Source organism: Streptomyces sp. NRRL S-31, assembly GCF_000718775.1.
Taxonomy (GTDB): Bacteria; Actinomycetota; Actinomycetes; order Streptomycetales; family Streptomycetaceae; genus Streptomyces.
The window spans coordinates 1-57,671 of record NZ_JOCB01000020.1 but is presented as its reverse complement, the minus strand read 5'-3'; the positions used below and the strand labels follow the sequence as shown (position 1 = coordinate 57,671).

Sequence of the window (57,671 nt, the reverse complement as noted above, 5' to 3'; positions counted from 1 at the left end):
CGCAGGGCGTCGGCGGACGGGACGCGTCCGGCGGCGGGCACCACATAGCCGACGAGCATGAGGCGGCCGGCGTGTTCCCGGGCGGCGACCGCGGCGTCGGTGACGTCCGGGTGCTCCAGGAGGGCGGCCTCCACCTCGCCGGGTTCGACGCGGAACCCGCGGATCTTGACCTGCTCGTCCACCCGGCCCAGGAACTCCAGCCGTCCGTCCCGGTCCCAGCGGGCCCGGTCGCCGGTGCGGTACATGCGCTCCCCCGGTGCCCCGAACGGGTCGGCGAGGAAGCGGGCGGCGGTGAGGCCGGGCCGGTTCAGATAGCCGCGGGCGACCTGGGCGCCGGCCAGGTACAGCTCGCCGGGGGTCCCGGGCGGCACCGGGCGCAGGGCGCCGTCGAGCACGTGGGCGCGCAGGTTGCCGCCGGGGCGGCCGATGACCGGGCGGTCGGGCCGGTCGGCCGAGCGGCCGTAGACGGCGTCGACGGTGGTCTCGGTGGGTCCGTACATGTTGTAAACCGCCACGCCCTGTTCCCGTTCGGCGCGCAGCAGTTCGCGCCAGCCGGCCGGGGTGACGGCCTCGCCGCCGACGAGCAGCAGGCGCGGGTGGTGGCGGCCGGGCGCGAGCAGGCCGGCGGCGGTCAGTTCGCGCAGGAAGGTCGGGGTGACGTTGACCAGGTCGAGGCGGTCCGCGACGACCTGGTCGCAGAACGCCCGCGGGTCCAGGCGCACGTCCTCGTCGACGAGGTGGACCTCGTGGCCGAGGGCGAGGAGCAGCGGTCCTTCCCAGGAGGTGTCGAAGGAGAAAGAGGCGCTGAGCGCGGCGCGCAGCCGCCGTCCGCCGGCGGTGTGCGGGGCGAGCAGGTGCGTGCGGTGGTCGTGGCAGAGGTTGACCAGGTTCCGGTGTTCGACGGCGACGCCCTTGGGGCGGCCGGTGGAGCCGGAGGTGTAGACGAGGTAGGCGGTGTGCGAGGGCAGCAGCGGCCGGAGCCGGTCGGCGTCGGTCGGGTCGTGGGCGGGCAGCCGGTCCCAGGGCACCGCGTCCAGGTCGGTCAGCAGGGTGTGCGGGCGGGCGTCGGAGAGCAGGAACTCCTGGCGTTCGGCGGGGAGCCCGGGGTCGAGGCAGAGCAGGGTGGCGCCCGCCTTGAGGACCGCGAGCAGCGCCACCACCAGCTCGGAGGTGCGCGGCAGCCGGACGGCGACCACCTGTTCGGGGCCGGCGCCCCGGGCGATGAGGTGGTGGGCGAGCCGGTTGGCGCGCTCGTTCAGCGCGGCGAAGTCCAGGGTGGTGTCGCGGGCGGCCAGGGCGGTGTCCCGCGGGGTGCGGGCGGCCTGGGCCTCGAACAGGGCGGGGAAGGTGGTCTCCGGTTCGGGCAGCCGGGCGCCCTGTCCCTGGCGGAGCACCCGGTCGCGTTCCTCGTCGGTCATCAGCGGCAGCCGGCCGACGGCCTGTCCGGGGTCCTCGGCTGCGGCCTCCAGCAGGACGCGCAGCCGGGCGGCGAGGCGTTCGGCGGTGTCGGTGTCGAAGAGGCCGGTGTTGTACTCCAGGTGTCCGGTGAGGCCGTCGTCGCCGGTGACGAAGTCGAAGGCGAGGTCGAAGGCGGCGGTGCGGACCGGCGGGGTCACCGGCTCCGCCGCCAGGCCGGGCAGCCGGGGTGGCTCGGCGCCGAGGTTGTGCAGGGCGACCATCACCTGGAACAGCGGGGTGCGGCTGGTGTCCCGCTCGGGCTGGAGGGCGTCCACCACGCGTTCGAAGGGCACCTCCTGGTGGGCGAACGCGTCCAGGACGGTGCCGCGCACCTCGGTGAGCAGCTCGCGGAAGGTCAGCTCGGGCCCGACCCGGCCGCGCAGCACCAGGGTGTTGACGAACATGCCGACCACGTCGTGCAGTTCGGCCCGGTCCCGGCCGGCGGTGACGGTGCCGACGGTGACGTCCTCGGTGCCCGCCCACCGGGCGAGCAGCACCTGGCAGGCCGCCACCAGGGTCATGTAGAGGGTCGCGTCGGCCTCCCCGGCGCGGTCCCGCAGCCGCTCGGTGAGCGCGGCGGGCAGGGTGAACGTCACCAGGGCGCCGTCGCGGGTGCGGACGGCGGGGCGCGGCCGGTCGGTGGGCAGCTCCAGCGGGGTGACGCCGTCCAGGGTCCGGCGCCAGTAGGCGAGTTCGGCCTCGGCGCGGTCGGCGCGGGAGCGCTGCCAGGCCGCGTGGTCGCGGTAGCTGACGGGCAGTGCGGGCAGTTCGGGGCGGCGCCGCGCCAGGGCCGCCGCGTACAGCTCGCCGAGGTCCCGGCCCAGCACGCCGACGGACCAGCCGTCGGTGACGATGTGGTGCACGGCCAGGACGAGGACGTGCTCGTCGGCGGCGAGCCGCGCCAGGCGGGCCCGCAGCAGGGGGCCGGTGGTCAGGTCGAAGGGGGTGGCGGCCTCCCGGTCCAGCAGGCCGTCCAGGGCGGCGGCGTCCGCGAGGTCCGTCACGGGCAGGTCCACCGGGCGGGGCGGGTGGACGATCTGCCGGGCCTGGCCGTCGTGTTCGGCGAACGTGGTGCGCAGTGCCTCGTGCCGGGCGACCAGGCCGTCCAGGGCCGTGCGCAGGGCGGCGGTGTCGAGCGGTCCGCGCAGCCGCACCGCGGACAGGGTGGTGTACTCGGTGCTGCCCGGCTCGAACCGGTCGAGGAACCACAGGCGTTGCTGGGCGTACGACAGCGGCGCCGGGGCGTCCGGGTCGGTGGCCGGGATGGTGTCGGCGCCGTCCCCGGCGCGCGGCTCGCCCAGCGCGGCGGCGAGGCCGGCGAGCGTGGAGTGGGTGAACAGCAGCCGGGGTGAGACGTCCGTGCCGAAGGCGGCGCGCAGCCGGGAGGTGACGCGTACGGCGAGGATGGAGTCGCCGCCGAGGGCGAAGAAGTCGTCGTCGACGCCGACCTCGTCGGTGTCCAGTACGTCCGTCCAGGCGGCGGCGACCAGGTGTTCGGCCGGGGTGCGCGGCGGAGTGCGCGTGCCGTCGGCGGCGAAGCCGTCGGGGCCGGGCGCGGGCAGGGCGCGCCGGTCGAGCTTGCCGTTGACGGTGAGCGGCAGCGCGGCCATCGGCACGTAGGCGGCCGGCACCATGTGCGCGGGCAGCAGTCCTTCGAGGTGGGCGCGGAGTTCGGCGGCGGACGGGGGCTCGGCGGCGCCGGTGCCGACGACGTGGGCGACGAGCCGGCGGGTCCCGGCGGTGTCCTCGTAGACGCCCACGGTGGCCGCGCCGACGCCCGGGTGGCCGTGCAGGGCGGCCTCGATCTCGCCGGGTTCGATGCGGTAGCCGCGGATCTTCACCTGCTGGTCGGCGCGGCCCAGGTACTCCAGGGTGCCGTCGGCCCGCCACCGGGCCCGGTCCCCGGTGCGGTACATGCGGGTGCCGGGCCGGCCGAAGGGGTCGGCGGGGAAGCGGGCGGCGGTGAGGCCGGGCCGGTTCAGATAGCCGCGCGCCAGGCCCTCGCCGGCCACGAACAGTTCGCCGACGGCGCCCGGCGGTACCGGCTTCAGGGTGTCGTCGAGGACGTAGAGCCGCAGGTCGGGGATGCCGGTGCCGATGGGGCTCGCGGCGGCCGGGCGGGCGGTGGAGCGGTCCAGCCCGGCGTGGGTGACGTGCACGGTGGTCTCGGTGATGCCGTACATGTTCACCAGGCGGGGCGCGGTGTCGGGGTGGCGGGCGTACCAGTCGGCGAGCCTGCCCACGTCCAGCGCCTCGCCGCCGAAGATCACCGTGCGCAGCGCCAGCCGGTCGCCGACGTCCCGCAGTTCGGCGTCCGCCCGGATCAGCGGGTAGAACGCGGACGGGGTCTGGTTGAGGACGGTGACCCGCTCGTCGGCGAGCAGGCGCAGGAAGTCCTCCGGGGAGCGGGCGGTGTCCTCGGGGACGATGACGAGCCGTCCGCCGTGCAGCAGCGGTCCCCACAGCTCCCACACCGAGAAGTCGAAGGCGTAGGAGTGGAACAGCGTCCACACGTCGTCGGGTCCGAAGCCGAACCAGTGCCGGGTGCGGGTGAACAGCCGGACCACGTTGGCGTGCGGGACGACGACGCCCTTGGGGCGGCCGGTGGAGCCGGAGGTGAAGATGGCGTAGGCGGGGCTGTCGGGCAGGGCGCGCCGGGGCGGGCCGGCGGCCGGGCGGCGGGCCAGGTCGGCGCGCACGTCCGGGTCGTCCAGCAGCAGCCGGGGCACCTCCGGGCCGGACTCGGTCCGCCGGGTGGTGACCAGCGCGACCGGTCCCGCGTCGGCGAGCAGGTGCCGGATCCGCTCCGCGGGCAGCCCGGGGTCGATGGGCAGGTAGGCGGCGCCGGCCTTGAGGACGGCGAGGACGGCGACGACGAGGTCGGCGGAGCGGGGCAGCGCGAGGGCGACGAACGTCTCGGGTCCGGCGCCGAGTTCGGCGAGCCGGTGCGCGAGGCGGCCCGCCCGCGCGTCCAGGGTGGCGTAGTCGAGCCGTTCGGCGCCGCAGGTGACGGCCTCGGCGCCGGGGGTGCGGGCGGCCTGGGCGGCGAACAGGGCGTCCAGGGTGTCGGCGGGCCGGCCCCGCTCGGTGCCGTTCCAGTCGGTCAGCATCCGCCGCCGCTCCTCGGCGGTGGTCCAGGCGAGGTCGCGCACGGGCCGGTGCGGGTCGTCGGCCAGCTCGGTGAGGAGCAGGCACAGCCGGCCGGCGAGGTCGCGCACGGTCGCGGCGTCGAACAGCTCCGGGTCGTAGGCGAGGTCGAAGCCGAACCGCTCGCCCTGGAACGCCCGCAGCACGAGCGGGTAGTTGGTGGCGTCGCGGGAGGAGACGTCCGCCAGGCGCAGCCCCGTCACGGCCGAACGCGCCTCGTCGAAGGGGTAGTTCTCGAAGGCCACCATGCTGTCGAACAGCGGGCTGCCGGCCGGCACGTCGCTCAGCGAGGTCAGTTCGGCGAGGGACACCGCCGCGTACCGGCGTGCCCACGCCTGCTCCTCCTGGAGCCGGGCGAGCCAGGCGGCGGCGGTCCGGCCGCCGTCGACGCGGACGCGGGTGGGCAGGGTGTTGATGAACATGCCCACCATGGACTCGGCGCCGGGCAGGTCGTCGGGACGGCCGGAGACGGTGGTCCCGAACAGCACGTCCGGCTCGGCGCTGTAGCGGGACAGCAGCAGCGCCCAGGCGCCCTGCACCACGGTGCCGAGGGTGAGCCCGGCCGCCCGGGCGGTGCGGGCCAGCCGCGCGGAGACCTCGTCGGACAGCCCGGCCGTGTGCACGCCCGCGGACCGGGTCTCGTGCCCGGGGCGCCGGACGCGGTCGACGGGCAGCGGGGTGGGGGTGGCGAACCCGTCGAGGACGGCCCGCCAGTGCGCGTGCGCGGCGTCGGAGTCCTGGCCGGCCAGCCAGCGCACGTAATCGCCGAACGGCCGGCGTGCCGGGGGCCGGGGCGCGGTGCCGGCGGTGAGCGCCGCGTACTCCTCGAACACGTCGGTGAGCACCTGGGCGAGGCTCCAGCCGTCCAGGATCAGGTGGTGGGAGGTCCACAGCAGGTGCAACCGGGCGTCGGGGAGCCGGACCAGGGTGAGCCGCATCAGGGGTGCCGTGCCGAGGTCGAGGCCGCGTGCGAGGTCGTCGGCGCGCAGCCGGTCCAGCCGTTCGGCCCGTTCCGCCGGGTCGAGTTCGCGCCAGTCCGCGTGGGTGACGGGCACGGTGACGTGGCGGTGCACGACCTGGAGCGGCACCGGCACGCCCTCCCAGACCACCGAGGTGCGCAGGGCGGGGGTGCGGTCGGTGACCCGCTGCCAGGCGAGGGCGAGGGCGTCGGGGTCGGTGACCCCGTCCAGCAGCAGCGCGGCCTGGTCGACGTACACGTCGTCCGGTCCGCCGACCAGCCGGTGGAAGAGCATGCCCTCCTGGAGCGGGGTGAGCGGCAGCAGGTCCTCGACGTCCCGGCCGTCGCCGGCCAGGCGGTCCACCCCGGCCTGGTCCAGCCGGGCCAGCGGGAAGTCGGAGGGGGTGCGGCCGCCCGCGCCGGGGCGGGCGCAGTGCTCGGCGATGGCGGCCAGCGCCCGCACCATGCCCGCGGCCAGCTCCCGTACGGTGTCCTCCCGGTGCACCTGGTCGCTGTAGTGCCAGGTGATCTCCAGCTCGCCGTCGGCCACCAGGGCGGACACGTCGAGCAGGTGGTCCAGCGGGGCGGCGGGGTCCGTGTCCCGGCCGGGTACGTCGGCGACCGGGGCGAAGTCCCCGCCGCCGGGCGCCTCCCACTGCCCGTGGTAGGTGAAGCACACCTGGGGCAGCGGCGGTCCGCCGAGGGCGCGGGCCTGGGGCCGGGGCGAGCCGAGGTGCCCGAGAGCCTGGTAGCCCAGGCCGCGCCGGGGCACGGCCCGCAGCCGTTCCTTGACGGACTTGAGGGTGGCGCCCCAGTCCTCCGGGCCCGCCGGGGTCAGGGTGACCGGGTACTGGGTGGTGAACCAGCCGACCGTGCGGGACAGGTCGGCGCCCTCGGCCAGGTCCTCCTCCCGGCCGTGGCCCTCCAGCGCGACGGTCACCCGGTCGGCGCCCGTCCAGTCGGCCAGCACCCGGCCGAGCGCGCTCAGCAGCACGTCGTTGACCTGGGTGCGGTACGCGGCCGGCACCCGGCGCAGCAGCGCCCCGGTGGTGTCCCGGTCCACCCGGGTGCGCACGGTGCGCACGGTCCCGGCGAGCGGGGTGCCGGGGAGGTCGACGGGGAGCGGGGTGCGCGGCAGGGCGGCCTCCCGCGTCCAGTAGGGCTCGTCGTCGTCGAGGTCGCCGGCCCGGACCCGTTCGGCCAGGGCACGGGCCCAGTCGGCGAACGGGGTGTGTTCGGGCTCCGGCCGGGGCTCCTCGCCGGCCGCCGCCTGCCGGTAGGCCGTCTCCAGGCCGGCGAGCAGGATGCGCCAGGAGACGCTGTCGACGGCGAGGTGGTGGGCGGTGAGGAACAGGCGCGGGCGTTCCCCGCCGGTCAGCAGGGCCGCGCGCAGCAGGGCGCCGGTGCCCGGGTCCAGGGCCGCGCGGGCGGCGCTGGCGGCCTCGGCGGGCGGGGTGTCGGCGCCGTACCGGGTCAGCAGCCCGCCGGCCGGGCCGGTGCCGGGGTGCTGCCGCCAGGTGCCGTCGGTGCGGGTGAAGCGGGTGCGCAGGGCCGGGTGGCGGGCCACCACGGCGTCCAGCGCCCGTTCCAGGGCCCGCTCGTCGAGGTCGTACGGCAGGTCGAGCAGCATCGACATGCTGAAGTGCCGCAGCGGCCCGTGGGTGGCGAGGAACCACTCCTGGACGGCACCGAGCGGGGCGGGCCCGTCCCGGTGCGGGCGCCGGGGGGCGGGTACGGCGGCGGTGCGGCGGGACGCGGCGGCGGCCAGGTCGGCGATCGTCTGGTGCCGGAAGACGTCCTGGGAGCCGATGCGCAGGCCCGCGGCGCGGGCCCGGGAGACGGCCTGGATGCTCAGGATCGAGTCGCCGCCCAGCTCGAAGAAGTTGTCCGTGACACCCACCCGGGCCACCCCGAGCACCTCGGCCCAGATGCCGGCCAGGGTCTCCTCGTCGGGGGTGCGCGGGGCGGTGAACTCCCGTTCGTCCGCGGTGTTCCCGGGCTCCGGCAGGGCGCGGCGGTCCAGCTTGCCGTTGGAGGTCAGCGGCAGCGCGTCCAGCGTGGTGTACGAGGAGGGGACGAGGGCGTCGGGCAGCACGCGGAGCAGGGCCGCGCGCAGGTCGGCGGGGGCCGGCCGGGGTGCGCCGGGCACGGGGACGACGTACGCGGCGAGCCGGGTGTGGCCGTGCCGGTCGGGGACGGCGACGACCGCGGCGGCGGTGACGTCGGGCAGCGCGAGCAGGGCGGCCTCGATCTCGCCGGGCTCGACGCGGTGGCCGCGCACCTTGATCTGGTCGTCGGCGCGGCCCAGGTAGTCGAGGCGGCCGTCGGCGGTCCAGCGGGCCAGGTCGCCGGTGCGGTACATCCGCTCCCCCGGCGCCGCGAACGGGTCGGGCAGGAAGCGGGCCGCGGTCAGGCCCGGCCGGCCGGCGTAGCCCCGGGCGAGCTGCGCGCCCGCCAGGTACAGCTCGCCGCCGACGCCGGGCGGCACCGGCTGGAGCCGGGCGTCCAGCACGTAGGCGCGCACGCCCGGCAGGGGGCGGCCGACCAGCGGGCGGTCGCCGCCGTCGACGCGGCAGGACAGCGCGTCGACCGTGCATTCGGTGGGGCCGTAGAAGTTGTGGGCGGCCACGTCGGGGTGGGCGGCCAGTTCCCGCCAGAGCGCGGGGTCGATCGCCTCGCCGCCGAGCATGAGCACCCGGGGGTGGTGCCGGGGGTCGGTGAGCAGTCCGGCGGGCAGCAGCTGCCGCAGGTAGGAGGGGGTGACGTCGAGGAAGTCGATCCGGTGCTCGACGACGTACTCGACGAGGGCGGCCGGGTCCATCCGGGTGGTCTCGTCGACCAGGTGCAGCGGGTGGCCGTCGGCCAGCAGCAGCACCCCTTCGAGGGAGGTGTCGAAGGAGAACGAGGCGGTGAGCGCGACCCGCAGCGGGCCGCCGCCCGCCTCGGCGACGAAGCCGGCCCGGTGGGCGGCGAGCAGGTGGAGGGCGGAGCGGTGGGACACCACGACGCCCTTGGGGCGGCCGGTGGAACCGGAGGTGTAGATGACGTACGCGGTGTGGTCCGGGTCCAGCGGGGCGCGCCGGTCGGCGTCGGTCGGATCGGTGTCCGGGGCGGTCGCGGGCACGGCGCCGAGGGCCGCCTCGTCCAGCACCAGGGCCGGGCGGGCGTCGTCCAGCAGGAACCGGACCCGCTCCTCGGGCAGCGCCGGGTCCAGCGGGAGGTAGCCGGCGCCGGACTTCCACACGGCGAGGATCGCGACGATCATGTCGGCGGTGCGCGGCAGCCGCAGCGCGACCAGGTCCTCGGCGCCGGCGCCGAGGGCGATGAGGTGGTGGGCGAGCCGGTTGGCGCGGGCGTTGAGGGCGGCGTGGTCCAGCCGTTCGCCGTCGGCGACGAGGGCGGGGGCGTCGGGGGTGCGGGCCGCGCGGCGCTCGAACAGCTCGGGGTGGGTGGTGCCGGCCACGGGGAGCGGGGCGGGGTTCCAGTCGCGCAGGACCCGCCGGGTCTCCTCCCCGGTCAGCAGGGGCAGGGCGCCCAGCGGGCGGTCGGGGGTGGCGCAGGCGCCCTCCAGCAGGCGCAGCAGCTGTCCGGCCATCCGCTCGGCCGTGGCCGCGTCGAACAGGTCGGTGCGGTACTCCAGCAGACCGGTCAGCCCGTCCCCGTCCGGTACGAACTCGATGCTCAGGTCGAAGGTGGCGGCCTGCCGGGGCACGGTGACCGCGGTGGTGGCGAGCCCGTGCGGGGCGGTCGCGGCGGGCGGGTCGGGGTGCAGCAGGACCATCACGTCGAACAGCGGGTTGCGGCCGGCCTCGCGGGGGGCGCCCACCGCCTCCACGATCCGCTCGAACGGCGTGTCGCCGTGGGCGAAGGCGTCGCCCACCGTCTCGGCCGCCCGCCCCAGCAGATCGCGGAAGGACCCGGCGGCGTCCACCGGGGTGCGCAGCACGACGGTGTTCACGAAGAACCCGACGGTCCGTTCGAGGTCGGTGCGGGCGCGGCCGGGGGTGAGGGAGCCGACGGTGATGTCGTCCTGGCCGGACCAGCGGGCCAGCAGCGCCTGGACGGCGGCGACCAGGGCGGTGTGCAGGGTGCCGTGCCGCTCGGCGGCGAGGTCGCGCAGGCGCGTGGCGAGGCGGGCCGGGACGGCGAAGGTGTGGACGGCGCCCGCCCCCGCCTCCTCGCCGCGCCGCGGCCGGTCCAGGGGCAGCTCGGGTGCCGACGCGCCGGCCAGCCGCTCCCTCCAGTGGGCGAGCCGGCTCTCCAGGCGGGGGCCCGAGAGCTGGGCGCGCTGCCACACCGCGAAGTCCGGGTACTGCGTGGCCACCGGCGGCAGTTCCGGCGCGGCGCCCCGCGCGAGGGCGTCGTAGGCGGTGCACAGCTCGTCGAGGACCACGCCCATGGACCAGCCGTCGGTGACGATGTGGTGGGCCGTCAGCAGCAGGACGTGCGAGGCCGCCGACTCGCGCAGCAGCACGGCGCGCAGCAGGGGCCCCTGCCTGAGGTCGAAGGGGCGGGAGTACTCGGCCAGCAGCTCCGCGTCCAGGTCGCCGGCGTCCCGCACCGGCAGCGGCACCTCGCCCGCCGGGTGCACGCGCTGCGCGGGGCGGCCGTCGGTCTCCTCGAAGGTGGTGCGCAGGGCCTCGTGCCGGGCCACCACGGCGGCCAGGGCCGCGCTCAGTGCCCGGTGGTCCGGCGTGCCGGTGAGACGGACGGCCACCGCGCTGTTGTAGCGGGCGTCGCCGGGCCGCAGCCGGTCCAGGAACCACAGGCGCTGCTGCGCGAAGGACAGCGGGAGCGGGCGGTCCCGGTCGGCGCGCGGGATGCCCTGCCGGGCGGCCGGGGCGGCGCCACCGGCCCGCCCGGCGAGCCGCCGCCGCAACGCCTCCCGCAACTCCTCGGGCAGCGCCTCGGCACGATCACGCCGCGAGGGCCGAGCCGGCCGGGAGGACTGCGCGGGGGTGGCGGGCTGCGCGGAACCGGTGGGCTGCGCGGCGGAACCGGTGGGCTGCGCGGGGCCGGAAGGCTGGCCCGAGCCTGAAGGCTGGCCCGAGCCGGTGGACTGCTCGGCGGAACCGGAAGCCTGCGCGGAACCGGAGGGCCGCCCGGAGCCGGAAGGCTGCTCCGAACCGGAGGGGTGCGAAGGGGTCGAAGACGTCATGGTCGTCGGATCCTCACCGTTCGTGGTCGTGGCCGCCGGACGCGGCGTCTTCGGTGTCGTGGCCGTGCGAGGGGCCCGGGCCGGCGTCGTGGTACCCGGGAACCGGGAGGTCGTCGCCGTACCCGGGGGCCGGGACGTCGTCGCCGTACCCGGGGACCGGGACGTCGCCGTACGCCGCCCCTTCCAGTTCGCTCAGTACCTGTTCCTCCACCAGCTCCGCCAGGGCGGCGACGGTGCGGGTGACCAGGACGTCGCGGGGGGTGAGCGTGACGCCGAACGCGTCGTTGGCGCGGGAGGCGATGAGCAGGGCGCGCAGGGAGTCGCCGCCGAGCAGGAAGTAGTCGTCCTCGGCGCCCACGGCCGTCTGGAGGGTCTCCTCCCAGATGGCCGCCACCGCCTCCTCGGTGGGGGTGCGGGGTGCCACGTACTCGGGGCGGCGGTCCCGCTCCTCCTCCGGCGCCGGGGCGGGCAGGGCGGCCCGGTCGGTCTTGCCGTTCTCGGTGAGCGGGAAGCGGTCCAGCACCACGAACGCGGACGGCACCATGTACCCCGGCAGCGAGCGGGCGGCCAGCGCCCGCAGCTCGGCGGGGGCGGGCGGTTCGGCGCCGGGGGCCGTGAGCAGGTGGGCGACCAGGCGCGGCAGGCCGGGTTCGTCCTCGCGCACGGTGACCACGGCGTCCAGCACGCCCGGATGGCCAACCAGGGTGGCCTCGACCTCGCCCGCCTCGATGCGGTGGCCGCGCAGCTTGAGCTGGTGGTCGGTGCGGCCCAGGTAGTGCAGTTCGCCGGCGCCGTCCCGGCGCACCAGGTCGCCGGTGCGGTACATACGGGTGCCGGGCGCGCCGAACGGGTCGGCGGTGAACCGGGCGGCGGTCAGTCCGGGCCGGCCGAGGTAGCCGCGGGCCAGTGCCGGTCCGCTCAGCCAGAGTTCACCGGCGACGCCGTCGGGGACCGGCCGCAGCCGGGCGTCGAGGACGTAGGCGCCGGTGGCGGGCAGCGGGCGGCCGATGGGCGGTGCGGTGCCGTCCGCCGCCAGCGGTGCGGACCAGGTGGCGACGACGGTGGCCTCGGTGGGGCCGTAGGAGTTGACCATGCGGTGGTGCGGGGCCCAGCGGGCGACGAGTTCGGGGCCGCACGCGTCGGCGCCGACGATCAGCGTCTTCAGGTCCGGCAGCGTGCCGGGGGTGTCGGCCGGCAGGGTGGCGAGCGCGGCCGGCGGCAGCAGGGTGTGCGTGACGCGCTCGCTCCGCAGGACGTCGGCGAGTTCGGCGCCGAGCAGCGGTCCCGGCCGGGGGACGACCAGGCGGGCGCCGTGCGGCAGGGACATGCACAGTTCGAGCACGGAGGCGTCGAAGCTGGGCGTGGCGAAGGCCAGCACCCGGTCGCCGGGGGCGACTCGGTAGTGCCCGGCCTCGGCGGCACTGAACGCGGCGAGCCCGCGGTGGGTGACGACGACGCCCTTGGGGGTGCCGGTGGAACCGGAGGTGTAGATGACGTAGGCCGGGTCGTCCAGGTCGAGCGGGCGGGCCCGGTCGGCGTCGGTGGGCCGGTGTCCGGGCACGTCGTCCGGCGGGGCGGCGAGCAGGCCGGCGACCTCCTTGGCGTCCAGGGTGAGGGCGGGCGCGGCGTCGCCCAGCATCAGGGCGATGCGCTCCTCGGGGTAGGCGGGGTCTACGGGCAGGAAGGCAGCGCCGGCCTTGCTGACCGCCAGCTGCGCCAGCACCATGTCCGCCGAGCGGGGCAGCAGCAGCGCGACGAGGTCGCCGGGGCCGGTGCCGCGGGCGATCAGCCGGTGCGCCAGCCGGTTGGCCCGGTCCTCGGTCTCCGCGAAGGTCAGCGGCGGGCCGGCCGCGTCGAGCGCGGGGGCGTTCGGCCACCGGTCGACGGCGGCCTCGACGAGGGCGGGCAGGGTGGCTGCGGGCACCGGTGCGGACGCGGGACGGACCGGTCCGCGCAGCAGCCGGTGCCGCTGCTCCGGCGGAGTCACGTCGAGGTCGTCGAGGCGGGCGGTGCCGTCCGAGGCGGCCAGCACGTCCAGGGCCCGCAGCAGCTGCCCGGCCAGCGAGGCGGCGGTGGCCTCGGTGAAGTACCGCGGGTCGTAGCCGAGTTCGACGGTCAGCCGGTCACCGGGCGAGACGACCACGGTGAGCGGGTAGTTGGTGGCCTCGCGGGCGTCCAGCTCGCGCAGGGCGAGTCCGTGCGCGCCCGCGGTCGCGTCGCCGACCGGGTAGTTCTCGAAGACCACCAGGCTGTCGAAGAGGGCGGTGCCCGGCGGGAGTCCGCCGAGGGCGTGCAGCGTGCTGAGCGGCAGGTGGTCGTGGAGGCGGTCCTCGGCGCGGGCCTCCTGGAACGCGCGCAGCCAGGTGTCGCAGCGGGCACCGCCGTCGACCCCGGTGCGGGCGGGGAGGGTGGTGATGAACAGGCCGGTGATGGTGTCGGCGCCGGGCAGTCCGGCGGGCCGCCCGGAGACGGTGGTGCCGAAGCAGACCTCCCGCTCGCCGCTCCACCGCGCCAGCAGCAGCGCCCAGGCGCCCTGCACCACGGTGTTCAGGGTGAGGCGGTGCCGACGGGCGAACTCCTCCAGGCGCCGGGTGTGTTCGGTGTCCAGCCGCTGGGACAGCCAGGTGCCGGAGCGGGCGGTGGCGCCCGGGGCGGGCCGGTGGTCGTACGGCAGCGGGGTCGGGGTGTCGAGACCGGCCAGGACGCCGCGCCAGTGTTCCTCCGCCTGCCGGGTGTCGCGGGCGGCGAGCCATGCGGCGTACTCCGCGAACGGCCGGCGCTCGGGCGGCCGGGGCCGTTCGCCGCGGGTGAGGGCGGCGTGCGCGGCCGTGACGTCGGACAGGACGTGGAAGACGCTCCAGCCGTCCAGCAGGACGTGGTGGAAGGTCCACACGACGCGGACCGCGTCCGGGCCGAGCCGGACCAGGGCGATGCGCAGCAGCGGGGCGCGGTCCAGGGCGATGCCCCGGGCCCGCTCGTCGGCGAGCAGCCGCTCCAGCTCCGCGCCGTGCCGGCCGGCCGGGAGCGCGCTCCAGTCGTGCGCGGTGACCGGCAGGGTGACGTGCCGGTGGACGACCTGGAGCGGCACGGGTACCCCGTGCAGGGCGACGGAGGTGCGCAGCACGGGGGTGTGGTCGACGACGTGCTGCCAGGCGGCGGCCAGCGTCGCCGGGTCGTGGACGCCGTCCGCCACGAAGGTGATCTGCTCGACGTAGAGGCCGTGTTCGGCGTCGTCCAGGCCGTGCATCACCATGCCGGTCTGGGTGGGGGTGAGCGGGTAGACGTCGGTCACGTCCGTGCCGTCCCCGGCGATCCGGTCCACGGCCGCCTGGTCCAGCGGGGCGAGCGGGAAGTCGGAGGGGGTGCGGCCGCCGGCGCCGGGTCCGGCGCAGTGCCGGAGGATCTCCCGGAGTTCGTCGGTGAGTTCGGCCGCCAGTCGGGCGACGGTCTCCCGTCGGTGCACCGCGCGGGAGTACGACCAGGTGAACTCCAGCCGGTCGCCGGTGACCCGGCCGAGGACGTCGAGGAGGTGGGGCCGGTCCGCCGAGCGGTCCATGCCGCCGGCGAGCCCGTCGTGCGGCGCGTGCAGCAGGCCGTCCGGTGCGGCGGTCCGGTCCTGCCGGCCCAGGTAGTTGAAGCAGACCGGGGGCAGGCCGGGCAGTTCGCGGCCGGCGGTGGGGTGCAGGAAGCGCAGGGCGCCGTAGCCGAGCCCGCCCCGCGGTACGGCCCGCAGGTTCTCCTTGACGGTCTTCAGCACGGTGCCGGTGTCCGCGTCCCGGGGCACGTCCAGGGCGACCGGGTACATGGCGGTGAACCAGCCGGCGGTCCGGGCGAGGTCGGTGTCCTCGAACAGTTCCTCGCGGCCGTGGCCCTCCAGCGTCACCGCCACCCGGTCCCGGCCGGTCCAGCGGGCCAGGACCCGGCCCAGCGCGGACAGCAGGACGTCGTTGACGCGGGTGCGGTACACGTCCGGGACGTCCCTGAGCAGGCGGCGCGTCTCCTCGGCGTCGAGCCCGGCGGTCACGCTGTCCTCGTCGGCGGCGGTGTTGGTGCCGCCGGGATGGTCGGCGGGCAGTCCGGCGGAGGTGTCCAGGGCCGTCCAGTGGGCGAGTTCGGCGTCGAAGCCGCCCGCCGCGGTGTGCTCGGCGAGCCGCCGTGCCCAGGCCCGGAACGAGGTGCTCTTCGGGGCGAGGGCGGGCCGGGCGCCGTCCCGCAGCGCGCGGTAGGCGCTCTGGAGGTCCTCCAGGATCAGCTGCCAGGACACGGCGTCCACGACCAGGTGGTGGGCGGCGAGCAGCAGCACGGGCCGGCCGCCGTCGGCCGGCCGGCACAGCGCGGCCCGCAGCAGCGGCCCGCCGGCCAGGTCGAAGCCGGCGGCCAGGGCGCCGGCCACCTCCTCCGGGGCCGTGCCGTCGTGCACCTCCAGGTGCGGGGTGTCCGCGCCGGGCGGGGTGCCGTACTGCCGCCACCGCCCGGCACCGGTCGGCTCGAAGCGCATGCGCAGCGCGTCGTGGTGCGCCAGTACGGCGGCCAGGGCGGCCCGCAGCAGCGTCTCGTCCGGGTCCGGGAGCAGCTCGTAGGAGACCGTCTGGCTGAAGTGGGCGGGGTCGCCGGTGAGGGTGTCCAGGAGCCAGTGCTGCACGGGGGTGAGCGGGGTCTCGCCGGTCACCGGCCCCTGCTCGGCGGCGACCGCGGAGGCGGCGGGGTCCGGGAGCCGCTCGGCGACGGCGGCGAGCGCGGCGAGGGTCTGGTGGGTGAACAGGTGGCGGGGGGTCAGGGCGAGGCCGGCCCGGCGGGCGGCGGAGACGACCTGGATGCCGAGGACGGAGTCGCCGCCGAGGGTGAAGTAGTTGTCGTCGGCGCCGACCTCGGGCACGTCCAGCACCTCGCACCAGATGGCCGCGAGGGTCTGTTCGGCCCCGGTGCGCGGCGGTCGGCCGGACCCGCCGGCGGTCGGCGCGGCCCACCGGGGCACGGGCAGCGCCCGCCGGTCGAGCTTGCCGGTGGCCCCGAGCGGCAGCCGCTCCAGCGGGACGACGAGGGCGGGCACCAGGTGGTCGGGGAGGCCGCGGGCGAGGAAGGCGCGCAGCTCACCGGGTTCGGGCAGGCCGTCCGGCTGGTCCGCGGCGCCGTCGGGGGCGGCCGGGCGGGGCACCACGTAGCCGACCAGGCGGCGGTGGCCCGCGTGTTCGACGACCCGGGCCGCCGCCGCGGACACCGCCGGGTGGCGGGCCAGCGCGGCCTCCACCTCGCCGAGTTCGATGCGGAAGCCGCGCACCTTCACCTGGTCGTCACCGCGGCCGAGGTAGACGAGGTCGCCGTCGGCCGTCCAGCGGACCAGGTCGCCGGTGCGGTACATGCGGCTGCCGGGCGGGCCGAACGGGTCGGGCAGGAAGCGGGCGGCGGTCAGGCCGGGGCGGCGCAGATAGCCGCGGGCGACGCCGGTCCCGGCGAGGAACAGCTCGCCGGGCGCGCCGGCCGGTACCGGGCGCAGCCGCTCGTCCAGGACGTAGGCGCGGGCGCCGCCGAGCGGCCGGCCGATCGGCGGGTCGCGGTCGGGGTCGGCCGGGTCGCAGGTGAACGCGGTGGCGTAGACGGTGGCCTCGGTGGGGCCGTAGATGTTGCGCACCCGGCTGCCGGGGACGGCCGCGCGGACCCGGTCCACGGTCCGGGCGGGCAGCCCCTCCCCCGCGAGGACGACGGTGTCCGCGGTGATCCGGACGGCGCCCTCGGCGAGCAGCCGGTCCAGCGCGGAGGGGACCGCGCTGAGCAGTCCGGCCCGCCAGGGCCCGGGGCGCTCGGCGAGGGCCAGCAGGTCGCGGACGATCTCCACGCAGCCGCCGGACAGCAGCGGCGAGAAGATCTCGAAGACCGACACGTCGAAGTTGAGCGAGGTGGACGCCAGCACGTGTTCCAGACCGCGCCCGGTGAACTCGGCGGCCGCCCAGTCGGTCAGCGCCCGTACGGACGCGTGGCTGACGACCACGCCCTTGGGGCGGCCGGTCGAGCCGGAGGTGTGGATGACGTAGGCCGGGTGGGCGGGCAGCAGGGTGCCGTGCCGCTCGTCGTCGCCGACGGGCGTGTCCGGCACACCGGTGCCGGGCTCGTCGTCCAGCAGCACGCGGGTGTACGGCCCCTCGGGCAGCCGGCCGGCGGTCTCGGCGGACGCGATCACGGCGTCGGGCCGTACGTCCTCGAAGAGGAAGGCCACGCGCTCGGCGGGGTGGCGCGGGTCGACCGGCAGATAGCCGGCGCCGCTCTTCAGCACCGCGAGCAGGGCCACGACCAGGTCGGCGGTGCGGGGCAGGCAGAGGGCGACGAAGCGCTCGGGTCCGGCGCCGGCGGCGATGAGCAGCCGGGCCAGCCGGTTGGAGCGGGCGTCGAGTTCGCGGTAGGTGAGGCAGGTGCCGGCGTGCCGGACGGCCGGGGCGTCCGGGGTGCGCTCGGCCTGCCGCCGGAACGCGGCGGGCAGGGTGTCCTCGGGGGCCTCGGCCACCCGGCCGCCGAACCGGTCCAGCAGGGCGCGCCCCTCGGCCGGGTCCAGCAGCGGCAGGTCGGCCAGGCGGCTCTCCGGTGCGTCGGCCATGCCGGTGAGCAGGGTGCGCAGGCTCTCGCCGAGCGCCCGCACCGTGGTGGCGTCGAAGGCGTCCGGGTCGTAGTCCAGGTTGACGGCCAGGGTGTCGCCGGGCGCGACGACCACGCCGAGCGCGTAGTTGGTCGGCTCCAGGTCCCGTTCCTGCTCCAGGGTCAGGCCGTGCCGGGCCGGCGCGTCCTCGTCGAACGGGTAGTTCTCGAAGACCACGATGGAGTCGAACAGGCTGGTGCCGCCGGGCAGTTCGCTCCACGACTGCACCTGCGCCAGCGAGACGAAGTCGTGGCGCCGGGCCTCCGCCTGGGCGTCCTGGAGTTCGCGCAGCCAGTCCGGCAGCGGACGCCGCCCGTCGACGCGGACCCGGGTGGGCAGGGTGTTGATGAACAGGCCGACCATCGAGGTGACGCCGGGCAGTTCGGCGGGCCGGCCGGAGACGGTCGTGCCGAACACCACGTCGTCACCGCCGCCGTAGCGGGACAGCAGCAGCCCCCAGGCGCCCTGGAGGACCGTGTTGAGGGTCAGCCCGGCCCGCTGGGCGGTCTCCCGCAGCCGTGCCGAGACGTCCGGGCCGAGGGTCATCCGCACGGACCCGGAGGAGGAGGCGCGGTGGGCCTCGGCGGGCCGCCGGTCGCGGGGCAGCTCGGTGGGTGCCTGGAAGCCGGCGAGGGTGGTGCGCCAGTACCGCTCGGCGTCGCCGCGGTCCCGCCCGGACAGCCAGCGCAGGTAATCGGCGAAGGGCCGCCGCTCGGTGGTGCGCGGGGGGCGCCCGGAGGTCAGGGCGGCGTAACGTTCGCACACCTCGTCGAAGACCTGGGCCGCGCTCCAGCCGTCGAGCAGGACGTGGTGGAACGTCCACACCAGCCGGACCCGGTCCGGTGCCAGCCGGATCAGGGTCAGCCGCATCAGGGGCGCGGCGCCCAGGTCGATGCCCGCGTCCCGGTCCGCGGCGAGCAGCCGGTCCAGTTCGTCCGCGCCGGATCCGGCGGGCCGGCCGGACCAGTCGTGGTGGGTGACGGGCACGGTGGCCCGGTGCCGGACGACCTGGAGCGGTTCCGCGGTCTCCTGCCACACCAGGTGGGTGCGGAGTACGGGGTTGGCGTCCGCGGTCCGCTGCCACGCCTCGGCGAGCGCGTGCGGGTCGGTGACGCCGGTCAGGACCAGCTGCACCTGGTTGACGTAGGTGCGGCCGCCGGTGTCTAGCAGGCTGTGGAAGAGCATGCCGGCCTGCATCGGGGTCAGCGGGTAGATGTCCGCGACGTCCCGGCCGTCCCCGGCGATCCGGTCCACGGCGGCCTGGTCCAGCCGGGCCAGCGGGAAGTCCGACGGGGTGCGGCCGCCCGCGTCCGGCAGGGCGCAGTGCGCGACGAGGTCGCCGAGCGCCCGCAGCATGCCCTCGGCGAGCGCGGTGACGGTCTCCGGACGGTGCCGTCCGGCGCTGTAGTGCCAGGTGATCTCCAGCCGGTCGTCCTCGACCCGGGCCACGACGTCCAGCAGGTGCGGGCGTTCGGTGCTTGGCGCCTCCGCTCCGCCCAGGCCGCCGGGCACCGCCCCGATCAGGGTGCCGGTGCCGGCCGACCAGTCGAATCGGCCCAGGTAGTTGAAGCTGATGCCGGGCCCGGGCGTGCCGGTGAGCCGTTCCTCGCGGGCGAGGTGGCGCAGCACGCCGTGGCCGAGTCCCCGGTCGGGTACGGCGCGCAGCTGTTCCTTGACCGACTTCAGGGCGGTGCCCCAGTCCCCCGCCGGGACGGTGAGGGCGACCGGGTGGAGCGAGGTGAACCAACCGACCGTGCGGGACAGGTCGACGTCCTCGAAGAGTTGGTCCTCGCGGCCGTGCCCCTCCAGGCCGACGGCGACGGTGTCGCGTCCGGTCCAGTCGGCGAGGACCCGGCCGAGCGCGGTGAGCAGGACGTCGTCGATGCGGGTGCGGTAGACGCCGGGGACGCGGCGCAGCAGGTCGGCGGTGCGGGCGGGGTCGAGCCGGACGGTGACCTCGCGGACGTCGGCGGCGGTGTTGCCCCCGGCGAGGTCCACGGGCAGCCGGTCCGCGCAGGCGCGTGCGGTGTGCTCCCAGTGGGCGAGGTGTGCGGCGAAGCGGTCCCGGTCGCGCAGCCGGCGGGCCCACTCCCCAACGGAGGTGGTGCGGGCGGGCAGCCGTACGGGTTCGCCGGCGGCGGCCTGCCGGTAGGCGGTCTCCAGGTCCTCCAGCAGGATGCGCCAGGAGACGCCGTCGACCACCAGGTGGTGGGCGACCAGCAGCAGCCGGGCGGGCCGGGTGCCGCCGGCCGGGAACAGGCGGGCGGCGAACAGCGGGCCGGTGTCCAGCCGGAGTCCGGCGTGCGCGGCGGCGGTGACGTGTTCCTCGTCCGCCGGGTCGTGCACGCCGAGCAGCTCGGGCTCCGGGCCTTCGGCGGCGGCGACGTCCTGCCGCCAGGTGCCGTCGCCGCCGTCGTCGTCGAGGACGAACCGGGCGCGCAGGGCGTCGTGGTGGGTCCACAGGGCGGTGAGGGCGCGGCGCAGGGCGTCCTGGTCGACGGCGCCCGCGGTCTCGATGACGACGGACTGGTTGAAGAAGGCGGGGTCCGCCGGGCGCGGGTCGAGGAACCAGTGCTGGATCGGCAGCAGGCCGACCTCTCCGTCGACCGGTCCGGTGCCGGCGACGGCGGGTGCGGCTCCGCCGGCGGCGGTGGCGAGTTCGGCCACCGTGGGGTGCCGGAACAGGTCGCGGGGGCTGAGCGCGAGTCCCGCGGCCCGGGCCCGGGAGACCACCTGGATGCTGAGGATGGAGTCGCCGCCCAGCATGAAGAAGTTGTCGTCGACGCCGACCCGGTCCACGCCGAGCAGGTCGGCCCAGATCCCGGCGAGGGCCCGCTCGGTGGCGGTGCGCGGGGCGCGGTGGCCGTGCTCGCCGCCCGCCGACCAGTCGGGGGCGGGCAGCCGCCGCCGGTCGACCTTGCCGTTGGCCGTCAGCGGCAGCTCCGGCACGGTGACGAAGGCGGCGGGCAGCATGTAGTCGGGCAGTCCGGCGGCCAGGTGGGTGCGCAGTTCGGTGGCGGAGGGCACCGCGGCGGCGCCGGCCGGCACGAGGTGGGCGGCGAGCCGCTTGCGTCCGGCGTCCTCGTACAGGGAGACGACGGCCTCGGCGACGGCGGGGTGGGCGGTGAGCCGGGCCTCGATCTCGGCGGGTTCGACGCGGAAGCCGCGGATCTTGATCTGGTCGTCCGCGCGGCCGACGAAGTGGAGTTCCCCGTCGGCGCTCCAGCGCACGACGTCGCCGGTGCGGTACATGCGGGTGCCGGGCGGCCCGTAGGGGTCGGCGAGGTAGCGGGCGGCGGTCGCCCCGGGCCGGCCCGCGTAGCCCCGGGCCAGTCCGGCGCCGGCGATGTACAGCTCGCCCGGTACGCCCGGCGGCTGCGGCTGGAGGGCGGTGTCCAGGACGTACACGCGGGTGTTGTCGAGCGGCCGGCCGATGGGCAGTACGGCGGGCAGCGGGTCGCCGGAGCGGAAGACGCGGCGGGTGGCGAAGGTGGTGGTCTCGGTGGGGCCGTAACCGTCCACGACGGTCAGGCCGGGGCAGGCGTCCAGGACCCGGCGCACCACCGCGCCGGGCACAACCTCGCCGCCCGTCCACACCTCGCGGGCGCCGCGCAGGCAGCCGGGGTCCTCCTGGGCCAGCAGGCGGAACAGGCCCGCGGTCAGCCACAGGCAGCTCACCCGCCGCTCGGTGACGGCGCGCCGGACCTCGGCGGCGTCCAGGTCGGCGGGCGGGGCGAGGACGGCCGTACCGCCGCGCAGCAGCGGCACCCACACCTCGTAGGTGGAGGCGTCGAAGGCGTGCGGCGAGTGCACGAGGACCCGGTCGTGTCCGGCGAAGGCCCGGTCCAGGGCGAGCGCGGCGACGTCGCGCTGGCGTACCGCGACGCCCTTGGGGGTGCCGGTGGAGCCGGAGGTGAACATCACGTACTGGACGTTGTCGGGGCGTACGGCCGGGGCGGGCGCGGCGTCGGTGGCCGGGCTGTCGTCGGCCGGGGTGTCGTCGGCCGGGGTGTCGTCGGCCCGCAGGACGCCGTCACCGGGCAGCAGTTCGCGGGCCGTCCGCTCGCGGCCGGCGTCGGTGAGCAGCAGCCCGGCCCCGGCCTCGGCGAGGGTGCGGCGCAGCCGCTCGGCCGGCGCCCTGCCGTCCAGCGGTACGTACACGCCGCCGGTGCGCACCAGCGCCAGCTGGGTGACGACCAGGGCGGCGGAGCGGTCCATGAGGACGCCGACCGGGTGTTCCGGCCGTACCCCGAGCGCGGTCAGCCGGGTCGCGAGGCGGGCCGCGCGGGCGTCGAGTTCGCGGTAGGTGAGGTGCTCGTCCCCGGCCTCCAGGGCCACGGCGTCGGGGGTGCGGCGCACCTGCGCGGCGAAGAGGGCGGCGACGGTGGTGTCGGGCAGGTCGGTGGCGGTGTCGTTCCAGGCGCGCAGCACCTGCTCGCGGCGGTCCGGGCCGAGCAGCGGCAGCCGGGCGGGCGGGCGGTGGGCGCCGTCGGTCATGCCGGTGAGCAGGACGGTCAGGTACTCGGTCAGCCGCTCGGCGGTGGCGGTGTCGAACAGCTCGGGGTCGTAGCCGAGGCGCAGGCCCAGTTCCTCGCCCGGGTAAGCGGTGAGGCTGAGCGGGTAGTTGGTGGTCTCGACGCCCTCCAGGCCGCTCAGGCGCAGCCCGTGGGCGGCGGCGAGGTCGTCGTCCACCGGGTAGTTCTCGAAGACGACGATGCTGTCGAACAGGGCGGCCCGTTCGGGGAGTTCGGTGAAGGTGCGGATGCGGGTGAGCGGCAGGTGGTCGAAGCGCCGGTCCTCGCTCTGGTCGTGCTGGAGCGCACGCAGCCAGTCGAGCAGGGTGCCGTCGGCGGGGACGGCGGCCCGGGTGGGCAGGGTGGTGATGAACAGGCCGGTCATGGCGTCGGCGCCGGGCAGCTCGGGCGGCCGTCCGGACACGGTGGTGCCGAACACCGCCTCGTCGCGGCCCGCCTGCCGGGCCAGCAGCAGCGCCCAGGCGCCCTGCACCAGGGTGTTGAGGGTGAGGCCGGAGGTGCGGGCCAGTTCCTCCAGCGCCCGGGTGATGGGCGCGGGCAGCGTGCCGTGGACGGCGGCCGTGGACTCGGCGCGGTGGGCCTCGCGCGGTTCGCGGTCGTACGGCAGCGCGGTGGCCTCGGCCAGGCCGGACAGGCGGCGCCGCCAGTGCCGTTCGGCCGCGTCCGGGTCGCGCTGCCGGAGCCAGGCCACGTACTCCCGGTGGGGCGGGCGGTGCGGGAGGGCGCCGGCCCCGGCGTGCCGGGCGAAGACGTCCGAGAGCACCTGGAACATGCTCCAGCCGTCCAGCAGCAGGTGGTGGAAGGACCACACCACGCGCACCGCGGTGGCGGAGACGCGGGCGAGGAGCAGGCGCTGGAGCGGGGCCCGCCCGAGGTCGATGCCGTCGGCGCGGTCGCGGACCAGCAGGTCGTCGAGCCGGGCGCGGCGCTCGTCCTCCGTCAGGTCGCGCCAGTCCAGGTGGGTGACGGGCAGCCGGGCGTGCCGCTCCACCACCAGCAGCGGTTCGGGTACGTCCTGCCACACGACCCGGCCGCGCAGCACCTCGGTGCGGTCGGTCACGTGCTGCCAGGCGGCGGCGAGGGCGTCCGGGTCGGGCACGCCGTCCAGAAGGAACGTCAGCTGCTGGACGTAGACACCGCGGTCGTCCTGGGACAGGCCGTGGAAGAGCATGCCCGCCTGGGTGGGCGTGAGCGGCAGGACGTCGGCCACCGCGGCCGGGGCCGCGCCGGTGATCCGGTCGACGGCGGCCTGGTCGAGGCGGGCCAGCGGGAAGTCGGAGGGGGTGCGGCCGGCGGCTCCGGGCCGGGCGGCGTGCCGGGCCAGGTCGGCGAGCGCGTCGGTGAAGCGCCCGGCGAGGTCCGCGACCGTCTCCTCGCGGCCCGGCCGGTCGGCGTAGAACCAGGTGAACTCCAGGCTATCGTCGACGAGTCGGCCGACGACCTCCAGGGCGTGCGGGCGCTCGGCCGCCGGGTCGGCGTCCAGTTCCAGGGGGCGTACGGTGCCCCGGTAGAGGCCGTCCGGGTCCTCGGGCGCGTCCATCCGGCCCAGGTAGTTGAAGCTGATCTCCGCGTCCGCGGTGCGCGGTGCCGGCCCGGGGACGGCCAGCCGGCGCAGCGCGTCGTGGCCCAGGCCGTGCCGGGGTACGGCGCGCAGCTGCTCCTTGACCCGCTTCAGCACGGTGTCCCAGCCGGCGTCCCCGGGAACGGAGAGGGCGACGGGGTAGCGGGTGGTGAACCAGCCGACCGTGCGGCTGATGTCCAGCTCGGGGAAGAGTTCCTCGCGGCCGTGTCCCTCGACGTCGACCACCACCCGGTCCCGGCCGCTCCAGGCGCACAGGGCCCGGCCGAGGGCGCTGAGCAGGACGTCGTTGGCCTGGGTGCGGTAGGTGTCGGGCAGGGTGCGCAGCAGGGCCGAGGTCGTCGCGGGGCTCAGGCGTACGGTGACCGAGCGCTGCGCGGCGTAGGTGCCGGGGCCGTCCGCCGGGCCGGCGGGGAGGCCGGGCCCTCCGGCCGGGACCGCGTCGGCCCAGTAGGCGCGCTCGTCGTCGAAGCCGCCGTCCGCCGCGTGGGCGTTCAGCCTGCGGGCCCACTGCCGCAGCGGCGTGGACTTCGCGGGCAGCGCGGCGGCGCCGTCGTCGCCCGCCCGGCGGGCCCGGTAGGCGCGGTCCAGGTCCTCCAGCAGCAGCCGCCAGGAGACCCCGTCGACCACCAGGTGGTGGACGGCGAGGTGCAGGACGGGGGGCCGGCCGGTGCCGGGGTCGTGCAGCACGGCCCGCAGCAGCGGTCCCCGGGCGAGGTCGAACGGGCCGAAGTGGGGGGTGTCGGTCTCCGGGCCGGTGTGCCGGGCCAGGCGCAGGCGGGGCGCCCGGTCGTCGATGGACCAGCCGGCCCCGCCGGCCGCGTCGCCGGCCTCGAACCGGGAGCGCAGGGCGTCGTGGTGGGCGACCAGGTCGTTCAGCGCGTCCTGAAGCGCCGCCGGGTCCAGGTCGTCGGGCATCCGCAGGGAGAGCGCCTGGGAGAAGTGGCCGGCGCGTGTCCCGGCGGTGTCGAACAGCCAGTGCTGGATGGGCGTCAGGGGTGCCGTGCCGGTGGCCGCCTCCGGTGCGGGCGCGGTGTCGCGCGGGAGCGCGGCGGCGTCCGCGCGGTGCGCGAGGGCGGCCACGGTCTGGTGCTGGTAGACGTCGCGGGAGGTGAGCGGCAGCCCCTCCTGCCGGGCGCGGGCCACCACCTGGATGCTGAGGATGGAGTCGCCGCCGAGTTCGAAGAAGTTGTCGTCGACGCCGATCCGTTCCACCCGCAGCACCTCGGCCCAGATCGCGGCGAGGGCGCGCTCGGTGGGGGTGCGGGGCGCGACGTGCCGTACCGCGCGCACGGCGGGCCCGGGGTCGGGGAGCCGGCCGCGGTCGAGCTTGCCGTTGGGGTTGAGCGGCAGCGCGTCCAGCACGACGACGGTCGACGGGACCATGTAGTCGGGCAGCGAACGGCCGAGTTCCCGGCGTACGGCCTCGGGGTCCGCGCGCTCGCCGGGGGCCGGGACGACGTAGCCGACCAGGCGCCGGTGGCCGTCGCCGTCCGTGGCGGCGACGGCCGCCGCCCCGGCCACGCCCGCGCAGCCGCGCAGCGCCTCCTCCACCTCGCCGAGTTCGATGCGGAAGCCGCGCACCTTGACCTGCTGGTCGGTCCGGCCGACGTACTCCAGCGCGCCGTCGGGGCGGCGGCGCACCAGGTCGCCGGTGCGGTACATGCGCTCCCCCGGCGCGCCGAACGGATCGGCGACGAACCGGGAGGCGGTCAGTCCGGGCCGGTTCAGATAGCCGCGGGCCAGTCCGCCGCCCCCGAGGTACAGCTCGCCGGTGACGCCGGTGGGCTGGGGCCGCAGGGAGCCGTCGAGGACGTAGGCGCGGGTGAGCGCGACCGGGGTGCCGATGGGCGGGGCCTGCTCCGGCAGCCGGTCGCCGGCGAACCAGGCGGTGGCGTAGACGGTGGCCTCGGTGGGGCCGTAGATGTTGGCGATCCGGCAGCCGGGCAGGGCGGCCCGCAGGTCGTGCGCCGTCTGGAGGGGCAGGGCCTCGCCGGCGAGGACGACGGTGCCGGCCGTCACGGGTGCCGTGCCGCCCGCGACCAGCCGGGAGACGACGGACGGCACCCCGCTGAGCAGTCCGGCCCGCCGGGGTCCGGCGCCGTCGGCGAGGGCCGGCAGGTCGGCGACCACCTCGACGGTGCCGCCGGACACCAGCGGGCAGAGCAGTTCGAAGACCGAGACGTCGAAGTTGAGGGAGGTGGAGGCGATCACATGGGCCAGCTCCCCGGCGCCGAACCGCTCCCCCGCCCACGCGGCGAGCGCGGCGACGGTGCGGTGGGTGACCACGACGCCCTTGGGGCGGCCGGTGGAGCCCGAGGTGTAGATGACGTACGCGGGGTGGTCCGGCAGCAGCGGCCGGACCCGGTCGGCGTCGGTCAGCCCGGTGTCGGCGGTGTCCGTACCGGCGCAGTCCTCCAGGAGCAGCGGCGTGCACTGGGGCGGCAGCGCGGCTGCGGTCTCCCGGGTGGCGACGACGAGGGCGGGCCGGGCGTCGTCGAGCATGAGCCGGATCCGGTCGGCGGGGTAGGCCGGGTCGACGGGGAGGTAGCCGGCGCCCGAGGTGAGCACCGCCCAGAGCACGGGCACCAGGTCGGCGGTGCGCGGCAGGCAGAGCGCGACCAGGTTCTCCGGGCCCGCGCCGCGCGCGACGAGCCGCCGGGCCAGCCGGTTGGCGCGCCGGGCGACCTCGGCGTAGTCCAGCCGGACCGGGCCGCAGACGACGGCGGTGCGGTCGGGGGTCCGGGCGGCCTGGGCGTGGAGCAGCCCGGGGAGGGTGTCGTGCCCGGTCTCCCGGGCCGGACGGGCGGGCGGGTTCCCGCTCTCCACCAGCGTGCGCTGTTCCTCGGCCGACAGCATGGGCAGTGCGGCCAGTGTGCGGCCGGGGCCGTCCGCCATGCCTTCCAGCAACCGGTGCAGATGAGCGGTCATCCGGGCCACGGTCGCCGCGTCGAACAGGTCCGTGTTGAACTCGGCGGTCAGCACGCAGCCGCCGTCCGGGTCCGGCGTGAACTCCAGGACCAGGTCGAAGCGGGCGGCGGGGCGGGGCAGCGGGTGCTCGGCGAGGCGCAGGCCGCCGGAGCGCGGCGGCACCGGGAGCGCGGTCTGCTGCACGACGAGCGCCTGTACGAGCGGGGTGCGGCCGGGGTCGCGGGGCGGGGCCAGTTCCTCCACCACCCGGTCGAAGGGGACCCCGTCGTGGGCGAAGGCGTCCAGCACCGTCGTCCGCATGCTCTCCACGAACCGGTCCACGGTCGCCCGCTCGTCCACCTCGCCGCGCAGCACCACCGTGTTGGCGAAGAAGCCGGGCACGTCCTCCAGGTCCCGCCGGCCGCGGCCGGTGGTGACGGTGCCGAACGCGATGTCCCGCTGCCCGGAGTAGCGGGAGAACAGCAGCGCGGCGGCGCCCGCGTACAGGGTGAACACCGTGGTGCCGCGGCCCGCGGCCAGTTGCCGCAGCCGGTCCGTCAGCTCCGCCGGCAGCAGGTGCCGGTGGGCCGCGCCCGCGGTGGTGCGTACGGCGGGACGCGGCCGGTCCGTGGGCAGCTCCAGCTGCGTGAGGTCCGCCAGGTGGCGTCGCCAGTAGGCGAGGTCGGCGGTGTCCGCGGCACCGGCCCGCCGCCGCCGCTCCCAGACCGCGAAGTCGGGGTACTGCACGGCGGGGCGCGCGAGGCCGTCGGGCTCGCCGGTGGTCTCCGCGTGGTAAAGGGCGGCGAGTTCGCGGGTGAGGACGCCCACCGACCAGCCGTCGGTGACGATGTGGTGCTGGGCCAGGAGCAGCAGGTGGTCCTCGTCGGCGAGCCGGACCAGCAGGGCCCGGGTGAGCGGGCCGGCCGCCAGGTCGAAGGGGCGGCCCAGTTCCCCGGTGAGCAGTTCCTCGGCGGCCTCGGCGCGGCGCGCGTCGGGCACACCGGTGACGTCGGCCGTCCGCAGGGGCAGTTCCGGCTCCGGCGTGATCCGCTGCACGCCCTGTCCGTCGACCGTGGGGAAGGTGGTGCGCAGTGCGGCGTGCCGGGCGGCGAGGCGGTCGAGGGAGCGGCGCAGCGCGTCCGGGTCCAGTGCGCCGCGCAGCCGCAGGACCACGCCGGTGTTGTACTCGGTGCCGCCCGCGGTGAGGTCGTCCAGATACCACAGCCGCCGCTGGGCGCTGGACAGCGGCAGGCCGTCGGTGTGCGGGGCCGGCGGGATCGGCTCCGGCGGCGCGGCGGCCGACGGGTCGGCGAGCAGCGGGGCGAGGGCGGCGACGGTCCGCGCGGTGAAGACGTCCCGCACGGTCAGCCGGACGCCCAGCTCGTCGCGGACGCGCGCCAGGACGCGGGCGGCGAGGATCGATTCGCCGCCCAGGTCGAAGAAGTCGTCGGTGACCCCGACCGTGTCGACGCCGAGGACGTCGGCCCAGATCGCGGCGAGGGCCCGCTCCCGGGCCGACCGCGGCTCCACCCGGACCGCCGGGGCCGTGCGCTCCGGTGCGGGCAGCGCGCGTCGGTCGATCTTGGCTTGCGGGGTGAGCGGCATCCGGTCCAGCACGACCACGACGGAGGGCACCATGTGCGCGGGCAGCGCACCGGCCACGGCGGCCCGCAGGGCGGCCGGGTCCAGGGGGTCCGCGGCGGGCGCGGGGGTGACGTAGCCGACGAGCCGCCGGTGGCCCGGCTCGTCCTCGCGGACGACGACCACGGCCTCGTCGACCGCGCCGGCCCGGCGCAGCGCCGCCTCGATCTCGCCGGGCTCGATCCGGAAGCCGCGGATCTTCACCTGCTGGTCCAGCCGGCCCAGGTACTCCAGCTCCCCTTCGGCGGTACGGCGTACCCGGTCCCCGGTGCGGTAGAGGCGGGCGCCGGGCGGGCCGAAGGGGTCGGCGACGAAGCGGGCGGCGGTCAGGCCCGGGCGGCCCAGGTAGCCGCGGGCCACCGCGTCGCCGCCGACGAACAGCTCGCCGTCCGCGCCGGGCGGCACCGGGCGCATCCCGGCGTCGAGGACGTGCACCCGGGTGTGCGGCAGGGCTCCGCCGATGGTCGGCGTGGAGCGGCCGGCGGTGAGCGGCCCCGTCCAGGTGGCGACGATGGTGGCCTCGGTCGGGCCATAGGAGTTGATCATTCGGCGGCCGGGGGCCCAGCGGTCCACGAGCGCGGCCGGGCAGGCTTCCGCGCCCACGATCAGCGTGCGCAGGTGACGCGCGGTGCCCCGCGCGGGGTCGGGCAGGGTGGCCAGCGCGGCGGGCGGGATGAGGGCGTGGCTGACGCGGTGCTCGTCGAGGACCGCGGCGAGTTCGTCGCCCAGCCACGGCCCGTCCGGCGGTACGACGAGGGTGGCACCGGACAGGACGGAGACGCACAGCTCCAGCACGGAGGCGTCGAAGCTCGGCGAGGAGAACTGGAGCACCCGGTCGCCGGGACCCACCGCGTACCGTTCGGCGGCGGCCGAGGTGAAGCCGCCGATGCCGCGGTGGGTGACGGTCACGCCCTTGGGGGTGCCGGTGGAGCCGGAGGTGTAGATGACGTAGGCCGCGTGGCCGGCCTCGGCGCCGGTGCCGGACGGGTGTCCCGCGCCGGCCGGGTGTCCCGTGCCGTCCCCGGTGGACGGCGTGTCGCCCGTCTCCAGCAGCTCGCCCACCCGGCGCGGATCGTCCAGGGTGACCGCGGGCGCGGCGTCGGCGAGCATCAGCGCCCGGCGCTCGGCGGGGTAGGCGGGGTCCACGGGCAGGAAGGCGGCGCCCGCCCGGGCGACGGCCAGCTCCGCCGCGATCAGCTCCATGGAGCGGGGCAGGACCAGGGCCACCACCCGGTCGGGTCCCGCGCCCCGCCGCACCAGGTGCGCGGCCAGCCGGTCGGCGCGCGCGCCCAGTTCCCGGTAGCTCCAGGTCCGCCGGCCGTCGGTGAGGGCCGGTGCGTCCGGGGTGCGGGCCACCCAGGCGGTGAACAGCTCGCCGAGCGTCGGGTGCGCCGCGGCCGCCGCGCTCTCCGGTGCGCCGCCGCCGGGACCGGCCTGCGGCAGGGAGGACGCCGGTGCGGGCTTGTCGTGCAGGTCCGTCATGGGTGAAGTCCTTTGGAGAGCGGGACGATGCGGCGCGGGCCACGCGGCCGGCTCCGGCCCCGCCCCCCCCGGGGGGGGCGGTGCGCTGGATCGGGCGTGACACGCCGGGGGTGCGCGACGGTGCGGCGGTGCGGTGGGCCGGGGGTGTCCCGGTGCGGCTGGGTCGGCTGGGGCGCGGGCGGGCGGCCCGAGGGGCGGGTGCCGGTCGTCGGGAGGCTCCCGGGCCCGCGTTCCCACGGCACGGAGACCGCCCGGTGAGCGGTCCGCCGTCGGGTCCGACGGGGGCCGCTGCGGGACACCGCTGCCGTGGGCGGGTCGGGACCGGCCGTCGGCACCGGGCCGGAGCCCGGGAGCGACGGTCGCCGGGGGCGGAATCCCGACCCGGTGGCTCAGCCGTCGTCGGTGCGGCGTGCCGTGCGCCCGGATATCTGCACCCGGTCGATCCTGCCGGTGGCCGGATCGCGGTGGAACCGGCCGCCGGGTTCGAGGCGTCCGGTGGCCGGATCGCGCAGATCGCAGGAGAGGTCGGCGTAGCAGACCAGCGGCAGGGCCAGGTCGCCGTCCACGGACAGTGCCGGCGTGCCGTCCGGTCCGGGCGCGATGCGGTAGGCCGTGGTGCCGTTGCGGTAGGTGCCCGCGCAGTCGGGCAACTCGACGGGACGGCCGCGGTCCGGGACGTCGGCGGCGGGCACCCGGATGCCGGTGAGCCGGTCCAGCTCCTCGGCGAGGTCGCGCCAGAGCGCGGTGGCGCCTCCGGCGTTGCCCGTGAAGGCGACCACGACACCGCTCTCCGGGTCGGCGCGCAGATGGCAGGAGGTGCCCTGGGCGTTGCCGTCGTGGCCGCACCACACCCGGCCGTCGCGCTGGTAGAGGGCGACGCCGAGGCCCCAGCCGTCGGCGAGGGTGCCCGGGCGGGCGGCGGGCTCGGGCCTGCGCATCTCCTTGGTGACGGCGGGCGGCAGCAGGTCGGAGCGGCCGGTCAGCGCGGCGCCGAACGCGGCGAGGTCCAGTGCGCCGGCGAGCAGCGCGCCGGCCGGCGCCTCCAGCGGCGCCAGGTTCTGCCGGGCGGCGACGGCCTGTCCGGTGGCGGTGTTGACGGCGTGTCCCGCGGCCACCGGACGGACCGGCGCGGCGTCGCCGACGAACGCGGGCCGGATGCCGAGGGGTTCCAGGAGCAGCGCCCGCACGGCCTCGGGCCACGGCATGCCGGTGGCGGTCTCCACCAGCCGTCCGGCGGCCACGTAACCGGCGTTGGAGTAGGAGAAGTCGGTCCCCGGCGTGAAGAGCAGGTCGCGGGCGGTGCAGACGGCCGTGAGGTAGCGCGCGGCGGTGGTCGCGGCGGCGGTGTCCGAGTCGGGTCCGGTGGGCAGTCCGCCGGTGTGACTGAGCAGCTGACGTATCGTCACCTCGGGCGTGCCGGCCAGCTCGGGGAGGTGTTCGGAGGCCGGTTCGTCCAGTTCGAGGTCGCCGTCGTCGGCCAGGAGCATGACGAGCGCGGCGGTGTAGGGCTTGGTCAGCGAGCCCAGCGGGACCGCGGTGTCCGCGGTGACGGGGCTGCCGGTCGTGACGTCGGCCGTACCCGTGTGCACGGCGATGACGTCGGTGCCGGTGTCGACGGCGAGTTGGGCGCCGGGCACCCGGTGGGTCCGGGCGAGGGCGCCGAGGCGTTCCTGTAGGTCCCGGTGTAAGAGGGACGGCGTCCGGGAGGCGGCCGGAGCGGCGGGGATGGTGTACGGCATGAGAAGGGGACTCCCGTTGGGTGGGTCTCATGTGCGGGTGTGCCGGTCCGGGCCCGGAGAGCGGTGTGGGCCGGCCGGGGGCGCTGCGCGCCGGGGCTAGGGTCTGACGACCTCGACGGGCAGGTGGCGGACGCCGACGATGACGGCGGGGTTCTGGTGGACGATGTCCTCGTAGGAGGGGATCGCCAGGATGCGGAATCGTTCATGCAACATCCGCAGCGCGATCCGCGCCTCGAGCCGGGCCAGCGGCGCGCCGAAACAGAAGTGGATGCCGTGCCCGAAGGTCAGATGCGGATTGGGGTTCCGCGTCGGGTCGAAGACGTCGGGTGCGGCGAACCGGGCGGGGTCCCGGTTGGCAGCGCCCAGATGGGCCATCAACAGTGTGTCGGCCGGGATTTCATGGCCGCCGAGGACCACCGGCCGGGTGACCCGCCGGCCCAGTTCGGGGAAGGGCGGCAGCCAGCGCAGCACCTCTTCGACGGCGGCCGGGATGCGCGCCGGGTCGGCGCGCAGCGCGGCGTCGGTGCCGGGGTGCCGGTCGAAGGTGACGACCGCGTTGCCCAGCAGCGCGGTCGTGGTGATGTGCCCCGCCACCAGCAGCAGGGCCACGAAGCCGACCATCTCCTGGTCGGCGAGGCGGACCCCGTCCACCTCGGCGGCGATGAGTCTGCTGGTCAGATCGTCCCCGGGGGCGGCACGGCGGGCGCGGATGTGCTCCAGCATGTAGCCGTTCATCTCGCGCACGGTGGGGGCGATGGCCTCCAGCGCCCGCTCCAGGTCGGCCATGTCGGGCGCCTCGCCGAGCTGGTCGCCGCCGAACAGGACGCTCGCCCACTCCTGGAAGAGCCGGTGCTCCTCGGCCGGGATGCCGAGCAGTTCCGCGATCACGATGATCGGCAGCGGATAGGCCAGCGCGTCGATCAGGTCGAACCGGTCGCGGTCGGCCACGGCGTCCAGCAGCCGGGCGCACACGGCCTCGATGCGGGGGCCGAGCCCGTGCACGACCCGCGGGGTGAACGCCTGGCTCACCAGGGTACGGAGCCCCCGGTGCTCCGGCGGGTCCATGCCGACGAAGTTGCCCTGGGTGAAGGTCTCGAAGTCGGACTGGGTGGGGGCGAGGGCGGAGAGTTCCGAGGAGTACGTCGCCGGGTCGGCGAGCACGGCGGCGACGGTCTCGTGGTCCAGCACCCGCCAGACGCGCTGCGTCTCGTCGTACCGCACCGGCCCGGCCTCGCGTAAGCCGCGCCAGCGGTCGGGTAACTCGTCCAGGAGGAGGCGTTCCCCCGTCGATTGCTTGCCTGTCACCTTGTCTCCTTGCTAGCGGCTGGCGCGTGCGGGCACGCAGGAGTCGCGTACGGGGGATGTCGTGGGACCGGGTCCGGCCCGGCCGCGGGCGGTTCGGGGCACGGCTGTGCCCGTCGCCTGGACGTCGGACGGAAGCGGCGGCGTGCCCGCACGGCTCGGCTCGTGCGCGGCGGGACGGTCAGCCGGTGTCGGTCTGGTGCCGGGGTGGACCTACGCCCTCAACACATGCGGTGCAGGACGTGGCGGCTGCGCGGCCGGCCGTGGCCCCGCAGCGAGCCCACTCGTGTGGCAGGCCAACCCGACATAACCCATCCCCTCGGTGATACCTCCCGCGCGGCGAGCACGCGGGACCCTCCCTGTTCCTGAACGGGCAGCGGGGCCCCCAGCCCCGGCCGTCCGAAACGCGGTGTGAGAATACGCAGTCGCAGGGCATGCCGCCCCACGATTGGCATGACGCGTATCTCGAAAGACCTTCGTTTCGACGGAACTCGGCCACAGTCTTCACGGCGAGTCACGTGCAAGCAACCCCCTGAAGTTGAACGGAGAGTACTCTGCCGGTGCTTTTGCGTCACCGTCCGGCCATTCCGGCCGACCCCTCGCTCGCGGGCGGCTGCGGGCGGGTACGTCGGACCGCGTGTGCCCCGGCGCCTCATCCGCAAACCGGGCCCGAACGAAAAAGTTGCCGTCGGTGCGTCAACCGGTGCGCCGAGCGTTCCCCGGCCGCGCCGGGGCGGTGCGCCGCCGTACCGCCCCCGGGACCGGCCGGAACCGCCCTGATCTGGGCTGATGATCCGACCAGCGGACAATTCGGGGGCTCGCCGCCGGGGCGGTGGCGCAACACGCCGTGGCCGACTGGGCTCCACGGCCGACACGCCCCGACCGCCCGGCACACGGTCACCACCCGGCGGCGGCTGACCGGTTCCGGAGGGTGCCGACTCCGCGCCAATGGCCGAGATTCGGCCATCCCGGCGTGACGGGGGCGCATTTGACAAACCGGTACACCACCCATGCTTCCTCGCACAGCAGTGCGCCTTTCCCGGCAGCCACGGCACGCGGACGAGCCCGGTAGGACACCCCCGTGGCACCCACCCGCGCCCATCGCACCCGGACCCTCCCGTTCCGCCTCGCGCACCCGGTCGACGCCGTGCATGGGGGCCGGGCGCCGCGTGCCGGGGCGGGCGGCCGGGCAGCATCCCCCCATGACGATGGGCGCCGACGAGATCCTCGCCGCCCGCTTCACCCCCTGGGTGCTCGAACCGGGGCTGACCGTCCAGGCGGTGGGCGAGGGCCGGGCGGTGCCGCGTCTGCCGTGGTCGGACCGGCTCGCCCGGGAGGGCGGCGGACTGTCGGGACAGGCGCTGATGGCGGCGGCCGACACGGCGACGGTGATCGCGGTCCCGGCCGCCCGGGGCGGCTTCGTCCCGATGACGACGGTGCGGCAGTCGACCTCGTTCCAGCGGGCGGTGACCGGTGCGGACGTCCTGGTCGAAGCGGTGCCGACGAAGCCGGGCCGGCGGATGGCGTTCGCGGACGTCACGTTGAGCGAGGCCGCCCGGGCGAGCACGGTCCAGGCGATCCTGGGCTGACACGTTCGGCAATCGATCAGTCACGGTCAGCTCCGGACATCAAGCGGAATCCTACCTTCGGGGAATCTGCACATCCACCCCGCAGCCGCGTCACCGGCGCCCGGGGTTCTGCACATCCGCGCGCCCCCCGGCACGCCATTGGCGAGGAGTGCCGGTTTCGCGCTCCGGCGGACAAGGGGTCCGGCGCGGTGATGCCGTGACCCATGTGAAGGAGTCGCTGACACGCCGTGCCCGCACCTGCACGGATGAACCCCTTCACGGGGCAAGTTCCCAGGTGGGAGCCCTGGTTGAGTGGAAGCGCGCACTGCGGGCGTGCTTTGATCCATCGCACCGCAGGGGTCGGCGGGCCTCCCGGAGACGGGGGCCCGGCGACCGCGGTCGCGGCCGTCCGTCTGTCCCCAGAGGGGGCCGCTCTCCCCCTTGTGAAATACCCATACGAAGGGAAGTTCCATCATGAACTCCACCCCCCAGGTTGAGACCGTCGAGATCTCGGACGCCGAGCTGGACAACGTCTCCGGCGGTCTGTCCGTGAACACCCTCAACGCCACCCTGGGCACCGTGAACGAGGTCGCCCCGGGCGTGTCGGGTCTGGTCAACACGGTCGTCGGCACCGTCGAGGGTGTCTCCGGCCTGAACACCGCCCCGGTCACCGGCCTGGTCGCCGGTCTCTGACCGCACCCCGGTGCCGTCGAAGTCCCGGAGCCGCACCCCGGCTCCGGGACTCTCGGGTGCCCTGACACCTACGCGTCGCCGGCCGCACACGCCACCCCCCACACACGCGGCCGGCCGCACGCGCTCCGAACCACATGCGTCTCTCCCACAGGTGAGGGAAGTCCCGTGCAGTTCCGCCAACAGGCCCTCGCCAAGCTCCAGTCGCCGGAGGAGCTGGACCTTCCGGTACGGCTCGCCCGCCCGCAGGGCTGGCTCGTGCTCGGCCTCACCGTCGTCGTCATGGCCGTCGCCGCCGTGTGGGCGGTGACCGGCTCGGTCGCCTCCACCGTCGGCGCGCCGGCCATCCTCACCCACGGACAGGGCAGTTATCTGCTCCAGAGTCCGGTGTCCGGCCAGGTGACGGCCGTACTCACCCGGCAGGGCGCACGCCTGCCGGCGAACGCGCCGGTCCTCAAGGTCCGTACGGCGCGGGGCACATCCGTGATCCGCACCGTCGCGGCGGGCCGGGTGACCACGCTCGCCGCCGACATCGGGCAGATCATCCGAACCGGCACCACGGTCGCCGCGGTCGAGAAGGTGGCCCACCGCTCCGACCCGCTGTACGCGACGGTGTACGTGCCCGCCGAGAACGCCGCCGCCATCCCGGCGCACGCCTCCGTCGACCTGACGGTGTCGTCCGTGCCGACGGAGCGGTACGGCGTGCTGCGCGGCGAGGTGACGTCGGTGGACCGCACCGCGCAGTCCGCCCAGTCGATCGCCGCGTTCCTCGGCGACAGCCAGCTCGGCGAGCAGTTCACCCGCAAGGGCCGGCCGGTGGCCGTGCTGGTGCGGCTCGACCCGTCGGCCACGAAGAGCGGTTACCGGTGGTCCTCCGCCGGCGGGCCGCCGTTCCGGCTCGACTCCATGACCCTCGCCACCGGCTCCGTCCACCTCGCCGACCAGCACCCCGTCGATTGGCTGCTCCCGTGACCGCCCGAATGGGAAAGACGCAGGAAACCCGTGGCCGCAGACGGGCGGCCCCCGCCAGGCGGCCGGCGCCCAAGTCCCGTACCGGCACGGTCCGCACGCCCACCGTGCTCCAGATGGAGGCCGTCGAGTGCGGCGCCGCCTCCCTCGCCATGGTCCTCGGCCACTACGGCCGGCACGTCCCGCTGGAGGAACTGCGCATCGCCTGCGGTGTCTCCCGCGACGGCTCGCGCGCCTCCAACCTGCTGAAGGCCGCGCGCGGTTACGGCCTGACGGCCAAGGGCATGCAGATGGACCTGGCCGCCCTCGCCGAGGTGCGGTCACCCGCCATCCTCTTCTGGGAGTTCAACCACTACGTCGTCTACGACGGCGTCGGCCGCCGCTTCGGCCGGCGCGGGGTGTACGTCAACGACCCCGCCAAGGGCCGCCGGTTCGTGCCCCTGGAGGAGTTCGACGGCAGCTTCACCGGTGTCGTGCTGGTGCTGGAGCCCGGCGAGGGCTTCACCGAGGGCGGGCGCAGGCCCGGCGTGCTCGGCGCCGTACCGGCCCGGCTGCGCGGCACCGCCGGCACCCTCCCGGCGGCGGTGCTGGCCAGTCTGCTGCTGGTCGCGGTCGGCGCCGCCCTGCCCGCGCTCAGCCGGACCTACATCGACGTGTTCCTCATCGGCGGGCAGACCTCGCTGCTGGGCGTGCTGTTCACCTCGATGGCCGTCTGCGTGCTGCTCACCCTGGTGCTGACCTGGCTCCAGCAGGCCAACCTGCTGCGCGGCCGGATCATCTCCTCCACCCTCTCCAGCGCCCGCTTCCTGCGCCATCTGCTGCGGCTGCCGGTGACGTTCTTCTCCCAGCGCTCCCCCGCCGACCTGGTGCAGCGCCTCCAGTCCAACGACCAGGTCGCCGAGACCCTGGCCCGCGACCTCGCGGCGGCCGGCGTGGACGCGATCGTGGTCGTGCTGTACGCGGTCCTGCTCTACACCTACGACCCGCAGCTGACCTTCCTCGGCATCGCCGTGGCCCTGCTGAACGTGGTCGCCATGCGGCTCGTCGTACGGCTGCGCGCGACCCGGACGGCGAAGCTGCGCGCGGACACCGCCCGGCTCACCAACACCTCGTACACCGGTCTCCAGCTGATCGAGACGATGAAGGCGACCGGCGGCGAGGACGGCTACTTCCGCAAGTGGGCCGGCCAGCACGCCACCACGCTGGAGGAGCAGCAGCGGCTCGGCGTGCCGAGCGCCTGGCTGGGCGTGGTCGCGCCGACGCTCGCCACCTTCAACAGCGCGCTCATCCTGTGGATCGGGGGTCTGCGCGCGGTGGAGGGGCACATCTCGGTGGGTCTGCTGGTCGCGTTCCAGGCGCTGGTCACCCGCTTCACCGCGCCGCTGACCCGGCTCAACGGCGTGGCGGGGCGCATCCAGGACTTCGCCGCCGACGTGGCCCGGCTGAAGGACGTGGAGAACTTCCGGGCCGACCCGCTCTACGCCCGCCCGGGCGGCGGTGACTCCACCCGACGGCTGCACGGGCACATCGAGCTGGAGAACATCGCCTTCGGCTACAGCCCGCTGGACCAGCCGCTGCTCACCGGCTTCGACCTGACCGTCGGGCCCGGGCAGCAGGTGGCGCTGGTCGGCGGCTCCGGCAGCGGCAAGTCCACGGTCTCCCGGCTGATCTCCGGCCTGTACACGCCGTGGGACGGGGTGATCCGGATCGACGGCCGCAGGCTGGAGGACATCCCGCGCGGGGCGCTCGCCGCCTCGGTCTCCTTCGTCGACCAGGACGTCTTCCTGTTCGAGGGCTCGGTCCGCGACAACGTGGCCCTGTGGGACCCGTCCGTCCCGGACGAGGCCGTGGTGGAGGCGCTGAAGGACGCGGCCCTGTACGACGTGGTGGCGCGCCGGCCCGGCGGCATCCACAGCGCGGTCGAGCAGGACGGCCGGAACTTCTCCGGCGGGCAGCGCCAGCGCCTGGAGATCGCCCGGGCGCTGGTGCGCCGGCCGAGCATCCTCGTGCTGGACGAGGTGACCAGCGCGCTGGACGCGGAGACCGAACTGGTGGTGATGGACAACCTGCGCCGGCGCGGCTGCGCCTGTGTGGTGATCGCGCACCGGCTGAGCACGGTCCGCGACAGTGACGAGATCGTCGTCCTCCAGCACGGCACGGTCGTGGAGCGCGGACGGCACGAGGAGCTGGTGGCGCGCGGCGGCGCGTACGCCGCGCTGGTCAGGGAGCGGTGAGATGACGACGGTGCGGGAGGAGCACGACGGCGACCTGGTGCTCGGCGCCCTCGGCTCGCTGGGCACCCGGCTGGACTGCGCCGGTCTGAGCCGCCTGGACCTGGCGGGGCCGCAGGTGCTGTGGCTGGTCGCGGCCGGTGCGCTGGACCTGTTCGCGGTGGACGCCGCCCAGCAGGGCCACTGGCACCATCTGGGCCGGCTGGAGGCGGGCACGCTGCTGCTCGGTCCGGTCACCGGGCCCCGGCACACCCTGGTGGCCCGCCCGGTCCGCGACTGCGTGGTGCACCGCGTCGGCCTGCGCGAGCTGTACCAGCCGGCGCACACCCAGACGTGGTCGTACGACGAGTACGGCGCCCCGCAGTACGTGCCGCCCGCCAGCAGCCCGCTGGAGTACGCGGTCGCGCTCGGCGTCGGCCGTGGCCTGTCGGTCCTGTTCCAGGCCCCGATGGCGGACGAGCACACCGCCGCGCCCGCCGACGACGACGTGTTCTGGATGCAGGTCCCGCCCGGCAGTGTGCAGTACGGCTCGCTGTACGGCGCGGAGGCCGCCGCCGACCTGCTGATGGACCCGGCGCTGTGGCAGGGCCTGGTGGACCAGCAGTACCGGCTGCTGACCACGCTGGACCGGTGGATCGAGCGGCTGGAGCAGGCGCACGAGACGCGCACGGCCGCCGGGATCAGGGCCGGGGAGGCGGTGCGCGCGCAGGCCGACCAGACCCTGCTGGCCGCGATCGGCACGCGCTCGGCACGCCGGCCGACGGCGGCCGACGCGGACGCCACGTACGCGGCCTGCAAGCTGGCCGCTCAGGCGGCCGGGATCGCGCTCGCAGAGCCCGCGCGGAGCGGCACCGGGAGCGACGACCGGCTCGATCCGGTCGAGCGGGTCGCGCTGGCCTCCCGGGTGCGCACCCGGGCCGTCCGGCTGGAGGGACGCTGGTGGCGGGAGGACGTGGGCCCGCTGGTCGGCCACCGGGCGCTGTCCGGGGCGCCGGTGGCGCTGCTGTGGCGGCGCGGCGGCTACGTCGCCGTCCATCCGGGCACCGGCCGGGAGACGCCGGTCGGGAAGGCGAACGCCGAGGAGTTCGAGTCGCGCGCGGTGATGTTCTACCGGCCGCTGCCGGACAAGCGGCTCTCACCGCTCGGGCTGCTGCGGTTCTGCCTGCGCGGCACCCGTGCCGATCTGCTGCACCTGCTGCTCGCGGGGCTGGTGACGGTGGCGATCGGCGCGCTTGTGCCGATCGCCACCGGCAAGGTGCTCGGCGAGTACGTGCCTAAGGCCCAGGAGGGCCTGATCGCCCAGGTGTGCCTGGCGGTGATGGTGAGCGGGGTGGTCACGGCGGCGTTCACGCTGCTGGAGAACCTGTCGATCCTGCGGCTGGAGGGCCGTATCGAGGCGGCGCTGCAACCGGCCGTCTGGGACCGGCTGCTGCGCCTGCCCACCCGTTTCTTCACCCAGCGGTCCACCGGCGAGCTGGCCGGCGCGGCGATGGGCGTGAGCGCGATCCGCCGGACGCTGGCGGGTGTCGGCCCGGTGGTCGCCCAGTCGGTGACGGTCGGCGCGATGAACCTGGGGCTGCTGCTCTGGTACAGCGTGCCGATGGCGCTCGCGGCGATCGGGATGCTCGTGGTCATCGCGGCGGTGTTCGGCGGGCTCGGGCTGTGGCAGGTGCGCTGGCAGCGGCGGCTGGTGAAGCTCGGCAACAAACTGAACAACCAGGCGTTCCAGACCCTGCGCGGGCTGCCCAAGCTGCGGGTGGCGGCGGCCGAGAACTACGCCTACGCGGCGTGGGCCCGTCAGTTCGCGCGCAGCCGGGAGCTCCAGCAGCGGGTCGGCCGGATCAGCAACCTCACCACGGTCCTCGGCGCGGTCTACCTGCCCGTGTGCACCCTGTTGATGTTCATGCTGCTGGCGGGCCCGGCCGCGGGGGCGATGCCGGCGGCGGACTTCCTCGCCTTCAACACCTCGGTGACCATGGTGCTGACCTCGGTCACCCAGCTGACCGGCGCGTTCGTGTCGGCGGTGGCGGCGCTGCCGCTGTTCGAGGAGATCAAGCCGGTGCTGGAGGCGGTGCCCGAGGTGCGGGCCGCGAGCACCCGCCCCGGGCCGCTGTCGGGCGCGGTGGAGGCCCGCCGGATCTCCTTCCGGTACGCCGACGACGGCCCGCTGGTCCTGGACGACGTTTCCTTCGCCGTCCGGCCGGGCGAGTTCGTGGCGATCGTCGGCCCCAGCGGCTGCGGCAAGTCCACGCTGCTGCGGCTGCTGATCGGTTTCGACCGGCCGGTCTCCGGCAGCGTCCTGTACGACGGTCAGGACCTGGCGGCGCTCGACCGGTCGGCGGTGCGCCGCCAGTGCGGGGTCGTCCTCCAGCACGCGCAGCCGTTCACCGGCTCGATCATGGACGTCATCTGCGGCACCGAGCCGTACACGCCGGAGGAGGTGATGGCGGCGGCGGCGCTCGCGGGGCTGGCGGAGGACATCCAGCGGATGCCGATGGGGCTGCACACCATCGTCGCGGGCAACGGCGCGATCTCCGGGGGCCAGCGGCAGCGCCTGATGATCGCCCAGGCACTGATCCGGCGCCCGCGCATCCTCTTCTTCGACGAGGCGACCAGCGCCCTGGACAACGACACCCAGCGCGTCGTCATCGACAGCACCCGCAAGCTGAACGCCACCCGGATCATGATCGCCCACCGGCTCTCCACCGTCCTGGACGCCGACCGGGTGATCGTGATGGAGGAGGGCAAGGTCGTCCAGCAGGGCACCCCGGCCGAACTCCTCGCGGACACGTCGGGCCGGCTGCACGAGCTGGTGCGCCGGCAGCTCGCCTAGCGCGTGTCGTCCGGGCCGTCCGGCGCGTGCGGCTCGTGCGGCTCGTCGCGGTGGTGGGACGGCAGCCAGTGGTGCTCGGTGAACCAGCGGCCGAAGAGGGAACCGCCGTAGATGACGAACCCGACGCCGATGAGCCACGACTCGACGACGAGGACGGTGCCGACGGCGCCGTAGCTGAGCGCGTTGGTGACGATGAGCGGGGTGAAGACCAGGTAGGAGAAGGCGCGGAGCCCGGCCAGACCGATCATCGTGGCCACCGCGCCCGGCAGCAGCGAGCGCCAGTGGATCTGGCCGCCCAGCAGGAAGCGCTGCCCCCACCAGAAGAACAGCACACCGCTGATCGTGGACAGCGTGATCCGCTGGCCGCCGTGGAGCGTCGTCTTCGTCGCCACCTCCTGGTAGAGGTAGGCGGTCAGCACCACCAGCCAGGTCGCCTGCCGCCACACCCGGTGCCAGGGACCGGCCGCCAGGCCCCAGATCCGTTCGTAGGCGTTCTGCACGCTGCCGCCGAAGGCCACGCCGAAGACGGCGAGCAGCACGGCGCTCCAGACGCTGGTGGTGCCGATGACCTTGCGCGGGGGGCTGATGACGTCGGTGATCACGTGTGCGGACCGGCCGGACAGCCCCATGCCGTCGGTGAGCCAGGAGGCGAAGCCGCCGCGCACCAGGGGGTCGGCCGCGGCCACCACGATCAGCAGCGGCGCCAGCGTGACCAGGGCCAGGGTGGCGAACCCCATGGCCCGGTGCATCAGCTCCAGTTCCCGCCCGTGCTCGAACAGGGCCCGGACGCGCAGCCACTGCCACGCACGGTGCAGGCCGCGCCGCAACCGTCTCACGGCTCCTCCCGTGCTCGCCGCCCACTGGCTCGGACGTGCCGGTCCCTCCAGCGTGGCACGCGCCGCGGCCGGAGGACGGGCACCGGCACGGCCCCGTGGTGCGCACGGGTGACCGGCCGGCCGGGCGGCGCACCGGCCGTTTGGGCGCCGTGCCCGCGGAGAACCGTCACTCCGTGCGCACCACCGACGACGAGGCGCCGGACCGGCGGCGGCGAACGCTGATCCTGAGCGCGAGCATGGGGGCCGGCCACGACACCGTGGCCGCCGAACTGGCGCGGCGGGCCACCGCCCGGGGCCATGAGGTCCGGGTGGCCGACGTGCTGCGGCTGCTGCCGTACGGGCTGGGCACGGGGCTGCGCCGCGGGTACCAGGCGTCGGTGCGGCACCTGCCCTGGGTGTACGCCGGGGTCTACGGCGCGTTCCTGCGCGAGGGTCGCGGCCCGCGCCCCAGCGGGGTCCCGCTGGCCCGGCTGGCCGGGGACCGGCTGACCGAGCTGGTGGACCGGACGGGCGCCGACCTGGTGGTGTCCGTCTTCCACCTGGCCGCACAGCTGACCGGGCACCTGCGGGAACGGGGCGCGCTGCGGGTGCCGAGCGCCGTCTTCCTGCTCGACTTCGCGGTGCACCGGCAGTGGCTGCACCCGGGCAACGACCGGTACCTGTGTCTGACGGACACCGCGGCGCGGGCCGTGCGCCGGGCCGTCGCGGCGCCCGTGGTCACGACCGGCCCGGTGGTCGGGCCCGCCTTCCGCGCGCCGGCCGCCGGGGCGGACCGCTGGCGGGAGCGGTTCGCCGCGCGGGCGCCCGGCCGGCCCCCGGTGCTGCTGTCCGCCGGCGCCTGGGGCGCGGCGTCCCGGCCGGCCGCCACCGCACGGCTGCTGGCGGCGGCCGGCTGGCTGCCGGTGGTGCTGTGCGGCCGGAACGAGCGGCTGCTCGCACGGCTGGCCGGGGAGCCGGCCGCGCTGGCCCTGGGCTGGGTGGACGACATGCCCGGGCTGCTGGGGGCGTGCCACGCCCTGGTGGACAACGCGGCGGGGCAGACCGCCGTGCAGGCGCTCGCCGCGGGCCTCCCGGTGATCGGCCACCGCCCGCTGCCCGGCCATGGCGCGGACGGCGTCCGCCGGATGGCCGACCTCGGCGTCTGCGAACTCGCCCCGGACCCTCCCACGCTGCTGAGGGCCCTGGACGCGCTGCGGGAGGACGGAGGCGCGCGCACGGCCCGGGTGGCCCGGGGCCGCGCGCTGTTCCGGGCCGACGCGATGGACTGCCTGACGGACCTGTAGGGGGGCGAGGCAGCGCACGCGGTCCGGCGCGGGAGGCACGCGGCGACCCCGCCACACCGCCCCGCCCACGGTGACCCCGACCGCTGCGCTCACCGACCCGGCCGCGCCGGAAGAGCCAACTCCGGTACGACGCGCCGGGCCCCGGTCCCGCCCGGAAGGCACAAGGCGACCCCGCCACACCGCCCCGCCCACGGTCACCCCGACCGCTGCGCTCACCAACTCGGCCACGCCGGAAGAGCCGACTCCGGTACGACGCGCCGAGCCCCGATCCGGCACAGGAGTCACGAGACGACCCCGCCACGCCGCCCAGCCCACGGTCACCCCGGCCGCCGTGCTCACCGACCCGGCCGCGCCGAAAGAACCAACTCCGGTACGACGCGCCGGGCCCCGGTCCCGCCCGGGAGGCACAGGGCGACCCCGCCACGCCGCCACGCCCACGGTGACCCCGACCGGCGCGCTCACCGACCCGGCCGCGCCGGAAGAGCCAGCTCCGGTACGGCGCGCCGGGCGGGTGCCGGCGCCGGGCCGTGGTCGCGGAGCGGGCCCACCGTCAGCCCGGCCGCCCGGCAGCCCTCGACGACGGCCGGCAGGGCGCCCAGCGCCGCGTGCCAGCAACCGGGTGCCGCGTACCGGTCGGAGTCGTGCAGCAGGACGGTGCCGCCGCCGCGCAGGTCCGCGGCGACCCGGGCCCGTACGGACTCCGGCGTGGCGTCGGCCGTCCAGTCCCTGCCCCACGCCGACCACAGCACCGTCCGCAGCCCGGCCCGCCGGGCGGCCAGCCAGCGGCTCGTGCTGAGGATGCCGTACGGCGGGCGGTACCGGCGCGGGCGGGTCCCTGTGAGGTCGTGCAGCAGGCGGGCGGTCCGGGCGACCTCCTCGGCGTCCCGGGCGAACGCGGGCCGCCAGGGCCGGTCGTGGCTCCAGCCGTGCACCCCCAGCTCGTGCCCGCGCCGTACGGTCTCGAGCACCACGTCCGGGTGGCGCACCGCGCGCTCGCCGAGCACGAAGAAGGTGGCCCGCGCCCCGAGTGCGTCCAGCGCGTCCAGGAACCGCGGGGTCGACACGGGGTCGGGCCCGTCGTCGAAGGTGAGCGCGATGTGCCGGTGGCGGCCGATACCGGCGAAGCCGGGGAAGAGCAGCGGCCGGACCCCCGGCAGCCAGGTGGCCGCGGGGCCGATGTGGGCCGCGGCGACGGCGGCCGGCAGCAGGACGGCGGCCGTACTCCGGGACCGGCCGGACACGGGGGACATCGGTGACCTACCTCCTCGGTGCGCGTGGGACGGGGGCGGCGGAGCCGGGGGACGCCGTCGGGTCGTCGGTGTCCCACTCCCCGCCTGTGGACTGGGCGTGGGCCAGGCCGATGCTGCCCGCGCCGATCAGCGCGATGCCGACCAGCTCCGGCAGCACGCTCAGGCCCAGGTGGATCGTCTCGGCGAACAGCACCCAGCCGAGGACGACGCTGGTGATCGCGTCGCCGAGGGTGAGCGCGGGCTGGGACGCCGTCAGCGAACCGGCGGCGAGCGCGCCCTGGAGCAGCAGGAAGGCGACGAGTCCGGCGGCTCCGGTGGCGTACAGCGACCAGTGACCGAACATCGCCTCGGGCCCCTGTGCCAGCCGTCCCACCGCCTCCTTCAGCAGTGCCGCGGTGGTCGCGAAGGACACCGCCGAGGCCAGACCGAGCAGCGCGGCCCGGGAGGCGCCCCGGGCCGGGCGCGCGACCAGCACCAGCAGGACCACGACGCCGAGTGCCGCGCCGCCGCCCAGCAGCCACGCCCGCGGCTCCGCGGTGGGCCGGCCGGCCGACGGCGCGGCCGCCAGCAGGAACAGGGACAGCCCGCCGGCGAGGGCGAGGAACGCCAGCCAGGTCCGGGTGCCGGGCCGGCGCCGGAAGACGACGCTGCCCACGGCGAGCGTGAACAGCAGCTCGGCGGCGAGCAGGGGCTGGACCAGGGCGAGGCTGCCCGTGGCCAGCGCCCCGGCCTGGAGCAGGCTGGACAGCGCCAGCAGTCCGGCGCCCGCCAGCCAGGAGGGGCGCCGCAGCATGTGCCCCAGTTGGCGCAGGGCGGAGCGCGTCCCGCCGCCGCCCTCGTCCGGCGTCTGGACGGCGGCCCGCCGCTGGAGCACCGAGGCGGACGCGTTGGACAGGGCCGCGAGCAGGGCGAGCAGCACCGTGACCGCGGTCATGGCCCGGTCACCCGTAGCGGGCGGCGAGCCGCCGGTAGAGTCCGGGCGCGGCGCCCCGCACCAGTGCGGGCAGCCGCAGCCACCCGGGGACGTACACCTCGTCCCTGCCGTGCCGTACGGCGGCGCAGACGGCGTCGGCGACCCGCTCGGCGGGCACGGGCCGCGGCCAGGACCGCGTGTAGGGGATTCCCCGCCGGTCGAAGAAGGGCGTGTCGACGACGCCGGGGACGACATGGCTGACGCCCACACCGGTGCCGCGCAGTTCGTACCGCAGGGAGTCGGCGAAGGTGCCCAGGGCGGCCTTCGCCGCGGAGTAGACGGCCTCCCCGCGCACCCCGACGCTGCCGGCCAGGGACCCGATGAGCACGACGCGTCCCGAGCCGGCCGCGACCATGTGGGGCAGTAGGGCGCGTACCAGGTGCACGGTGGCCAGCAGGTCGACACCCACGATCTCGTCGATCCGCGCGGCGGGCATGCCGGTGAAGTCCCCGGCCCAGCCCACGCCGGCGCCGGCCACCAGCAGGTCGAGCCGCCCGAGGCGGTCCAGGGTGAGATCGGTGAGCCGGCGGTCGGCGCCGGGCCGGGAGAGGTCGGCGGCCAGGGCGACCGCGCCGGCCTCGGCGGCCACCTGCTCCAGTCGGGTGACGTCGCGGCCGTTCAGCGCGAGCCGCCAGCCCCCTTCGGCGGCCAGCCGGCGGGCCACGGCGGCGCCGATGCCGGAGGAGGCACCCGTCACCAGGGCGGCACCGCCCCGGCCGGGCCGGCCGCGGCCGGTCCCCGGGGCGGTACGGCGTTCCGCGGCCGGGGCGGAGGCCGGCCGGGTGCTGTTCGACGGTCCTGCGGGAGACGGTGCGTGGGACATGGTGACGACCTCAACTCGACGGCGTGCACGGGCTCGCGAACTCCGGGGCCGAACCCTCGCGGTGTATCCAGGGCGCCACACGCTGAAACACCGCGCACGGCGGAACACCCGGCCGGCCGTCGGCGGACGGCCCATTTAAAGAAACGTTGCCGTTTCGCTCGACGTGTCATAGGCTCGATGTGTACGAAACCGTTTCGTTTACAAGTTGTTAACCTTTCCGAACCCTCCGACTCCTTCTCCGTTCCGACCCTTTTCCGGACCCTTCCGTACCCGGACGACCTCCCTGGAGTGGACCCATGTCCGAGAAGACCCTGGCCGACGGCCCCCGCGCGCACGCGGCGGCGACCGAGCAGGGCGCGGCCCCACCGAAGCGGTGGTGGATCCTCGCGGTCATCGCCGTCGCCCAGCTGATGGTGGTCCTCGACGCCACGATCGTGAACATCGCCCTGCCGTCCGCCCAGACCGACCTCGGCTTCTCCGACGGCAACCGGCAGTGGATCGTCACCGCCTACGCCCTCGCCTTCGCCTCCCTGCTGCTGCTCGGCGGCCGGATCGCCGACCTGTTCGGCCGCAAGCCCGCCTTCCTCGTCGGCGTGGTCGGCTTCGCCGCGGCCTCCGCGCTCGGCGGCGCCGCGAACGGCTTCACCATGCTGGTCGCCGCCCGCGCCCTCCAGGGCGCCTTCGGCGCCCTGCTCGCCCCCGCCGCGCTGTCGCTGCTCAACACCACGTTCACCGACGCCCGCGAGCGGGCGCGCGCCTTCAGCGTGTACGGCGCGATCGCCGGTGCGGGCGGCGCGGTCGGCCTGCTGCTCGGCGGTGTGCTCACCGACGCCCTCGACTGGCGCTGGACGCTGTACGTGAACGTCGCCATCGCCGTCGCCGCCTTCGCGGGCGGCTGGATCCTGCTGAGCGGCCACCGCGACGCGGCCGACGCCAAGCTGGACGTGCCGGGCACCGTCCTGGTCGCCGCCGGTCTGTTCTCCGTGGTGTACGGCTTCTCCAACGCCGAGACCCACGACTGGGGCTCCCCGCTCACCTGGGGCTTCCTGCTCGCGGGCGGCCTGCTGCTGGTGGCCTTCACCTGGTGGCAGACCCGCGCCGCGCACCCGCTGCTGCCGCTGCGCATCCTGCTCGACCGCAACCGCGCGGCCTCCTTCCTCGCGGTGCTCATCACCGGCGCGGGCATGTTCGGCGTGTTCCTCTTCCTGACCTACTACCTCCAGCTCAACCTCGGTTTCAGCCCGACCAGAACCGGTGTGGCGTTCCTGCCGATGGTCGGCGCGCTGATGGTGACCGCCCAGGCCGGCACCACGCTGCTGGTGCCCCGGATCGGCCCGAAGACGGTCATCCCGCTCGGCTTCGCCATCGCGACGGCCGGCATGGCCTGGCTGACCGGCATAGGCGTCGGCTCCCACTACGCCGGCGCGGTGCTGCCGCAGCTGATCGTGATCGGCGTGGGCCTCGGCCTGGTCATGCCGCCCGCCATGCAGCTGGCCACGGGCGGGGTGGCGGCCGAGGACGCGGGCGTGGCCTCCGCCACCGTCAACGCGATGCAGCAGGTCGGCGGCTCCATCGGCACGGCCCTGCTCAACACCCTCGCGTCGAGCGCCGCCACCGACTACCTCGCCGGCCGGGACGCCACCAGTCAGGCCGTGCGGGCACAGGCCACGATCGAGAGCTACACCACCGCCTTCCGGTGGTCGGCGGTGCTCTTCGGCGCGGGCGCGGTGCTGGCGTTCCTGCTCTACCGGCGCGGGGTGCCGCGGCAGGACGAGGGCGCCGCACCCGTCGTCCACATGTGAGCGGCCGTCCCGGGCGTCGGGCCGGACCGGTCGGGGGGCCGGTCCGGCCCGACGCTTGGGACGGCGCCGGCGGGCAACCCGCAGGGGAGAATCACCACCCGAGGGAAGGGAGACGCCATGCCGGGCGGGAACGACCACGAGGAGCGGCCGGAGACGGCCCTGGACGAAGTGGTCCGGGAGGTCGCGCGGGCCGGGAAGAGCGGGGAGCGCGACGAGGACCGCGACGCCTCGGGCGAGGCGGGCGACGCCATCACCCCGAACACCGGGGCCCAGGAGCAGGCGGAGGGCGACTGAGGCGACCGGACCGGCCGGGTGACCGGCGAGGTCCGCGACCACGCCCCGGACCTCGCCGGTCGCACGGCGGGCGGCATCCGGGGCGCCCCGGCCCCCGGACCTCCGGGAACAGCGGCGGCGTGCGGTCGATCACCACTGCTTCGGTACCGGCCGGGTACCCGGGCCGTATGAGCCACCACCAGCGAGGACCCCAGCTGCCCCCGCCCCGCGGCCCGCTCTCCGCGGCGGTGTCCGCCTCCCTGCGCGATGCGGGCCCTCTCCCGCCGGTCTCCGGCGCCGAGACGGCGGACCCCTACGGCGACGACCTCCAGCTCGCCCTGTACCTCTGCTACGAGCTGCACTACCGCGGTTTCGCCGGGGTGCCGCCGGAGCGCGAGTGGGACCCGGAGCTGCTGCGCGTCCGGGCCGCGCTGGAGCACCGCTTCCTGACCGCGCTGCGCGCCGACACCCCGGGCCACGACAGCCTGGACGACGCGCTCGGCGCCCTCCTGGTCGAGCCGGCCGACGGCACGGGGGTCAGCCACTTCCTGTGCGCGGAGGGCGAGCTGTGGCAGCTGCGGGAGTACGCGGCGATGCGCTCGCTGTACCACCTGAAGGAGGCCGACCCGCACGCCTGGGTGCTGCCGCGGCTGTGGGGCCGGGCGAAGGCGGCGATGGCGGCGGTGGAGTTCGACGAGTTCGGCGGCGGCCGGGCCGAGCGGGTGCACGCGCGCCTGTTCGCCGACCTGATGACCGACCTGGGCGTGGATACCACCTACGGCCGCCAGCTGGACGCCGCCCCGGCCGAGATGCTGGCCGTGGTCAACCTGATGTCCCTGTTCGGCCTGCACCGGAGGTGGCGCGGCGCGCTGGTGGGCCATTTCGCCGAGGTGGAGATCACCTCCTCGCCCGGCTCCCGCCGGCTGGCCGACGCGATGCGCCGCGCCGGAGCCGGCCCGGCCGCCCGGTTCTTCTACGACGAGCACGTGGAGGCGGACGCCGTGCACGAGCAGATCGTCCGGCACGAGGTGATCGGCGGACTGCTCGACGAGGAGCCGGAGCTGGCCCCGGACATCGCCTTCGGGATCGACGCGACCGAGTACCTGGAGGACCGGCTGGGCCGACGGCTGCTCGCCGCCTGGCGGGCGGGGCGGTCGGCGCTGCGCACGCCGCCGGTGCCGTCGGCGGGGCCGGAGCCGTCCCCGGAGTCACTCCCGCCACGGCGGCTGTCCCATACCTCGCACTGATCGGGGTACTCGCCGGATGTGATCGCTTTGCTGCTTCCGGGCGTGTACGCCCCACAGGACGACACGGAGCTGCTGGCGGAGGTGCTCCGCGAGGAGTCCCCGCCGCGCGGCGCGCGCGTGCTGGACGTCGGCACCGGAAGCGGTGCGCTGGCCCTGGAGGCGGCCCGGCGGGGAGCCGAGGTGACGGCGGTGGACGTGTCCCGGCGGGCGGTGTGGACGGTCCGGCTGAACGCCTGGCTCACCCGGCTGCCGGTGCGCATCCGGCGCGGCAACCTCTTCGCGCCGGTCCGGGACCGCACGTACGACCTCATCCTGACGAACCCGCCCTACGTGCCGGCCCCCGTGAACGGGCGCGCGCCGCGCGGCCGGTCGCGGGCCTGGGACGCGGGCGGCGACGGACGGATGGTGCTGGACCGGATCTGCCGCGACGCGCCGGGGCTGCTGCGCCCCGGAGGGCTGCTGCTGATCGTGCACTCGGCGCTGAGCGGTCCGGACCGCACCCTGGAGCTGCTGCGGGCGGCGGGACTGAAGGCCGCCGTGGTCCGGCGCCGCTGGATCGCCTTCGGTCCGGTGCTGCGCTCCCGGGAGGACTGGCTGCGCCGGCGCGGGCTGCTCGCGTCGGCCGACGACAGGGAAGAGCTGGTGGTCATCCGTGCCGAACGACCCTGCTGACTCCGACGGCCCCATCGGCTCCGCGGCGCGCGCGCCCGCCGACCGGGCCCGCCGGATCACCGTGCGACGGCGCGGGCCCCTCCTGGTGGAAGGGCCCGTGGAGATCGAGCTGGAGGACGGGACCACGGTCTCCTCGGACCGGTTCCGTGTCGCTCTGTGTACCTGCCGGCGCAGTCGCCGCTACCCCTGGTGCGACACGAGCCACCGGCGCAAGGCCTGACACGCGCTCCCGACGCGTCGTTTCCCGCCGCTCCCCGGGAAGGCCCCCCACGGACCTGCCCGGGGAGCGGCTGTGTGCCCGGGGCCCGCGGGCGGCCCCACTCCGCCCGCCTGCCCCGGCGCGAGATCGCGGGACCCCCGCCCCAGGGGGCCGCACTCCCCAGTTGCGGGCCTTGTCCGGCGTTCACGGGGGTCCGCGCGATCCCGGTCTAGAACGCGAAGAGGCCGCCGCCGACGGCGTCCCTCGCGCAGGCGTTGTGGAAAGTGCGCTCGTAGGAGACGCGCTTGCCCTGCCAGACGCCCTGGACCGTGACCACGACCGGGTCGAAGACCTCGGTGCACAGCGCGTCGCCGGCCGGTTTGAGGGCGTCGAGCCCGCCGTCGAGTCCGTCGTCGAGGCCGCGCAGTTCGGCGCAGGCCCGGGCCGCCGCGGGGTGGGTGCCGGAGGCCGTGGGAGCGCAGCTCAGGGTGACGGCGCGCTCGGGAGTGGCCGTGGCCGCGTCGCCGCCGTGGCCGGTGGTGAGCACCAGCGCCGAGGAAGCGTAGAGCGACGCCGGGGCGGCGCCCGGTGCGGCGACGGCGGCCCCGGTCAGGGGTCCGCAGACGGCGGCGGTGAGACCGAGGGTCGCTGCCCAGCGTGCGGTGTTCCGCATGGTGTGCATCCTTCCGCTCGAACGGACGAGGCGCCGGCTCCGGTTCCGGTCGGGTACCGGGTGCGGCGTGCGCCACTCTGCCGAGTCGACGGGAGAAACTCACATCGACCCCATGGGTTTCAGTAACCTTTCGTGTTGAATCAGTGGCGCGAAGTCACGGAGTCCGAACACGGCGGCCCCGTAACAGAGCCCCTCCCTCATCACGGAAGCGGCCAACTGGCCGGAAAGCGGCGGTTCGTTAATCGTCCTGAAACATTCCGGCTGCGCCCGTCCCGCGATCCTTCATGACTCCCTGTGTTCATGAAGTGATCACCAGAAGCGGACACATCCGCCATCCGGACGAGGCGGCCGATGCCACTTCCCGTGGCCGGCGACCGGCGCGGACCGGTGCCACGTTCCGCCCCGCGCCGACTTACCGGTCGGTATCGTCGGGCGGGCACGCGGCCGACGACGGGCGGGAGGACGGATGGCGCGGCACTGGGCCGACTTCCAGTACGAGATCTATCTGAACGGGACGACCGGGGCGGTGCCCCGGCTGCCGACCGACCCGACCCGGCTGGAGGAGCTGGCCGAGCACCGGCTCGCCCCGGGGCCGGTGGGCTATGTGGCGGGCGCCGCGGGTGACGGCAGCACCGCCCGCGCCAACCGGGAGGCACTCGCCCGGCACCGGATCGTGCCCCGCATGCTGCGGGACGTGCGCGAACGCGACCTGACGACCGAGGTGCTCGGGCGGACCCTGCCGGCCCCGCTCGCCCTGGCACCCGTCGGCGTGCTGTCGATCGTGCACCCGGACGCCGAGACGGCCGCCGCCCGGGCCGCCGCCGCGCTGGGCGTGCCGTTCGTGCTGTCGTCCGCGTCGAGCACACCGCTGGAGCGGGTGGCGGAGGCGATGGGGGACGCCGAGCGGTGGTTCCAGCTGTACTGGGGCAAGGACCGGGAGGTGACGCGGAGCTTCCTCGGCCGGGCCCGGGCGGCCGGTTACTCGGTGCTGGTCGTCACGCTGGACACCCCGCTGCTCGCCTGGCGGCCCCGCGACCTGGACCAGGCGTACCTGCCGTTCGTGCACGGGGTGGGCACCGCCAACTACTTCACCGACCCGGCGTTCCGGGCGGGTCTCGCCAAGCCGGTGCACGAGGACCCGGACGCGGCGGTGCTGCACTTCCTCGGCCTGTTCGGGGACGCCGGCCACACCTGGCCGGACCTGGCGTTCCTGCGCGAGCACTGGGACGGGCCGATCGTCCTCAAGGGCGTGCTGCACCCGGACGACGCCCGGCTCGCCGCGGACGCCGGGATGGACGGCGTGGTGGTCTCCAACCACGGCGGCCGGCAGGTGGCCGGCTCCGTCGCCGCGGCCGACGCGCTGCCCGGGGTCGCGGACGCGGTCGGCGACCGGCTGGCGGTGCTGTTCGACAGCGGGGTGCGCACCGGAGACGACGTCTTCAAGGCCCTGGCCCTGGGCGCCCGGGCGGTCCTGCTGGGCCGGCCCTATGTGTACGGCCTCGGCCTGGACGGCCAGGCGGGTGTGGACCACGTGATCCGCTGCGTGCTGGCCGAATTCGACCTCACCCTGGCCCTGTCGGGCCATGCGAGCCCGCACACGCTGACGCGGTCGGCGCTGGCGCCCTGTGGCGGGCCGCCGGCTGCCTGGTGACTGGTGACTGGTGATCCGAGTCAGAGATCCTTCGCCGGACCGGCGGCCACCAGCCGGGTGCTGTGCGGCTGCCCGGCCCGGCCCGCTGGAGTCCGGCCGCCGGCACGCCGGGCAGCTCGCGAGAACCACCCGAAAGGTCACCAGGGCCAACTCGGGGCGAGAGGTCGGTGGCCCGCGTCGGTGGCCGCTCCTGCGGGAGGGCCGGGCCGGACCCGTCGCACCCCGTGTGAAGCGGGCGCACGGACCGGCCGGTCGCGCACGCTCCCGGGGAGCGCGGGCCGGTGGTGGACTGGGAGCCGGTCCTCCCCGGACAGCCCCGTGCCCGGCCGGCGGCCCGGCGGCCTTCCCGCCGGCCGGGTACGGGGCGGGCCCCGCCCCCGAGGGGTGCCGGGGTCAGATCTGCCAGGAGCGGAGCCGGTCGGCGGCGCCGTACACGTCGGTCTTGCCGGAGATCAGGTCGCGGGCCAGGTCGACGAGGGCGCCGTAGGGCGGGTCGATGCCGACGCCGCTGACGAACATGTAGGCCACGGCGGTCGCGCAGGCGAAGCGGGCGTTGGCCGCGGGCAGCGGCTTGAGGACGGCGAGGGTGTGCAGCAGCGCGGCGGCGCGCCAGGCCGGGTCGGAGTCGACGCCGAGCCGGGGCGGGTCCACCCGGTGCCGGGCGACGGCCGCGACCAGCGCGGAGAAGTCGTCCACGGCGGGCTGGTCGGGCAGGACCTCCTCGTGTCGCTGGAGCAGCCAGGGCACGTCGATGTGGATGACGGAGGGCATCGCTCAGGCGGCCTCGCCCCGGACGGGGGACTCGTCGTCGGGGAAGGCCGCGGCGAACTCCTCGGCATGACCGGCGAAGAAGCGGCGGAAGGCTTCCGCGCCCTCCTGGAGGGCCCGGTACCGGGCGATGTCGGCGGCGGCGGCCTCGCGCACCAGGGCCTTCATCGACGTACCGCGCTCCTTGGCGATCTGGCGCAGGTCGTCGAGTTCCCGTTCGCTGAACTCCACATTCAGAGCTGGCATGCCCTCACGGTACCGCGCGGGTACTCACGCGTAAATATGCGCAGGTGGGGTGACATTTGGGACGGTACCGGGCCGGTCGGAGGGCGATGTCCGGTTCGACCGGTCGGGGCGCCACGCCCACCGGCCCCGCCGACCGCGGGCACGCCACCCGAACCCGCGCCATCCGCCTCCCGCCCGCCGGGCCCACAACCGGGCACGTACGGACAGATTCTGACGGTCCGTCATACATTCACCGCACTCGTACCGCACATCCGTCCCGCCCCGGCGCCCCGACCGCGGACCCGGGCGGCCGCACGGGAGCGGGAAGCACTACGCTGGGACACGCGTGGTGCCACCTGTTGACTGTGAGTGTGCGCTTGGGAGCGGCGACGATGAGCCGGGTCTATCCGTTCGACGATGCGGCGACGGCCCGGGCTGTCATCGATGACGACGGCACGCTGGTGGAGTGGAACGAGGGCGCCCGGCGCCTGCTCGGCCACTCGGCGGCGGATGTCGTGGGCCGCCCGGCCGCCCGGCTGCTGGCCGGCGACGGCACTCCCCCCGTGCCCGCCGTCGGACGCTGGGACGGCACGGTCGGACTGCGCCACCGGGACGGCCGTACGGTCTCGGTGTGGGTGCTCGCCCACCACCGGCCACCGGGCGACGGCCGCGGCGGCGACTGGCTGGTGGTCACCCCGCTGACCGGCCGCGAGCCGAGCGCCCCCGATGATCCGCTCACCCGGGCGGGCCTCATCCAGTCGCCGTGCGCCATAGCGGTCTACGACGACGCGCTGCGGCTGCGCCGGATGAACGACGCCATGGCCGAGGCGACCAGGCTGCCCGCCGACCGGGTGCGCGGCCTGCGGATCTCGGAGATCGGCGGCAAGCCGCAGGGCGAGGAGCTGGAGCGGAGCATGCTCCGGGTGCTCGCCACCGGGCAGCCGGTCGACGTGCAGACCGTCATGCGCATCGGCGGCGAGGGCCGGGCGCGCGCCTGGCTCACCCGGCTGGCACCGGTCACCGACGCGGAGGGCCGGGTGCGGGGCGTGTGCGTGGCGGCGCACGACGTCACCGACAACTACCGGTCGCGCCAGCGCCTCCAGATCGTCAACGAGGCGAGCGTGCGCATCGGCTCGACCCTCGACGTCACCCGTACGGCGCAGGAGCTGGCCGACGTGTGCGTGCCCGTGCTCGCCGACTTCGTCACGGTCGACCTGCTGGACCCCGAGGAGTACGGCGGCGAGCCCCCGGCCCGCGTCACGGCACCGGTCCGGCTGCGCCGGGTCGCCCACCGGTCGGTGCTGGAGGGCGAACCGGAGGCGGTGGCCGGTCCCGAGTTCGCCGAGGCGTATCCGGCCTCCTCCCCGCAGGCGCGGTCGCTCGTCGCGGGACGCACCGTCACGGCCTCGGTGACCGGGGGCGACACCGACGAGTGGCCGGCCCTGACGGACCGCGGCGAGCGCGTGCGCCGGGTGGGCATCCACTCCTACATGTCGGTGCCGATCCGGGCCCGCGGCCTGACCCTCGGGGTCGCGGTGCTGGCCAGGCACCGGCGCCCGGACGCGTTCACCGGCGACGACGTGCTGCTGGCCGAGGAGATCACTGCCCGGGCCGCCGTCTGCGTCGACAACGCCCGCCGCTACTCCCGCGAGCGGGAGACCGCGCTCACGCTCCAGCGCAGCCTGCTGCCCCGCACACTCCCGCGCACGGCCGCCGTGGAGGCGTGCTGCCGCTATCTGCCGGCGGCCCGGGCGGGGGTCGGCGGCGACTGGTTCGACGTGATCCCGCTGTCCGGGATGCGGGTCGCGCTGGTCGTCGGGGACGTGGTCGGGCACGGCATCCAGGCATCGGCCACCATGGGCCGGCTGCGCACCGCCGTGCGCACCCTGGCCGACATCGACCTGGCCCCGGACGAGTTGCTCACCCACCTCGACGACCTGGTGCTGCGGCTGTCGGACGAGTCCGGTGGCGAGGGCGGTGCCGGCGAGGTCGGCGCGACCTGTCTGTACGCCGTCTACGACCCGGTCTCCCGGCGCTGCACGCTGGCCCGCGCCGGCCATCCCCCGCCCGTGCTGGTGCGTCCCGGCGACGGGCCCCGCCTGCTCGACCTGCCGGCCGGTCCCCCGCTGGGCCTGGGCGGGCTGCCGTTCGAGTCCGCCGAGGTGGAACTGCCCGAGGGCTCCGTCCTCGCCCTGTACACGGACGGTCTGGTGGTGTCCCGGGAGCGGGACGGGGACGCCGGCCGTGAGCTGCTGTGCCGGGCGCTCGGGCGGCAACCGGAGTCGCTGGACGCCACCTGCGACCGCGTCCTGCGCGCCCTGCTGCCGTCCGGCGGGGTCGCCGACGACGTGGCGCTGCTGCTGGCCCGCACCCAGGGCCTGCCCGCCTCGCAGGTGGCGACCTGGGACATCCCCGCCGACCCGGCGCTGGTCGCGCCGATCCGCAAGCAGGTCGTGGACCAGTTGGCCGCCTGGTCGCTGAGCGAGGCGTCGTTCACGGCGGAGCTGGTGGTCAGCGAGCTGGTCACCAACGCCATCCGGTACGGCGCCCACCCGATCCGGCTCCGGCTGATCCACGACGCGACCACGCTGATCTGCGAGGTGTCCGACACCAGCCACACGGCGCCGCACCTGCGCCGGGCCAAGGTCTTCGACGAGGGCGGCCGGGGCCTGCTGCTGGTCGCCCAGCTCACCCAGCGCTGGGGCAGCCGGCACACCCCCGAGGGCAAGACGATCTGGGCGGAGCTGCCGTTGTTCGAGGAGGACCGGTAGGGCTCAGGAGGCGGTCAACCATGGCCGTATCTGTCTGCGGGCCTCGTGCAGCCGGGACTTGAAGGTGCCGAGCGGGAGTCCGGCGCGCTCGGCGGCCTCGGCGTAGTCCAGTTGGCAGATGTCCCGGTAGACCAGGGGCGCGACCAGCCGCGGGTGCTCCCGCTCCAGCCGTTCCAGGGCCTCCAGCAGGTCCACCCGGGAGCCGGCGATGACACTGGTGGTGCGGGGGTCGACGGCGTGCCCGGGCTCGATGACGGCGGGCTGTTCGGCGGCCCGCCGCTTGAGTTCGCGGTACTTCTGCCGGCAGCAGTTGGCGACGACGGTGTGGAGCCAGGTGCCGAAGCGGCTGCGGCCCTCGAAGCCGGTGATGTGCCGGGCCACTTGGAGCAGCACGTCCTGGGCCGCCTCCTCGGCGTCCTCCCGGCAGGGCAGGAAGCGCGCACAGCGGCGTACGGTCTCGGGCCGGATCTCGGTCAGCAGCCGGTCCAGGGCCGCGCGGTCGCCGCCCGCGGCCCGCCGGGCGAGGTCCTCCACCGGCGCCTGGTCGTGCACGGGCGGCCCCCTTCACGTCGGTCCGAGGGCAGGCATGATAGTCGTATGCGCCCCCTGGAGCGGATCGGCCGCCACCGCCTCGAACGGCCGCTGGGCAGCGGTGCGTTCGCCACGGTGTGGCTCGCCCACGACCCCGAGCTCCAGGCCCCGGTGGCGGTGAAGGTCCTCGCCGAGAACTGGGCGCACCGGCTCGACGTCAGGGAGCGGTTCCTGACCGAGGCGCGGCTGCTGCGCCGGGCCGGCTCCAGCCGGGTGGTGCAGGTCTACGACATCGGTGAACTCCCGGACAGCAGGCCGTACTTCGTGATGGAGTACGCCGGTGGCGGCACCCTCGCCGAACTGCTGACGGACGGTCCGCTGCCGGTGTCCGACGCGCTGGCGCTGACGGCCGAGGCCGCGCGCGCCGCCGCCGCGCTGCACGAGGCGGGCATCGTGCACCGCGACATCAAACCGACCAACGTGCTGCTGCACACCGCCCCGGACGGCACCCGCCGGGTGCTGCTGGCCGACCTGGGCCTGGCCAAGAGCCTCGCGCAGGGCTCGGTGCTGACGCTGGCTGCGGGTTCCGCGGGCTACCGGCCGCCGGAGCAGGCCGAGCCCGGCGCGGGCATCGACGAGCGGGCGGACGTCTACAGCCTGGGCGCGGTCGGTTACGAGCTGCTCACCGGGACCGTGCCGGGACCGCCGGGGCAGGTGGTACCGCCCCGCCGGCTGCGGCCGGAGCTGGGCGGGGACGTGGCGCGGGCGCTGCTGCGCGCGCTGGAGCCGGACCGGGCGCGGCGCTGGCCGGGCGCCGCGGAGTTCGCCCGGGAGCTGGACCGGCTGGCCGCGGCCCCGGCGGCACGGCC

The 57,671-nt window shown here is 75.9% G+C and carries 26 protein-coding genes (1 of these 26 running past the window's edge); 14 read left to right on the top strand and 12 right to left on the bottom strand.

The features are described from left to right. The 4 genes from IF37_RS0110895 to IF37_RS0110880 form a co-directional block, all read right to left on the bottom strand. Nucleotides 1-10,721, bottom strand: partial view of a non-ribosomal peptide synthase/polyketide synthase gene (locus IF37_RS0110895; RefSeq protein ID WP_253915727.1) — the 5' portion only. It extends 9,460 nt beyond the left edge of the window; the window shows 10,721 of its 20,181 coding nt (coding positions 1-10,721); the start codon lies at nt 10,719-10,721; its stop codon lies beyond the left edge, outside the window. 13 nt (nt 10,722-10,734) lie between these two features. Beyond that, nucleotides 10,735-29,493, bottom strand: coding sequence for a non-ribosomal peptide synthetase (locus IF37_RS0110890; protein WP_079165662.1), 18,759 nt, complete (start codon nt 29,491-29,493; stop codon nt 10,735-10,737). 389 nt (nt 29,494-29,882) lie between these two features. Then, nucleotides 29,883-31,232 (bottom strand): serine hydrolase, encoded by a 1,350-nt coding sequence (locus IF37_RS0110885; RefSeq protein ID WP_030739793.1) that lies wholly within the window; start codon nt 31,230-31,232, stop codon nt 29,883-29,885. Between the two features lie 96 nt (nt 31,233-31,328). Continuing rightward, nucleotides 31,329-32,537, bottom strand: coding sequence for a cytochrome P450 (locus IF37_RS0110880; protein ID WP_037856226.1), 1,209 nt, complete (start codon nt 32,535-32,537; stop codon nt 31,329-31,331). Between the two features lie 1,199 nt (nt 32,538-33,736). On the opposite strand from IF37_RS0110880, the gene IF37_RS0110875 reads away from it, so the two are divergent. From IF37_RS0110875 to IF37_RS0110855, 5 genes are all read left to right on the top strand, one after another. Further along, nucleotides 33,737-34,123, top strand: a complete 387-nt coding sequence (locus IF37_RS0110875) for a PaaI family thioesterase (RefSeq protein ID WP_030739789.1) — start codon at nt 33,737-33,739, stop codon at nt 34,121-34,123. 453 nt (nt 34,124-34,576) lie between these two features. After that, nucleotides 34,577-34,795: a hypothetical protein gene (locus IF37_RS0110870; RefSeq protein ID WP_030739787.1), complete on the top strand. Its 219-nt coding sequence runs from the start codon at nt 34,577-34,579 to the stop codon at nt 34,793-34,795. Nucleotides 34,796-34,960: 165 nt separating this feature from the next. Next, the gene (locus IF37_RS0110865) at nt 34,961-35,764 is read left to right on the top strand and encodes an HlyD family efflux transporter periplasmic adaptor subunit (protein ID WP_030739785.1); all 804 of its coding nucleotides are present in this window, start codon (nt 34,961-34,963) and stop codon (nt 35,762-35,764) included. 8 nt (nt 35,765-35,772) lie between these two features. Then, nucleotides 35,773-37,995, top strand: coding sequence for an NHLP family bacteriocin export ABC transporter peptidase/permease/ATPase subunit (locus IF37_RS0110860; RefSeq protein WP_030739783.1), 2,223 nt, complete (start codon nt 35,773-35,775; stop codon nt 37,993-37,995). A gap of 1 nt (nt 37,996) precedes the next feature. Beyond that, nucleotides 37,997-40,825, top strand: a complete 2,829-nt coding sequence (locus IF37_RS0110855) for an NHLP bacteriocin export ABC transporter permease/ATPase subunit (protein WP_030739782.1) — start codon at nt 37,997-37,999, stop codon at nt 40,823-40,825. Here IF37_RS0110855 and IF37_RS0110850 read toward each other — a convergent pair. Continuing rightward, complete coding sequence (locus IF37_RS0110850) at nt 40,822-41,652, bottom strand: ribonuclease BN (RefSeq protein ID WP_052845091.1); 831 nt, start codon at nt 41,650-41,652, stop codon at nt 40,822-40,824. The two genes, IF37_RS0110855 and IF37_RS0110850, sit on opposite strands and share 4 nt — an antisense overlap. Nucleotides 41,653-41,897: 245 nt before the next feature. Between IF37_RS0110850 and IF37_RS0110845 the strand changes: the two genes are divergently transcribed. Further along, nucleotides 41,898-42,944, top strand: coding sequence for a galactosyldiacylglycerol synthase (locus IF37_RS0110845; RefSeq protein ID WP_052845093.1), 1,047 nt, complete (start codon nt 41,898-41,900; stop codon nt 42,942-42,944). A 458-nt stretch (nt 42,945-43,402) separates the two neighbouring features. Here the strand turns inward: IF37_RS0110845 and IF37_RS0110835 are convergent, their stop codons facing one another. The 3 genes from IF37_RS0110835 to IF37_RS0110825 are packed head-to-tail and all read right to left on the bottom strand — an operon-like array spanning nt 43,403 to nt 45,990. Further along, nucleotides 43,403-44,194 carry a polysaccharide deacetylase family protein gene (locus IF37_RS0110835; protein WP_052845090.1) on the bottom strand — a complete coding sequence of 264 codons (792 nt, stop codon included), beginning with the start codon at nt 44,192-44,194 and terminating at the stop codon, nt 43,403-43,405. Between the two features lie 7 nt (nt 44,195-44,201). Beyond that, nucleotides 44,202-45,128 carry a DMT family transporter gene (locus tag IF37_RS0110830; protein WP_030739775.1) on the bottom strand — a complete coding sequence of 309 codons (927 nt, stop codon included), beginning with the start codon at nt 45,126-45,128 and terminating at the stop codon, nt 44,202-44,204. 7 nt (nt 45,129-45,135) lie between these two features. After that, nucleotides 45,136-45,990: an SDR family oxidoreductase gene (locus tag IF37_RS0110825; RefSeq protein ID WP_030739773.1), complete on the bottom strand. Its 855-nt coding sequence runs from the start codon at nt 45,988-45,990 to the stop codon at nt 45,136-45,138. Between the two features lie 296 nt (nt 45,991-46,286). Here IF37_RS0110825 and IF37_RS0110820 point away from each other — a divergent pair, with 296 nt between their 5' ends. The 5 genes from IF37_RS0110820 to IF37_RS0110800 all read left to right on the top strand — a co-directional run bounded on the left by IF37_RS0110820 (nt 46,287) and on the right by IF37_RS0110800 (nt 50,204). After that, a complete protein-coding gene (locus IF37_RS0110820) occupies nt 46,287-47,792 on the top strand; it encodes an MFS transporter (protein ID WP_030739771.1) in 1,506 nt (501 codons plus the stop codon). A 117-nt stretch (nt 47,793-47,909) separates the two neighbouring features. After that, nucleotides 47,910-48,086, top strand: a complete 177-nt coding sequence (locus tag IF37_RS44845) for a hypothetical protein (RefSeq protein WP_173456771.1) — start codon at nt 47,910-47,912, stop codon at nt 48,084-48,086. A 167-nt stretch (nt 48,087-48,253) separates the two neighbouring features. Next, entirely contained in the window at nt 48,254-49,312 is a 1,059-nt protein-coding gene (locus IF37_RS0110810) for an iron-containing redox enzyme family protein (protein WP_030739769.1), read from the top strand. 42 nt (nt 49,313-49,354) lie between these two features. Next, the gene (locus IF37_RS0110805; protein ID WP_052845092.1) at nt 49,355-49,984 is read left to right on the top strand and encodes a HemK2/MTQ2 family protein methyltransferase; all 630 of its coding nucleotides are present in this window, start codon (nt 49,355-49,357) and stop codon (nt 49,982-49,984) included. Between the two features lie 13 nt (nt 49,985-49,997). Further along, a complete protein-coding gene (locus IF37_RS0110800) occupies nt 49,998-50,204 on the top strand; it encodes a CDGSH iron-sulfur domain-containing protein (RefSeq protein ID WP_030739765.1) in 207 nt (68 codons plus the stop codon). 208 nt (nt 50,205-50,412) lie between these two features. On the opposite strand, the gene IF37_RS0110795 is transcribed toward IF37_RS0110800, so the two are convergent. Then, on the bottom strand, nt 50,413-50,856 hold the full coding sequence (locus tag IF37_RS0110795) for a subtilase-type protease inhibitor (RefSeq protein ID WP_030739763.1): 444 nt from the start codon (nt 50,854-50,856) through the stop codon (nt 50,413-50,415). A gap of 466 nt (nt 50,857-51,322) precedes the next feature. Between IF37_RS0110795 and IF37_RS0110790 the strand changes: the two genes are divergently transcribed. Then, complete coding sequence (locus tag IF37_RS0110790) at nt 51,323-52,507, top strand: lactate 2-monooxygenase (RefSeq protein WP_030739761.1); 1,185 nt, start codon at nt 51,323-51,325, stop codon at nt 52,505-52,507. 393 nt (nt 52,508-52,900) lie between these two features. Here the strand turns inward: IF37_RS0110790 and IF37_RS0110785 are convergent, their stop codons facing one another. Together IF37_RS0110785 and IF37_RS0110780 are read right to left on the bottom strand one after the other, a co-directional pair. Beyond that, the gene (locus IF37_RS0110785; protein ID WP_030739759.1) at nt 52,901-53,278 is read right to left on the bottom strand and encodes a hypothetical protein; all 378 of its coding nucleotides are present in this window, start codon (nt 53,276-53,278) and stop codon (nt 52,901-52,903) included. Nucleotides 53,279-53,281: 3 nt separating this feature from the next. Further along, on the bottom strand, nt 53,282-53,521 hold the full coding sequence (locus tag IF37_RS0110780) for a hypothetical protein (RefSeq protein WP_030739757.1): 240 nt from the start codon (nt 53,519-53,521) through the stop codon (nt 53,282-53,284). 371 nt (nt 53,522-53,892) lie between these two features. On the opposite strand from IF37_RS0110780, the gene IF37_RS0110775 reads away from it, so the two are divergent. After that, nucleotides 53,893-56,271 carry a SpoIIE family protein phosphatase gene (locus IF37_RS0110775; protein WP_030739755.1) on the top strand — a complete coding sequence of 793 codons (2,379 nt, stop codon included), beginning with the start codon at nt 53,893-53,895 and terminating at the stop codon, nt 56,269-56,271. Between the two features lie 3 nt (nt 56,272-56,274). Here IF37_RS0110775 and IF37_RS0110770 read toward each other — a convergent pair whose 3' ends face one another. Next, nucleotides 56,275-56,823: an RNA polymerase sigma factor gene (locus tag IF37_RS0110770; RefSeq protein ID WP_030739753.1), complete on the bottom strand. Its 549-nt coding sequence runs from the start codon at nt 56,821-56,823 to the stop codon at nt 56,275-56,277. A gap of 45 nt (nt 56,824-56,868) precedes the next feature. Between IF37_RS0110770 and IF37_RS0110765 the strand changes: the two genes are divergently transcribed. After that, nucleotides 56,869-57,671 (top strand): serine/threonine-protein kinase (locus IF37_RS0110765; protein WP_030739751.1); only part of this gene is annotated, 803 nt, incomplete at its 3' end.

Excerpts from the sequence above, each read along its gene's own strand:
- IF37_RS0110890 (WP_079165662.1), bottom strand. The coding sequence starts at position 29,493 with ATGACGGACCTGCACGACAAGCCCGCACCGGCGTCCTCCCTGCCGCAG.
- IF37_RS0110885 (WP_030739793.1), bottom strand. The coding sequence starts at position 31,232 with ATGCCGTACACCATCCCCGCCGCTCCGGCCGCCTCCCGGACGCCGTCC.
- IF37_RS0110875 (WP_030739789.1), top strand. The coding sequence starts at position 33,737 with ATGACGATGGGCGCCGACGAGATCCTCGCCGCCCGCTTCACCCCCTGG.
- IF37_RS0110870 (WP_030739787.1), top strand. The coding sequence starts at position 34,577 with ATGAACTCCACCCCCCAGGTTGAGACCGTCGAGATCTCGGACGCCGAG.
- IF37_RS0110860 (WP_030739783.1), top strand. The coding sequence starts at position 35,773 with ATGGGAAAGACGCAGGAAACCCGTGGCCGCAGACGGGCGGCCCCCGCC.
- IF37_RS0110855 (WP_030739782.1), top strand. The coding sequence starts at position 37,997 with ATGACGACGGTGCGGGAGGAGCACGACGGCGACCTGGTGCTCGGCGCC.
- IF37_RS0110845 (WP_052845093.1), top strand. The coding sequence starts at position 41,898 with ATGGGGGCCGGCCACGACACCGTGGCCGCCGAACTGGCGCGGCGGGCC.
- IF37_RS0110835 (WP_052845090.1), bottom strand. The coding sequence starts at position 44,194 with ATGTCCCCCGTGTCCGGCCGGTCCCGGAGTACGGCCGCCGTCCTGCTG.
- IF37_RS0110830 (WP_030739775.1), bottom strand. The coding sequence starts at position 45,128 with ATGACCGCGGTCACGGTGCTGCTCGCCCTGCTCGCGGCCCTGTCCAAC.
- IF37_RS0110825 (WP_030739773.1), bottom strand. The coding sequence starts at position 45,990 with ATGTCCCACGCACCGTCTCCCGCAGGACCGTCGAACAGCACCCGGCCG.
- IF37_RS0110820 (WP_030739771.1), top strand. The coding sequence starts at position 46,287 with ATGTCCGAGAAGACCCTGGCCGACGGCCCCCGCGCGCACGCGGCGGCG.
- IF37_RS44845 (WP_173456771.1), top strand. The coding sequence starts at position 47,910 with ATGCCGGGCGGGAACGACCACGAGGAGCGGCCGGAGACGGCCCTGGAC.
- IF37_RS0110810 (WP_030739769.1), top strand. The coding sequence starts at position 48,254 with ATGAGCCACCACCAGCGAGGACCCCAGCTGCCCCCGCCCCGCGGCCCG.
- IF37_RS0110795 (WP_030739763.1), bottom strand. The coding sequence starts at position 50,856 with ATGCGGAACACCGCACGCTGGGCAGCGACCCTCGGTCTCACCGCCGCC.
- IF37_RS0110790 (WP_030739761.1), top strand. The coding sequence starts at position 51,323 with ATGGCGCGGCACTGGGCCGACTTCCAGTACGAGATCTATCTGAACGGG.
- IF37_RS0110785 (WP_030739759.1), bottom strand. The coding sequence starts at position 53,278 with ATGCCCTCCGTCATCCACATCGACGTGCCCTGGCTGCTCCAGCGACAC.
- IF37_RS0110780 (WP_030739757.1), bottom strand. The coding sequence starts at position 53,521 with ATGCCAGCTCTGAATGTGGAGTTCAGCGAACGGGAACTCGACGACCTG.
- IF37_RS0110775 (WP_030739755.1), top strand. The coding sequence starts at position 53,893 with ATGAGCCGGGTCTATCCGTTCGACGATGCGGCGACGGCCCGGGCTGTC.